This window comes from Nonlabens marinus S1-08, assembly GCF_000831385.1.
GTDB classification, from domain to species: domain Bacteria; phylum Bacteroidota; class Bacteroidia; order Flavobacteriales; family Flavobacteriaceae; genus Nonlabens; species Nonlabens marinus.
In genome coordinates, this window is record NZ_AP014548.1 from 2,862,223 (window position 1) to 2,915,920 (window position 53,698).

Consider the following 53,698-nt stretch of genomic DNA (forward strand, 5'->3'; position numbering starts at 1 on the left):
TGCTTCTGCTAATTCTAAAATGGTTGTGCGCTGTCCAAAGGCAACATTATATACTTGATTTAAGGATTGGGGGTTTTTAGCTTCCATTGCGCGTATATTGGCTTGTACAACGTTATCAACAAAAGTAAAGTCCCTAGAATAGGTACCATCGCCATTAATATAAACAGGCTCAAGATTCATGAATGCTTTGACAAAAGCGGGAATTACCGCTGCATAAGCTCCACCAGGGTCCTGGTAAGGTCCGAAAACATTAAAATAACGCAGTCCTATAGTATCAATACCATAAGTTTTGTGGAAAACATCAGCGTACAATTCATTGACGTATTTTGTAATAGCATAGGGTGATAATGGTTTACCAATAACTGACTCCACTTTAGGCAAAGATGGTGAATCCCCATATGTAGAAGAGCTTGCTGCATATATAAATCGATCTACATCATTGTCGGCACAGGACTTCAACAAGTTTAAAAAACCAGAAACATTCACTTCATTTGTAGTTACGGGATCTGCTACGGATCTAGGCACGCTTCCCAAAGCCGCTTGATGAAAAACTATATGTTGATCTGCTACTACTTCCTTACAACTATTTAAATCTCGAATATCAGCATTCACAAATTTAAAATTTGAAATCCCTCTCAATTCAGAAAGATTAGATTCAAAACCAGTAGCCAAATTGTCCATACCAAGTACTTGGTAACCTTGAAGACAAAGTGCTTTGCAAAGGTTGCTGCCTATAAAGCCAGCAGCGCCGGTAACCAATACATTTTTCAAAAAAAGAGACTTTTGGGATTCAAGTGAAGACATTCAAGTTAAACGGTGGGTATTCCTTAAAAGTATCCCAATTAGACACTATTCTACCCCTAAAAATTAGTTAAAGACTGAAATTAAAATTAAAAATACACAGTTGTAATGATAACAATTATATATTTGTCAACTGAAAGCAAAAAAACTTTACAATGAAAAAAATACTTTTCTCAGTACTTTTATTAAGTGGTACAGCCTTAATGGCACAGGATACGATGATGGACGATGCTCCACGTGATCGTGAGACTATTCCTTATAACCAATGGTCTGTTGATCTTGGATTAGGTGTTCATAAACCAGTACGTCCAGTAGCTGAAGGTTACTTTACAAATACACCTTCCATAGGTCAGGCTGATCTTGGAGTTCGTTACATGATTAATGATAAATTTGGTTTAAATCTTGATCTTGGATACAATCGTTTTGAAGGGGATGATGAAAGTCTTCCTTTTAAATCTCAAGCATACCGCGTTTCATTAGAAGGTGTTGTTAATGCAGGTACTTTTTTAGGTTTCAGAGAGTGGACTGATCGTTTTGGTTTATTGCTTCATGGTGGTGCCGGTGTCACTACTCTAAAATATCAAGAACCTCGTGATATAGAAGATGGAGATCAAATGTTGAATTTTACAGTAGGAGCGACTCCACAATTAAGAGTGTCAGATCGTGTAGCATTATTTGCTGACTTATCTATATTTGGTCACGTGAGACAAGATCGTTCTTTTGATGGTACACGTCCAACAGGAACTAGAGGTTTTAATGGATTTCTAGTGAACGCCTCCGTTGGTGCTTCTTTCTACCTAGGTGGAAATGACGTACATGCTGACTGGTACAATGGTAGCGTAGATTCAAAATTGAACAAATTAGATGAAAGAGTTACAGCCTTAGAGGTTGATGGTACAGATGGAGATGATTATACACTTCCTGGATACCTTGACCAGAATACATTAGATAGCAGATACGCCATGAAAGGTGAAGCTACTAATGGAGGCAATGGTATGGATGCTGATGCACTTATTAAGCAATTGATCAATGACGGATACGTAAACGTATATTTTGAGTTCAATAGTACTAAGCCAACTCAATATTCTTTATCTTCTATTAACTTCCTAGCTACTTACTTGAATGATAATCCAAGTGTAAATGCGAACCTTACAGGTTATGCTGATGAGTTAGGTACTCCTGAATACAACAAGGATCTTTCTGAGCGGAGAGCTAATATGGTTAAAGATATTTTAGTTGCTACTGGAATTGATGCTGGAAGATTGACTACTGAAGGTGCTGGTGAAGATGATTCTGTTAAAAAATCTAGTGAACCTGCAAGACAATTAGTAAGAAGAGTGAAGTTCACTGTGAACTAATTCACTTTAAATAAAACTGAGAAAAGGGTTGCCAATTGGCAGCCCTTTTTTTATGTCTGCGATTGAAAGAATTAATATGAGCTTTTAGAAAAAAATCTTAACAAAAAACACTTCCAAATCAATGACAATAACATATTGTTTCGTCATTTAGAGCTTAGCTGGATACTAATCCTTTTAGCCTTTTCTTCATATTCTTTCTCACTTACTCCATGCTTCTGTAAGCCCCATCAAAAGCAAGATTTAATCTTTTGCTTGACTCAATATCGTATGACTAGATGCAGTCTCTCTATCTAAAGTGTAGAGATTCCATTCCAATTCGTGAAGTTTAATTCAATGCCATCCTAGGCTTATAAAAACGAAATACGGTAACACATTAAAAGTTAGTAAAACTTCATGGTGTTTCACTAGATGGGTAGTCTATGAAGCAAAAGCGCAAATGAGACTAAATTGACTGGACTCGATTATAGATATCGTTCCTAGTCCTACTAGTAATGCGCCACACAGAAATCCTAAAGTGCTTTAGTCTATACGGGCTTTCTCGTTCTGATACAAAAGATGCTGAAACGAATTCAGCAAGACCGAATCTATCCTATGGGTTTGTGCATTTGAGTTTTGACGTAGGCAGTTTTTGTCCTTAGTGATCGAGGTACAATGCCTAATTCTTGGATTCGATATATTCATCGACCAATCCCTCCAACAAACTCAACGGTAAAGAACCATTGGTCAATACTACATCATGAAACACTCTTATATCAAATTTTTCACCCAATTCGGTTTTTGCTTTGTTGCGCAATTCTAGAATTTTATTCATCCCTATTTTATACGCAGTGGCTTGTGAAGGCATCACAATATGTCGTTCCACCATTTTAACCGCGTCGCTTTCTGCATTAGGAGTGTTTTCTGTGTAATACTTGATACCTTCTTCTCTTGTCCATTTTCTCGAATGAATTCCTGTATCTACCACAAGACGGCAGGCACGCCACAATTCCATTGCGAGCCTTCCAAAATCGCTATAAGGATCTTTGTAAAACCCAATTTCCTTAGGAATCAATTCAGAATACAAACCCCACCCCTCGACGTAAGCGGTGTGAAATAAATGCTTACGGAATTCTGGCAAACTGTCCAACTCTTGAGCGATTGCTATTTGCATATGGTGTCCAGGAATCCCTTCATGATATGCTAGAGCATCCATTTGATAGGTAGGCATCGCTTTCATATCATAAAGATTCGCATAATAAGTTCCTGGCCTACTGCCATCACTTGCAGGTTGTTGATAAAATGCTTTTCCAGCACTCGCCTCTCTGAAGGGCTCAACTGCTTTCACAACTATGTCGGCTTCTGGTAATGTGTTGAACAATTCGGGAAGCTTTGCCTTCATTGTTTGGATATGCGCTGTAGCTTCTTTTAAGTACTTAGCTTTTCCGGCTTCTGTATTCTCGTAGTAAAACTGATCATCGTCTCTCATGAACGCAAAGAAATCTTGAAGAGACCCTTCAAATTTCACTTGTTTCATGATTCCCTTCATTTCCTCATGAATACGCGCCACTTCGCTAAGTCCAAATTCATGAATCGCATCAGCACTCAGGTCTGTTGTGGTTGTACGCTTTAAAGCATACTCATAGAATTCTTTACCTTTTGGAAATTTCCAAACCCCATCTTCTATCGTGGCTCTTTGTTGCTGATCTTCTAAGGCTAGAATTAAATTCTCGTAGGCAGGTTTTACATGCTGCACAAGAGCCATTTTAGCCGACTTCATCAATTCAGCTTTTTTACTTTTACTCAATTTGATCTTTGCAATTTTGTCTTCAAAATCAGCTAGCAGTGTGCTTTTTTGATTCGAATTTTCAAAGGGTTCGCCCATCAGTAAATTGCGAGAATCTTTCAATACCTTTTCGTATACAAATCTTGGTAATAAAATACCATTGCTCTCCCTTAATTGCAAGCCTTCAACAAGGTCGCTAAAAAGAGGTTCTATCCCTTCTAATCTAGAGATATAAGCCTCTGCATCTTCTTCGTTATCAATAAGATGCATATTGATCAAAAAGGCTGGTACTTCTGCGTGCATCCCGTGCATTTGGTTAACGGGATAGGTATACAATCGGTACTCATAATCTTCAATAGCCTGCTCCTGCAGATTCTTATACAGTTTATAGCTCAGCAAATCTTGCCCCTCTAACGCCGCCGACTTGATCGTATCTTTCAGGTACGCCAATCTAGATTCTGCCAGTTTTCTATCCTCTAACTCCCGCTCTGAGGATATATCCGTCCATTTTCCATAATCCGTTTTGATTCCCATACTGGTTTGCATTTCGGGATCGCGGGATAAATCTTGCTGAAATTGAACTTCCAACCAATCATTGAATTGTTGGGCTATTTGTTGTTTTTCCGCTTTCGCGAAAGCGGAACTATCATTCTTCTCCTTGCAAGAACCTAGAATCATTAGCAGGCTGATAAATATTGTTTTTTTCATCATAGCAATTAGTTGTTAAGTGCTGATTTGAGCCAATTGGCATATTCTGAAACATCGGGTGTGTAACCTATAGGCGCTACCAAATCATTCCCATCTGCATCGACCAAGGCATAAAAAGGTTGGGCATTCACCTGATATTTTTCAATCTGGAGATCGCTCCATTTATTACCTATAGTTCTTATCTTTTTTCCAGTCACATTAGATATATACTGCTCTCCAGTAGGTAAATCTTCGCGTTCATCAACATATAAAGAGATGAGCACTATTTCGTTTTTCAAAAGATCCAAAACTTCTGGCTCTCCCCAAACGCGTTCTTCCATTTTACGACAATTGACACATGCCCAGCCTGTAAAGTCGATTAAGGCTGGCTTCCCTACCTCCTGAGCATATTCTAATCCTGCTTCATAATTATCAAAAGCAACAATATCATGAACGGCGAGATGCGCTCCTTCAGGTAAATCAATAGTGTCTGCACTAGCGGTACCCGCAAATCCATTAGGAGACTCACTGTACGTCATGGGTGGTGGGAAACCGCTAATCAATTTTAAAGGTGCGCCCCACAATCCTGGAATCAAATAAAGGGTAAAGCAGAAGGTCAAAATAGCGAGCAGCAATCGTCCCACTGAAATCGATTGATCTTTATCATCGTGAGGCAGTCGCAGTTTACCAAATAAGTAGATCGTCATGGCACCAAAAATGGCAATCCAAATTGCAATGAACAACTCCCGCTGTATCCAACCGGCTTGCCATACAAGGTCTGCATTAGATAAAAACTTAAAGGCAAATGCCAATTCCAAGAATCCTAGAAAGACCTTTACTGTATTTAACCATCCACCAGATTTAGGTAAATTGTTCATCCAGCTAGGGAAAATAGCAAATAAGGCAAATGGTATTCCCAATCCAAAACCGAAACCAGCCAGTCCAACACTCAAAGCGGTAGCACCACCATCAGATGAAAGTACGCTTCCTAAAACACCGCCTATTACAGGACCCGTACAGGAAAAAGAGACCAAAACTAAGGTGAGCGCCATAAAAAAAACGCCTACTACCCCACCAACCGTAGAGGCTTTATCTACTTTGTTAATCAAAGAATTGGGCATAGTTATTTCAAATGCTCCAAAGAAGCTAATCGCAAAAACTACAAATATCACAAAGAAGAAAATATTCAAATACGGGTTGGTACTGAATTCATTGAATATATCTGGGGATACTGATTGAAATAAGTGAAAAGGCAAACTACACAATACGTAGATGAGCAAGATGAAGAACCCGTAAAGCAAACCTTGAAATTTTCCTTTGGTTTTATTCTCACTTTGCTTGGTAAAGAATGATACTGTCATTGGGATCATGGGATACACGCAAGGAGTGAGTAATGCACTGAACCCTGCTAGCAAACACAAAATAAAAATGGTGCTTAAATCGTTCGAATCTTCCTCAGTAAAGCCTGTTGTTTCAACATCTATTGATTTGTTACTAGTTGGGGTAGAGCTAGACAGATTAGATAAATCCGGAGCGGTTGCCGTTAAAGGTTCTTGATCATTCTCATAGTAGGTATCGATAATCGTGGTGACCTCATCGCCTATAACAGCGTCAGGGTTTAATTTATAGATCAAAACCTCTGGAGTACCCTGAATACAGCGCTCATCGTCACAAACCATAAAAACGGCCTCAGCGATGATGTAGCTCAGGTCTCTATTTTGAACCTTTATTTTTTGCTTAAATACAGCCTGATTTTTAAACTGCAACACATCTGCTCCCCATACTTCTGTATATTCTGCATAGGTTCCAATTTCTTCATTTGAGCCTAGAAGTTGGAAATTTCCATCGCTTTCATAGAATCTCAATTGGGTAGGTGTAGGACCTATTTCTGCATCGATGGCGACCTGAGAGTATATATGCCAGCCAGGCTCTAGAATTGCTGTAGTCACCAACTCATATTGATCGTCTCCCAGATCTTGTACAGCTGTTTCCCAAGAAGTTGGATCAAACACTTGTGCCTGAATCGTTATACCAGCAAATAGGATGGTAAAAGCTATAAGTAGCTTTCTCATTTTTTCCATGTAATTTTCAATATTTCGTTTGTTTTGTCGCTTACTGTAGCGTGCCTGCTCGATCGAACGCCTACCACCCAAAGCACATCTTGTGGTGTGCATAACATCAAGACTCTTTTTTTCTCAGTTCTAGACAGTTTTTTGTTCGTTAGAATATCACTTACGAGTTGGGAACCCTTCATGCCAAATGGTTCTAAACGGTCACCTTTATGCCAGGCTCGTAAAGTTAACGGATAATGCAATCGTTCCTTATCCAACCACAGCACATTTTTAGCCGATTGAGTTTTTATAAAGCCAACAGGATCATCCATTCTGATGGTTTCTAAAGTCAAGCTAGAATTCTGTAGGTCTATGGATGTAGTTTCTGGTAACAAATACCATTTTTTGGTAAGCGGTTCTGTTATTTTTTCTAAGCGCAATAAGTCCCTGTCTTTAAGCAAAATAAAAGTAGCGTTAGACAAATATTTCCCAGTTTCCGCACCCATAAGTGCCACTACTTCGTCTGTTTGATTAAACCCGTATTCTTCTAGAAGATAGAATAGATATGCCTTGAAATTAGGATACTTCCTAACCTCATCCAGATGTAAATCAATTCCCGTGGTGCTGATGGTAGTTACGCTTTCGCGAAAGCGGGCTACCGCATCTTTCAAGATCAAATCTATGTCTTGTAAATAGTTTAACGTCTGTGAAAAATGTCCTCTCAATTGAGGTAAGGCGTCATGCAAGACGGGCAATGCTTGGTTTCGCAGTTTATTTCTTTGATAATCGTTTCTTTGATTGCTGGAATCTTCCCTCCATGTGATCTGATTTTGCTGGGCAAATTCGAGAATGTCATTTCTTGAAAATTTTAAAAGCGGTCTGAGTAATCCAGGACTTTGCTCTGGTATTCCTGTCAAACCGGCGAGTCCAGTCCCACGGTTTAAATTGATCAAAAAAGTCTCTAATTGATCATCCAGGTGGTGCGCTGTCAACACTGCAGCTAAATCGTTTGCTTTTAGTAATTGGTCAAACCACTCATAGCGCAATTTCCTAGCCGCCATTTGGGTAGAGATGCCCAACTTCTCCACCACTTTCTTTGTCTTAAAATGCTGCACATGAAGATCTACCGATAATTGTTGCGCCAGATTCCTTACAAAAAGTTCATCGGCATCACTTTCTTCCCCTCGTAAATGAAAATTGACATGAGCCATTTGAAAGCTGATCTCGCTGGACTTAAGTAGATGAGCCAATACCACACTGTCCAGTCCACCGCTGATCGCTAGCAAAACATCCTGCTTCAAAAGTTGAGGAAATTGATCCTGTAGGTGTAGTTGAAAGGCTTGTTGCATGCCCCCAAATTTAAGAAAAGTGAATCCCTTGAAGCTCTAGAACCTTCATTAATGCAGCCGCTTTGACGAAACATTCTTGATACTCTGCTTCTGGAATAGCAGCTGCTGTAATGGCACTACCTACACTCAAGGAAACGACCTTTCTAGTGTCATTGTATAAAATGGTGCGAATGACCACGTTGAAGTCAAAATCTCCTGATGGAGTGAAATATCCTACAGCACCGCTGTAGACACCACGTTTAAAAGATTCTGTTTGTTCAATGATTTTCATGGCACTGATCTTAGGTGCGCCTGTCATGCTGCCCATAGGAAAGGTGGCTTTGACCGCGTCAATGCCTTTATTCTTCTGATCTAAAGTTGCCGTAATACTACTGATCATGTGATGTACCTGTGGGAACGTGTACAGCCCAAAAAGTTCTGAAACTTTGACACTCCCTTTTTGGGCTACTTTGGACAAATCATTGCGAACAAGATCCACGATCATGACATTTTCTGATCGCTCTTTTTGGTTGGCTAGCAATTCTTGTTTAGCCTCTTCATCCTTTAAGCTATCTTCAGCACGCGGTGCTGTTCCCTTGATAGGTTGTGAAAGCAATTGTTTACCCATTTTCTTCAGGTAACGCTCAGGACTCGCACTGATGATGTGACACTCCGCAAATCTGGCATATGCAGCAAAAGGCGGTGCGCTGCTTTTGTTCAAATGTGCAAACGCTTTAACAGAGTCTAACTCGACTTCTAAGGCGTGAAACTCAGTGCACAAATTTGCTTCATAGATATCTCCTCTATGAATGTGGTTCAAAAACTTCTGTGCTTTTTCTAGATACGCTTCTTTAGAGTCTATGGCTTCTAAATGACCATTTTTTGCTACCTCTTCTTCCTTGGATAGCATTTGATTGTTTATTTCTTCTAGTACTGATTTTAGTGCAGATCTTTCTTCTTCGTAACTATGAATGGTGATTGATTTTTCATTTATTTCCATCACTATTTCTGGAACAAAAAATTGCAGATCGGGAAAACACAGTATATCTCTATTGTGGCTAGACAAAGGCTCCAATTCATTTTTTAGATCGTAACCCAAATAACCAAACATCCAATCCTGATGCTCGTATTGAAATCGTTCCAGTTGATGAAATGCATTTCCCGCGACACATGTCAACACATCGATCGCTCCTACCCCACACAAGCAGGTGTATTCAGACTGATCAAAATCATTACTATCTAGAAAAACAAAGTAGGTTTCCTGCTCGTAAAACGATATTAATTTTTTCTTGAACTCATTAGAATTCAAGAGGCTAAAACTGTGGGTGTAGCGTTGCTGATTCACGGTACAAAGGTACTAGGGATTAATACAACCCAACTTAAAAGTGCATAAAAAACCTGATGACAAATTAATTTGCATCAGGCTTTTTTGAAGGCTACTTCAAATTAAAATCTATACTGCAGGATTCCTCTAATAAAAAAAGGAGTTCCTGGAGTGAAATGAATTTCTTCTACTGACGCTGTTTCATTTTGCAATCTAGATTCAGTGGCAAACTGGGTTTCATTCCATTCTACATCAAATAGGTTTTGAACAGCAAATCCTGCTCGCAAATGATCTGTGACATCATAATTGACATTGAGGTCTGAAACAAAATATCCTTCTGCAACAATGCTGTTGTCTTCATTTGCTGGGCGGTCTCCAATGTATCGGTATCTGATTCCTGCATTGAAACGGTTCCAGTCTTTCAAGCTCAAACCTCCTGTAGATGTAAACTTAGGTGCTAATGGTATTAAGTCTTGGCCATCGGGCTCGTTAATTGCTCTAGCGTGTGCGTAGTTTACATCTGTATCTAAAAACAAGTGTTTGGAAAGCTGGTAGCGTAAGCTCACATCAAATCCAAAACGCTCTGTTTCACCGCTAGGTTCTACAATTCCAGCATCTCCAACATACACAAATTCTTGCTCCAGAAATAAGTACCAAAGTGCTGTGTTTACAATCATGCGGTTGGTAGGCTTCCATACAAAACCTAAATCTGAGCCATATGATTTGGGTAAGATATCGTCTGCTGTTTGCTGTAAGACCACCCGAGTGTCATTACTGTGAAAGCCCACTCCATTTTTGAAATACAACTGGAAGTTTTCTGAGACTCTGTAATTAAAATTCAACTTAGGTAACAGTGCCGTTTCTGATTGAGCTTGCGTGTCGTACAAGGTACTAAGGGCGTCCTTATAGGTAAACTTGAAGTGCTCTAACCTCAATCCTGCATCAATCAAGAAGTCGTTTACATACCAGGTGGCTCCTACAAACCCAGACGTATTCGTTTCATTAATATCCCCTAGCTGAATGTTTTCAAGTGTGGTTCTCCTGTTCAAAGTTCTGGATAGCTCACTGCCCTCAGTACGATCATTACGCAATCTGAGTCCAGCAGTCAGGTCGAGCTTGTAATCTGACAAGCTAGTCCTATACGTGTACGCCGCGTCAAAACCAGCTAAATCACGAGATTCTTGTTGCTTGATTTGATCGCCATTTACCGGATCTTCGAGGAAAAAGGTAAAGTTAGAGAATAGCAGGAAATCATACTTAGAATAATACAAATGTGTACTGAACTGCTCGTTATCGCTCAAAGCCATATCGTAATTGATGTTCACGCTGGTTCTTGAGGTCTCGCCACCTTCCGTATCATCAATTGCTCCAAATCTCCCGATCAAGCCTCTATCCACGGCACGCTGCGGGATTTGGCCGCTAGCATCCCACTCACTATCAAAATGAGAAATACTCACACCCAATTCATTCCCAGCATCTGATATATAATTCAGCTTCCCGAATAAGTTTACCCTATCAAAATTTTGCGGACTGTCAAACGGACCATCAAATGTCAAGTACTCTGTTGCTATGTAAGCGCTGGTGTTTGCGTTGTCCAGTACTTGCACTAGCCCTACATATCGCTGGTAATTAAAGTCCCCAATTTCAGCATTTATGACATTTTCACGAATAACATCTCTTGTGCGAAAATCTACATGACCTGCAGTGGCAAAATTACCAATGGATTTATCATAGCTTCCTTTCCCATAAGAGATATTCTCAATAGTTTCTGGAATGACAAAATGTAGATCTGCATATCCTTGACCATGCGCATGCGATACCATATTGACAGGCATTCCATCCACACTTATCGCCACATCAGTCCCGTGATCGATGTCAAAACCTCTTAAAAATAATTGTTCGGCTTTACCGCCACCCGCATGTTGACCTATAAATAGTCCAGGCACTGTGCGCAGCACTTCTTGAGTAGAGGTTACTGGGTTCACTTCCAGATCGGCTTGAGTGATGGTATTGAGGACGTCTAACTCGTTAGTGATGGTAACAGCTTGCAAGTCAATGGATGCTTCCAATAATACAATTTGAAGCACTTCAGACTCTTCTGTTATCGCTTTCGCGAAAGCGGCATAACCCAACTTTGAGAACCTCAATTCATCACCTTCCTCTACCTGATCAATGGTAAAAAAGCCTTTACTATTCGTATGGGTGTGGGTTCCTGATTTCAGGTGCATCACATAAACATCCTTTAATGGCTTGTTATTTTCATCCACCACATAACCGGTAATGGTATGGGCAAATAAAACCTGAGTACTTAAAATGAATAGCGAGAAGAATAAAAGCTGCGAACAAGCTTTTTTATAAAAGAGAATTGTCATGAATATTTGATTGATGGACTGATCTAATTACGATAGAAAAACCCATTACAGTTTGCTATTGTAGGTTAAGAAAATATTAAATGAACTACTGGCCTGGTCTTAAAAACAAAAAAGCCGACTTTTCAGTCGGCTTTTCTTAATTCTATGCTGCGCGTTAGATGTGAATTGCGCGATCACCAGTTGCTGCTAGGGCTGCTTCTTTAACCGCCTCTGCATAAGTTGGGTGTGCGTGGGACATTCTTGCGATATCTTCAGAGCTTGCTCTAAATTCCATGGCAGTAACTGCTTCAGCAATCAAGTCTGCTACTCGTGCTCCTACCATGTGAACTCCTAGGACTTCGTCCGTTTCCTTATCGGCAAGAATTTTGATCAATCCGTCTGTATCTCCTGAAGCTCTAGATCGACCTAGCGCTCTCATAGGGAATTGTCCTGATTTGTACTCCACACCAGCTTCTTTCAATTCTTCCTCAGTTTTACCAACACTGGCCACCTCTGGCCAAGTGTATATCACATTAGGAATGAGGTTATAGTTTACGTGAGGCTTTTGACCAGCAATAGTTTCTGCTACAAAAACACCTTCTTCCTCAGCTTTGTGAGCTAGCATAATGCCACGAACCACATCACCTATAGCGTAAATGTTGTCAACGTTAGTTCTCATGTGCTCATCCACTTCCACTTGACCACGCTCGTTGATCTTGATTCCAGCAGCGGTAGCATTTAACTTATCTGTATAAGGACGACGACCTACAGAAACAAGTACGTAATCTCCTTTAAATTCAACTTCTTCACCCTTTTTATTCTTAGCTGTTACAGTAACCTCATCACCGTTGCGCTCTACCTTATTCACCGCATGAGAAAGCTGGAATTTCACACCTTGCTTTTTCATGACTTTCATCAATTCCTTAGAAAGTGAGCTGTCCATAGCTGGCGCAATGCGGTCTAGGTATTCAATTACAGTAACCTCAGCACCTAGACGGCGGTACACTTGACCTAGTTCTAGACCTATTACTCCACCACCTATCACGATCATGTGCTTAGGTATTTCCTTAAGTTTCAAGGCTTCGGTAGATGTGATAACACGTTCTTTGTCTAATGTTATGAAGGGTAGGCTTGCAGGCTTTGAACCGGTGGCTACTATGATGTTTTTAGCTTCTATGGTTTGTTCCTTCTCTCCATCGATCTTGATATGAGTGGCATCTACAAAAGACCCCATCCCTGTGAACACATCGATCTCATTTTTCTTCATCAAATAAGCCACCCCATCGCAAGTTTGTGAAACCACACTTGCTTTGCGAGCAATCATTTTTTCAAAATTGATTTTGATATCTCCAGGGATTTCAATACCGTGTCCTTCAAAATGTTTCGTCGCATCTTCATAGTGATGAGAAGAATCCAACAATGCTTTGGAAGGAATGCAACCTACATTAAGACAAGTTCCCCCTAGGGTATCGTATTTCTCTATAATGGCGGTTTTCATGCCTAATTGTGCACAGCGTATTGCGGCTACATAGCCACCAGGTCCTGAACCAATTACTGCAACATCGTATGTACTCATAAATCTATTTTCTATGTGTTAAAAAGGATTGCAAAGATAGCAAAGGAGAGCTAGATGACCTCTATGAATCGGCAATTTCGCTTACCGGTTTAGGCTCTTGATTGCTCTTTTTATAGGGTCTAATGATCAAACGTGCTGCTCTATCAAAATTGAAATAGTTATAAGTCCAATTCAAGAACACCACAATCCGGTTGCGAACTCCTACCAGAAAGTACAAATGCACTCCCAACCAAGCGAACCAAGCCATGAATCCTCCCAAAGTGAACTTACCTATATCTGCTACCGCTCGATTACGACCCACGGTAGCCATCGATCCTTTGTCAAAATAAGAGAACGGCTTCATTTCTTTGCCCTCAGACATCCTTATGAGATTCTTTGCTAGGTTTTTCCCTTGCTGTATGGCAGGTTGTGCTACTTGAGGATGCCCGTGAGGGAAATCATCTGTCTTCATTTGAGCAATATCACCTACAGCATACACATTATCAGTGCCTTTCACTTTATTGAAACGATCCACTATCAGACGATTGCCCTTTTCTGATATTGCGGTTTCTGAAAACCCCTTTGGGTGAGCACCTGTAACGCCAGCACTCCATATAAAGGTGGCGGTTTCCAACTCCATCCCGCTTTTAGTGCTCACAATGTCATCGTTATAATCCGTCACTAATTCATTCAAATGGATTTGTACTCCCAATTCTTTCAGGTATTTTTCCGCTTTCGCGGAAGCTTTTTTACTGAAAGCAGACAACACTCGATCTTCACCATCCAACAGATGGATTTCCATGAAATCTGGATTAAGATCTGGGTAATCATTTTCAAGAACTCCATTTTTGAACTCGGCAAAAGCTCCAGATAATTCTACGCCTGTAGGGCCAGCACCAGACATAATGATGCGCATGAGCTTTTGCTGCTCCTTAGGGTCATCTGTAATGGTGGCTTTTTCTAGGTTTTGAAGCATCAAGCTACGTATGTCCAGTGATTCTGGAACAGACTTCATGGACAGGGCATTTTTTTCAATCTGATCATTCCCGAAGAAATTCGTTTTAGTCCCGGTAGCAATAATCAAATGATCGTAAGAGATATCGCCGATGCTGGTGGTTACATAATTTTCTTTTATGTTCACCTGCTCCACTTCCGTCAAGCGGAATAAATAATCCTGATTTTCATCTACAATACTTCGCAAAGGAAACGCGATAGAGTCAGGTTCTAAGCCGCTGGTGGCCACTTGATACAATAGTGGTTGAAAGGTGTGGTAGTTGTGCCGATCTAGTAATACTACTTGAAATTTGTGTTCTGTAAGCTTTCGCGAAAGCGTAACACCGCCAAAACCTCCTCCTACTATGACGATACGAGGGTGTGGACTGGTGGGAATTTGCATGTTGGTTTTTGCATAAAATTAAAGCATGAACACCAATAAGCACTGCCGCTTAACAATCTTTTCATAACCTTGTAACAGATCGCTAGATCCAGATACTAATCTTTTAACCAAACCAAACTAGTGAGTACTGATCAAGAAAAAGAATTTGTTGAACAGTTAGAAGCAAATCAAAACATTGTCCATAAAATTTGTAGACTCTACACGGATAATCAAGATGCGCATAACGATCTGTTTCAAGAAGTGACGATCCAGCTATGGAAGGCTTACCCAAAATTTAGGGGTGATTCAAAGTTTTCTACATGGATGTATCGTGTTGCTTTAAATACAGCGATCACTTTGTATCGTAAGTCTAAACGCAGGGTGCAGACTCAACGCTACGAGACTGTTGAATTTAAAATTGAAGACACGACAGAAGATGATGAAACTATGGAGCAATTGACGCTTCTCTATGGGGCAGTCAAGCAATTGAATGATATTGAAAAGGCGCTTGTTTTTCTCTATCTAGAGGATAAAAATTACAGAGAAATAGCAGAAACGCTGGGGATCAGCGAGGTGAATGCACGAGTAAAGATGAACAGGATCAAGACGAAGTTAACGAACATTATAAATCCATAAACATGGATCAATTAGATATTTTAAAAGCAAAATGGCAGTCGCAAAAAAGCGATTTCCCGCAGTATTCCAAAGATCAGCTCACAGGCTTGATCGCTAAGAAATCCAGCAGCATTGTTAAGTGGATTTTTTATATAGGTATTGCGGAGTTTGTTCTCTTGACCCTGGTCAACATACTGATGATGGATAGCGATCAACACGATAAATACATTCAGATTTTAGGTGGTAACTTGTACATAGGCTCGTATTTATTGAGCTATGTGGTCATCTTGTTCTTTATCTACAAGTTCTGGATGAATTACAAGAACATTTCTGCAGACCAGCCGGCCCGAATGTTGATGAAAAATATTCTCAAGACCAGGCGTACCATGAGGTATTATATATGGTTCAACCTAATATATGTAATGGTTTTTGGAACTCTAGCGGCTATTCTTGTGCTATTCAACGATCCGTCTATGACGCCTATGTTAGAGTCGGTAGAATTTCAAGAGCATAAGGTGAGTTTTATGGCTAAATACATCACGATTATGGTTCTTTTCTTTGCGGTCTTCTGCGGATTGCTTTACGGTGTGTATAGCTTGATTTACGGGATACTTTTAAGAAAGCTGAAAAGGAATTATCAGGAATTGAAGAAGATGGAAGTTTGATCTCATGATCAAACGTCATCCATTTCATTCCTAAACGATGGTATCAATAAGCAATTGAAAAAACCTATTGATTTAAAATCACAGTTCAAAATTCTCATACTGCTATGGATTTGTAGACCACAAGGCAGCGCTCTTCATCATGGCACGGCGTGGCAACTTTAATCCAGCAACTATAAGTTGTGCAAAATCCTCTGGTTGTAGAACACTATCCTCTGAGTCTTTGTCGGCTATTCCTAATTCTACCGTCATGTCTGTAACAATAGTACTGGGAGTAAGCGTGCATACACGAATGTTGTCTTTACGCACTTCTTTCATCAGGGATTCTGACATTCCAATAACCGCAAATTTTGACGCGGAGTAAGCTGATGTATTGGCATTACCAGACAGTCCTGCGGTGGAACTAACATTGATGATATCGCCTTCGTTTTTTTTAATAAGATGAGGCAGCACCTCTTTTGTCATGTAATATATCCCCATAACGTTCGTCTGTATGATTTGCGACCACTGGGCTACTTCCATATCTTGAAAGGAACCAAATGCTGCGATTCCTGCATTGTTGACTAAAATATCTACTGACCCAAGCTTACTGATAATATCACTTACACTGCTTTGCACCTCTTCATAATTACTCAAATCAAATGCTGCATAGTAGGCTTTAACACCTAGCTGCTCCAGTTGCTTGACAGTTTCTTGTAGTGCAGCTTCATCTCTTCCTGTTACGGCTACATCGATCCCTTCTTTCGCGAAAGCGATAGCCGTTGCTTTACCTAATCCTCTACTACCACCTGTAATGATGGCTTTTTTATTTTTAAGATGACTCATATCTGATTTTGACTTTTATATAAATAAATGATTTAATCAAGCTTCTAATTACCTGGCAATGGGGTTTTATTGAGGGTAAAGGTCATATCTGAAATATCGCCAGTGGCCTCATTGATCCTTGAGTTGGTGTAGTATAATTCATTGTTGTAGATACTGAATGTATCTGCCCAGCTTACCTGATCGCCTTCTACTAATGTATGGATGGTGCCGTCTGGTTTTCTATATTGAATTTTATTGTTCTCTAAATCTGCAAAATATAGATTTCCATTACTGTCCAAAATCATTCCATCTGGCGCTGCAGTTTTACCTTCATAAACCACACTTTGCTCGATAGCCTTTTCACTTTTAGTCAGCAAATCATCTGTTGATATAGAATAAAGACTGTAAGCTGTGAGTGCATGATAATACAAACGATTATTGATTGCATCCAGTGCAATACCGTCTGAATGAATAGTGCCTTTCCATTTTTGATTATCAAAGGTGAGATAAGACTGCTCTGCCTTGGTGGATTGATGCTCGTTTAAAATTCTTCTAGAAGCTCCGGTCTCACGATCTAAAACGATCAATCCTGCGTGGCCAGAATCCGTAAGGTAAATCAGGTTCTTAATGGGATCCACCCGTAAATCGTTGATGTATGAATCTGGAAAATAACTGGAAGTACCTAAGGTGTAGGTTTTCTTCAAGTTGTCTGTCTCAAGATCAAAAACATAGATACGAGGTGCATCCAGAACTTCTTGAAAAAGGACGCTTCTAGTATCGATAATGTATAATTCATTCTCAAAAGCTATCACAGATTGTACCCCTACAAATTGATCTTGTTGTGTAGGTTGTCCTATTTCCCAAGCATTCCATGAATCATTAGGATAACTTTTCAAGGACTGATCTGCCTTAATTTCAATTACAGAGTTTTCCACACCCTTACGCCATCTAGGAAAATTGACAAATATGCGGCCGTCATCACTCACTGTAACTCCCGTGACTTGTTGTCCTGTGAAGCTCGCTACTTGAGTAACCGGTTGTGAAAGTGAATCTGCTGGTTGAGAATTTTCTAGTGGTATTGTGGCAGACGTGTTTTCCTTACAGGAATTCAGAAAGGTCACCAATAATAGCGATACAAAGATATTTTTAATAAATGTGGTCATAGGTTGAATTCTAAAAGGCCTTTGCTCTATATACCAATAGCGCTATACGCTTGCTGATCAAAGAGAAACCAAAGTTAAAAGGTGATGGAGCTATGAGCTCCTAAAGCCTTCATAAATCTGAAGATGACTGTAGTTGGGAAACTAGATATTTGACCAGCCTAAGGAATTACTAAAAATTCTTGTAATCGCTTTCGCGAAAGCCAACTCCATCGTAATTTTCTGAAAATTTTAATCATCGATAATTAGTTGGTTATGATTTTATACGATTGATTTATTCCTTTAATTCTTCATCAATTTTCTGAATGATGCTTGTTGCCTTTTGTTTCATTTTCTGAAAATCTTCTTTTAATCTCATTTTGCGATAGATATTCATCTTAATAGAATTTCTTATAGCAGGTTGCTTTAATTGCTCTAAAAAGGCAATCTTACGATCCTCTTCTGACTGTTCCATTTTGATCTCGTTTTCAGTATAAAACGTGTCCTGATAAACATCAACTTCATAATTCATATCAAGCCAGCGTACGCCATCCTTAGAGGTGTCCTCATCGTCCCACTTGATCACTTGATTATACCGATTTGAATCAGTTGTATAGTAAGTATTGATATCATCAAAAAGCGAATTGAATTCAAAGAAGTCTGTGATACCGGCATTAATGACCTTTTCATAGCTTTGATTTTTAACCACATGTGCAAAAGAATAATAAGGTAGTTTTTCGAATAAGGCATTTGCACTTATCGTATCCTGGAAGGTGCCATTCAATAATTCTCTAGAAGGATCCATAGCTATAGGAATTTGTTTAAGCATTCCCGCGTAAGCAACCGTGTCTGCCACCAGATCGTAACGTATATTTTTCAATACATCTTGTACAATCGCTTTATCCTTTCTATCCTCATTCCAATTATTAATCTGCAACGCAATTAATATTCCTATGACTACAAGGACGATCTCGCCAACCGCATATTTGAAATATTTGGTTGTTTCACCATCGTTGAGAAGGTTTTTGCGGATGTTTCTAAAGAGTTTGATCATTGATAATAATTTTATTCAATTTCATTTTCAATTAATTCTAAAATGGTAATGATATTTTTTCTGTACCCTTCAGAATCCCAATTAAGACTAATATTGAGCCCTACCGCATTAGCCAAAATTCCCTTTAGCTTTTTATCAGCCAATATCTCCTCCACCGCGGGTAAGTTTTTAGAACCTGTCATTTGAATATCTTCTATTAAAGTCTTATCAACTACGTAAGAAAGATTCTCAGGTCTTAAGAAAAAACTGACGTTTATATTCCGGGTAATTCCTAAATCAATAAAATGCTCTATGATGATGTTTCGGTATATATCCACCCATTCTGATTCTTGATCTTTAAAATCAACAATACCCGATGAAAATGTGGTGAGATAATACCGTAACGAATCGTTTTGAATCAATTGTAGGTTTTCTGCAGTCATTATTTCGTTATCGACGGGATCAAAAGTAGGGCAGAGTATAAGTGGGCTTAAAATTGTCGTGAGCGTATCCATAGCTACTATCGTTTTATTATCCATCAATTCAAGCGCTCTGTTTGAATTTTTAATAATGATTTTGCGTTGGTATATCTTATTTTCTAATTGAACAAGATTATCCTTAAACTGGATTTGAAGCTCCACTAATATTTTTTGCTCTATAGCACGTGCTTTACGTTCCTCATTCCAATTATTAATGCTCAATGCAATCAATATCCCAATAACCACAAGCACAATCTCACCAATGGCATATTTGAAATACCTAGTGGTTTTACCTTCCTTAAGAAGGTTTTTACGGATGTTGCGGAAGAATTTTATCATTCAATTTGATTTTGATAGGTCACTACATCGTCAATAAGAAATTTAACTGTTTCCAGGACTCGCTGAATTTCGCTTAAAGCAAATTCTTTAATTGCGCTCATGTAACTGATCGCATTGAAATACTGCTGGTTATTTAATAAACGCTCATAATCGTTAGGCGTCATCATGGCATTATCACCGTATGAAAAGTTTTGAACATTAAGCGGCATAAGCGAAGTTATTACAACTGACTCCATATTATTGCTCAGTTTGTGGCCTATAGAGGGTAGCTGTGCCTCATAAAATTGGATGATAGCCGTTTTGAGACGATCATTTTTAATGAGTTGTAGTGAGTTAATTTTGAAATTATCATAAACCCCTATCTCAAACAAAGGTTCAGGATAAGATTCTATGTGATGAAAACTCATTTTAAGTTCATCATCCAGTGGGCGCCTAGAGTTTAGCTGATCTACCACATAGTTCATCCTTTCAAGATTACTTTTATAAATTAAGATTAAATCTCCCAGTTGGCTTTCTGTATTAATGAGACTAGCTTTTAAGTCTGCTATAACCTTTTTTTCTGCATTTCTCTCTTGGTATTCCTGGTTCCAGTTGTTGATTTGAAGGGCTATAAGAATACCTATAACTACTAACACAATCTCACCAATAGCATATTTAAAATACTTGGTAGTCTTCCCTTCATTCAAAAGGTTTTTACGGATTTTTCTAAAGAATTTAATCATTAGCCAGATCTATTTGTGATTTTATGATTGCAATCTTGTCCAGTGCCAGAACCATTTTATCTATTGATCCTTCGCGGTTATCCTGATAAAGTTTAAACTGCATCAGGTGAGTTTGGTTATTAAAAAACAATTTATAATCTCTTGGTTCTGCATATTCCATCCAGCGGAAATCTGAAAACTCAGATTTTAAAATCGGAATCCAGTCTGTATTAAAAGCGCCCAATACATCATTAAGACCTTGAGACATATTAAACAGGTCAGAATCGTAATACGAAATGAGATCTGTTTGAAGATTTTTGTTCTTTATAACATCAAAACCCTTTGATTTTAGAACTTCGTAGCCACTTGACTGGGACTGAAACCGTTCGAAGGTTATTATCTTCCCGAGCCAGAATGGAATACTATCACTATAGGTTTTTTCTTTTGCCGCTTTTAAGACCCGGTCGGTAAGTGCCGTGGCAGTTAGAGCCTTTTTCAGTTCAATGCTTATCATTACCGAATCCCTTTCAAGATTCTGACTGATCAACTTTAAAATTTCACTTTCAAACTTTGAACTCTTTTTTTCTTCATTCCAGTTGTTGATTTGCAGCGCAATTAAAATACCTATAACCACCAGAAAGATTTCGCCGATGGCATAAAAAAAGTAGTTGCGAACTTTGGATTGCTCTATGAGGTTTTTACGGATGGTGCGGAAGAATTTTATCATTTTTGAGTCGGAGTTTCTGTATTGGTAAACCTGACAATATCGTTAATGATTATTTCCAGACGTTTCAGTTTCAATAGGTAATTGGTAACTCCCCAGACCTGGTTATCCATATGGTTTTCAAATTCTCTTTCCTTAAAAAGTTTATAATTGACAGCTTCGAATTTTGAGTGCCCAATTTTTACAATCCCAAACTGGTCAATATCTTTCATAGATCCATTTTTAGTAATATAAGGAAGGGTTAGGGTTTGACTCATTTCGTCCATGGTTTCATAACCCTCTGTTTTTTCTTCCACGGCACTCACCCATTCAAAAATCAGCAAGCGTAAGTTGTCTGAGGTTATTAAGTTTAGTTTTCCCGATGAAATCAACTCCGATATTGCCGATTCATTTGGGCTGAAATCATAGTGATCTATGGTAATATATAGCAAGCTATCAATGTTATGCTGTAAAATAGCAGCTTCAGGCTGACCAACCAGATTTAAAACCTGAGTGGTGGCATCAACAATTTCCTGATGATGCTGTATAACAGATTGTAGTTTTTCTTTATTTTTTTGAAACTCCAGATGAAGGTCTTTGAGTATGAGCTGCTCTTTGTTATCGTTTTTCAGGTTTTCATTCCAGTCATTCACCTGAAGAGCAATAAGAATTCCTATCACAACCAGCAGGATTTCTCCCGTAGCATAGAGTAAGTATTTGGGTATTCGCTTTCGCGAAAGCGAACTCCATCGTAATTTTCTAAAGAATTTTATCATTGGTTTTATTGTAAAAAAAATCTGTTTACTGATCGGCTGGAGAATCTTCTTTTGTCAATATTAAAATCTGGTCAATGATGTTATCGAGGTTTTGATATTCACTAATAAGTAAACCATTATGGTACAGGTGATTATCCATAATATTTTCAAACTCCCGATCTTTTAGAATGACGTTGTAATCACTTTCAAATTCAGAAATTTCTTTCCACTGAAGTTGACCAAAACGGCCCACATTTTTCGATGCAATATTTTTAGTTAAATAGGGTAAAATCCCGTCTTCCACCCATTTTTCGAATACCCTAAAAGTTCCTTGGTGGTGGTTGTATTGAATGCTCCATTGACCTAGGAGATCCTTTAGTTTTTGGTTAGAAATAAGGTCTAATTTTCCCGTCTGTGTAACCTCTGTCAATGTGGTACTTAACGGATTATAAGCAGAATATTCAATCGTGTGAAACAAAAGACTATCAATTGTATTTGTTTCAACTTGAGAGATGTCCTTATTCATTAAGTTCATGATTCTTAAGGACGCATCCTCGCTTTGAATAAGCACGATTACTCTTTTTGTCAACAAGTCTTTATTCTCTTGATACTCTTTATGTAGTCTGGTGATGAGTTGTTGTTCTAGCTTTTGCTCTTTGCGAGTTTCACTGGCATTATTTATCGCCAAAGCAATCAAAATCCCAATAACCACGAGAATGATTTCACCTATGGCATAGGTCAAATACTTGGTTGTTCTACCAGTTGTAAGAAAGCCTTTACGGATTTTTTTTAAGAAGTTTATCATTGGTTAAAAAAACGTTAATAAGCTTATAACTTAAAGTATTTCAGTAGTTTAAACTACAACCAATTTTAATATAATTGATCTCTGGCGAACATTAAAATCGGGTTTCCCCTATAAACCTGCATTCATTTCAGGATCTTACCGACTCTGTCAGTATAATAATATAGCCTACCAGTATTATTACATTTTCAATGGTATGCTCAAAAGCTGACAATCATGACGATAGATGCTGAAATGAATCCAGCATGACAGTAGTTTGAGGTTTTTGAAGCGGCTGGGTTTGTTTGAGATTGAAATGGCAACCCTGGATTCGAGTGCCTCAGCCCTCAAATTGTACAAGAAAACGAGCATTGAGGCTCTCGAAATGTGGCTCTACTTGAATTCGCAATCGGCAATAATATTTACGAAAGCAAATCGAGAATTGACGATGTCAACTGATGTATTTCCACAAGCCTTTCCTGCTTTGCAAGTGTGCCATGACTCGGCGCACGTTGATGTTCTTTTCCATTCCTATAGCTGGATCTTCCTGCAAGAAGTTGATGGCGGCGTTTCTGGCAACTGCGAGTAACTCATTGTCCTTTACAATGTCTGCAATGCGCAATTCCATAACACCGCTTTGTCGGGTTCCCATGATGTCGCCTGGACCGCGCAGTTTGAGGTCTACCTCAGCGATTTTGAATCCGTCTGTGGTTTCTACCATGGTTTCTAGTCTCGTCTTGGCTTCTGCACTTAATTTGTGACCGGTCATTAAAATGCAAAAACTTTGATCTGCGCCACGACCTACCCTACCTCGCAGCTGGTGGAGTTGTGACAAGCCAAAACGCTCTGCACTCTCAATAATCATCACACTAGCATTAGGAACATTCACGCCTACCTCAATTACGGTAGTCGCTACCATAATTTGCGTCTTTCCTTCTACAAAGCGTTGCATCTCATAATCCTTGTCTTCTGACTTCATCTGGCCGTGAACAATGCTGACTTGATATTGAGGCATTGGAAATTCACGAACGATGCTTTCATAACCGTCCATTAAATCTTTGTAGTCCAGCGTTTCCGATTCCTGGATCAACGGATACACAATATAAATCTGCCGGCCTTTTTGAATTTCTTCTTTGATGAAGGAGAAAACCCCCAGCCTATTCTTGTCATAGCGATGCACGGTCTTGATCTCTTTGCGACCAGGCGGTAATTCATCAATCACAGAGATATCCAAATCTCCGTACAAACTCATCGCTAAGGTCCGTGGGATGGGCGTTGCAGTCATGACCAACACATGTGGTGGTAGTTTGTTTTTCTTCCAAAGCTTGGCACGTTGTGCAACGCCAAAACGGTGTTGCTCGTCTACAATCGCTACTCCAAGATTCAAAAACTTCACCTTGTCTTCAATCAACGCATGCGTTCCTATCAAGATATCCAGACTTCCATCTTCCAGTGCCTCGTGAATGATTCGGCGTGCTTTTGTTTTTACTGATCCTGTTAATAGTGCCACCCTTAAACCCGTAGGCGCCAGTAATTCTGAAACGCCAGCCATGTGTTGTTGTGCAAGGATCTCGGTTGGCGCCATGATGCAGGCTTGAAAACCATTATCAATAGCTAGTAAACAAGTCAATACAGCAACGATAGTTTTTCCTGAACCTACATCGCCTTGCAATAACCGGTTCATATGGGCACCGTTAGCCATGTCTGCCCTAATTTCCTTGACTACTCGTTTTTGAGCGCCAGTCAATTCAAACGGCAAATTAAAATTGTAGAAATTATTAAAATGATCGCCCACAATTTCAAAAGCAAAACTTTTGATCTGAGTTTTCCTGATTCGGTTTTGTAATAATAATTCGAGCTGTATGAAAAACAATTCTTCAAACTTCAATCGCTTTAAGGCAGCTTGCAACCCATTAGTGCTGGACGGGAAATGAATTTCCTGCATCGCCGCATTTTTGGTAATCAATTGCTGATCGCGCATCACATCGTCAGGAAGCGTTTCTACAAATGCGGCTTTGATTTCAGAGAACAGTTGCCGCATCAATCGGACAAAATATTTGTTAGTTAAATGTCGCTTTGTCAGCATTTCCGTGGACGGATAAATGGGCGTCATGGAGTTTTGCTGGCGACCTCGATATTCTTTTAACAGCTCTACATCAGGATGGGCAATGCTGTACATGGCTCCATAGCGCGAGACTTTCCCATACACTACATAGACCTCATTCACTTTTAGACTTTCCTTGAAATACTTTTGCCCTTTGAACCAGACCAGTTCCATCCTACCTGTATCGTCGGCCAGAGTGGCTACTAATCGGGTGGCCTTTCCTGCTCCTGCCGTAGAAATGCTCATTAATTTTCCTACAATCTGTACTTGTGCGGTTTCGGGAACGAGCTGATTGATTTTGTGAAATTGCGTGCGGTCGACGTATCGATTTGGGAAAAAATTTGCCAAATCACCGTACGTCATAATACCCAATTCCTTTCGCAACAATTCCGCACGAGAAGGCCCAACTCCTGAAAGGTAGTCTATAGGTGTAGTTAAAAAGTTTACCGGCACATGTGAGCAGTTAGTGCTCAAAGGTAGCATTGCCGCAGCCAATTGTCAAGGACTAAACTTTATGGCACGATCCTAGTCACAGATTGCATACTGATTTTGTATTTTGGCAGGCCTATGACTCGACTCTTTTTTATCTATCTTACTTTTTTATCCGCACTCATTTCCAGTGCTCAAGGAATCGATCAACCCAGCGTTGATTTTAAGCGAGCTGCGGTGGACGTGAGTTTTGACCCTTCCAGTGAACTAGTTGTGGGGAGCATTAGTTTTGAGATTGACATTTTAAAAGCTACAGATCAAGTTCATATCGATGCTAATAATCTGTTGGAATATTCCGTAAGCTCCACAAGTCACCCTGATATTAAGGGTACAACTGATGATGCAGGGTTGTTGTTGAGAGCTCGCTTTCGCGAAAGCGAAAAAGCCACCGTTACCATTACATTCAAAAGTCAACCGAACAAGGCTCTTTATTTTATAGATACAGATGCGGATAAGCGATGGGATCAAGCCTGGACGCAAGGTCAAGGGAAATATACCAGCAACTGGCTGCCCAGTATTGACGATATGAATGAAAAGATGGAATGGGATATCAGTATTACTGCTCCTGCCGAATTTACTGTGATATCAAATGGAAAATTAATATCAAAATCAACGGAAAGCAGTGGAATCCAATGGAATTTTGACATGTCCCAGCCTATGTCCAGCTATTTAGTGGCAGTTGTGGTAGGCGATTATCAGGTTTCTAGCCAAGTTTCTAGTACAGGAATTCCACTAGATTTTTATTACTACCCGCAAGACAGTTCTAAGGTAGCGAGCACATACCAGCATTCTCGACAGATTTTTGATTTTTTGGAGAAGGAAATCGGCATCGGGTATCCATGGGAGGTTTATAAGCAGATTCCGGTGAAAGACTTTTTGTATGCTGGAATGGAAAATACGAGCGCAACGATATTTAGTGATCAGTTTGTACAGGACGAGATAGGTGCTTTGGATCGCAGCTATGTGAACGTGAATGCGCATGAACTGGCACACCAATGGTTTGGCGATCTAGTGACTGAGGAGTCTGGAACACACCACTGGCTGCAGGAAGGTTTTGCGACCTATTATGCGCTTCTAGCCGAACGCGCACTTTATGGCGATGTGCATTATTATGTGAACCTCTATGAACAAGCGGAATTGCTGAATGATCAAAATCAGTCGGGAAACACCACTGCCCTGATGGATCCTAATGCTAGCTCGCTGACTTTCTACCAGCATGGCGCTTGGGCTATTCATGCCTTGAGAGATTTAGTAGGTGATGTCGTATTTAAAAATAGCATTAAAGTCTTTTTAAAAAAGTATGCCTTTGAAAATGCAACAACAGATGATTTACTAAAAATAGTTGCTGATCAATCTGGAAAAGACCTGACCGATTATAAAGCCTTATGGCTTACCAACAAACAATTCCCTAGTGAAGAAGCATTGAGGTTGTTGCGCAAGGATTTGTTTATGGAGGCGTATCTGCAGTTATTAGCAAGACGCATCTCAACATTTGATGAAGCTTACAACAGCTATAAAGAAACCTTGAAACAACCGGTACAAAAAGAAGCAGTTCTAGAAATGGTAGGGCAATTGAGCCTTCACGATGACGCAAGAAAATATAAGCTTTTAGAACAAGCCGCTGCCTTGAATAATCTTGAAATACGCCAGTTGATTGCTTTGACCACTACCGAGGTAAATGACAATAACAAATCCATGATCAGTAGCTTTTTGACTGACAATTCCTATGTCACCAGAGAGCAAAGCTTGGTTTTACTATGGAATGCTGCGGGAGATAAAAAGCGATTGTTAGAAACGGCAAAAAAGGCTTGGAAACAAACTAACGAGAGCTTCGATCTCGCATGGCTCGCATTAGCCATCAACACAGAAGGTTACACTAAAACAGAGCGCAAGAAGTTTCTACAAGAACTTCAAGAATATACTAGACCATCGTTCTCAACAGAGACCAGGCAAGTGGCTTTTGATTATTTGGTCGCTTTAGATTATCTGGACGATCAAAACTATCTGGATTTATATCAAGCTGCACTGCATCATAATTATAGGTTTTATGAGTATGCCCGTAAATTAGTCAATGAGCAGTATGCTCAAGAAAAGCGCAGAGCGCTTATGGATGAAGTGGTTGAATTACTCACTCCTGCGGAGCAGGAGAAATTGAAGTTGGTGACAGATTTGTAGAGGTTGAACTTGAATACAATTTTGTGTTCAGAAATTATAATTTAAGTAATGTTACCTAAGATAGGTTCTAAAATTAAAGAGCTGATATCCAAATTTTATTGGGTACTGATAATTCCGTTCTTTATTTGGGGACTTTTTTTTCATCTTAAAGAAGAGCAAGACTTTGATTACAATCAAGCTTATGCTTACGGAGTGGTTACTCGTTTCAACTCTATACATAAGCAACATAGCAAAAGAAATTATCATTATTATTTCCAAATCAATGGGAATAACTATACAGGAACTAGTGTAGGTTACCATTCACAGAACATTGAAATTGGAAACTGGTATAAGATTAAATATTCAGCCATAGACCCAGAAAATAGCCGAATGATTTTTGATCAGAGATATTACCCTAAGTATGAAAAAGATAGTTTAGGAAAAGTGGTTGACACCACTTTTTCAATTGAAGAGTCCTTAAACAAAGACAGTTTGGATCTTCGAATTAAAAGAATAAAATCGGTTATCGATGGTGGTTTAAAAGGATGAGAGATAGCAATAAAATTGAGTATAGGCACAGCTCTTAACTAGAAGTCAAAACTTATTTAGAGAGATTCATTGTTGGGTTTTAATATGAGATAACTCACGACTTCGCTTGAGCAAGCGCCTCCCAAATATCCTAGTCCTCATGCCTCATGCCTAAAACCTAAAACAACTCCCTAACTTCTTTGCGCACATAACTCAAGGCCGTCTCACTAGGCGCCAGGCTTTCCATAAACTCATTGATAATTTGAGCCCGCAGTTCTTCAGCAGTTGTTGATTTGTTGCTCATTCCTACCTGACGTATTTTTTGAATGGTCGTGTTTTTTGCAGCCCGTATGACATTCCAGCATTCTTCTGTGAAGTAAATCTGTTGGGCTACATTATGCTCAAACTCCTGCTCGATCGTGGCGACCAGCATAGATTCATATGCTGATTTACTTAAACTACCCGTATTTGTTCTTACTAATAGACTATTAGGTTTCATGCGCTCTAGAAATAAGGTCAACCGCTCGTAGGCTGCCATGCGCATGGGTAAAGTTTTGGGCTTCAACGATTTTGAAGCAAGAAAGATGCGGCGTTTTTCCTCATTGTCTAAAAAGGCCTTAATCAGCAGGTAAGCTATTAATCCAACAATGAGAGCCGGTAGGAATGCGATGAGAATTTGGGTTGTAGACTGATTCATTCGTTCTGTAAAAAATTCAATGTGTTGCTAAAATACGTTATGACACTCAAGTGCGCCTCAAAATTTCAATCCTATTTTGAATCTCAATGTTGAAAAAATGCTGGTATTTAGTTCGCTTTCGCGAAAGCGAACAACCCTCAAACCGTATCTTTAAAGACTAGAAAATGAAGTAGATTTTGGAAGATTATTTATCCCAATTAAATGAAGCGCAGCGCCTTCCCGTGCTGCAAAAAGAAGGCCCAATGATCGTTATCGCAGGCGCTGGTTCAGGTAAAACCAGAGTACTAACCTTGCGCATTGCCTATCTCATGCAACAAGGCGTCGATCCATTCAATATACTATCGCTGACCTTTACTAATAAGGCGGCGCGGGAGATGAAAAAACGTATTGCAGATATTGTAGGGGTAAGCGAATCCAAGAACTTGTGGATGGGAACTTTCCACTCCGTTTTTGCTCGTTTGCTGCGCATGGAAGCTGATAAATTAGGCTACCCTTCTAACTTTACGATTTACGATTCTCAAGATTCTCAACGATTGACGAGTGCGATCATCAAGGAAATGGGACTGGATAAGGATGTTTATAAGTACAAACAGATTTTCTCTAGGATCTCGTCTCTCAAAAACAGCTTGATTACAGTACGTGCTTATTTTGCTGATGCAGATCTCCAGGAAGCAGATGCGATGGCGCGTAGGCCACGGTTTGGTGATATTTATAAAGAGTATGTAGAGCGCTGTTTTAAAGCTGGCGCGATGGATTTTGATGATCTATTATTGAAAACCAATGAATTGCTAAATCGATTCCCAGACGTTCTTGCAAAATACCAGAACCGTTTTCAATACATTCTGGTAGATGAGTATCAGGATACGAATCATTCCCAATATTTGATCGTAAAGGCGCTATCAGATAAATTTCAGAATATATGTGTAGTTGGCGATGATGCCCAATCTATTTATGCCTTTAGAGGAGCTAATATCAATAACATCTTAAACTTCCAGCGGGATTATGATGATGTAAAGGCCTACCGACTGGAACAAAATTACCGCTCTACCAAGAATATTGTAGAGGCGGCCAATTCTATTATTGAGCACAATAAAACCAAGTTGGATAAAGTGGTTTGGACCGCTAACAATGATGGCCCCAAAATCATTGTACATAGATTAATGAGCGATGCCGAAGAAGGTCGTTATGTAGCGAGTAGTATTTGGGAAAATAAAATGAATCACCAGCTGGGCAATGATCAGTTTGCTATACTTTATAGAACTAACGCGCAATCCAGAGCCATGGAAGACGCGCTTAGAAAGCGTGATATTCCCTACCGTATTTATGGCGGCCTCAGTTTCTACCAGCGTAAAGAGGTAAAAGACGTACTCTCCTATTTGCGATTAGTAGTCAACCCGAAAGATGAGGAAGCGCTCAAAAGGGTGATCAACTATCCAGCACGTGGTATAGGTCAAACGACCATGGACAAACTCATTGTAGGAGCCAAACAATACGACCGCAGCATTTTTGAAGTTATTGAGAATATCGATCGTGTAGACATCAACATCAATGGCGCTACAAAAACAAAATTGCGCAATTTCGTAACGATGATTAAGAGCTTCCAAGCGCTGGAAGAAACTCAAAACGTATTTGAGTTAACGGAATATGTTATCAAAAAAAGTGCCTTATTAACGGAATTAAAAAAGGACGGAACCCAAGAAGGAATTTCAAGAATTGAAAACATTGAAGAGTTACTCAATGGTATGCGTGACTTTGTCGAAGGGCAAAAAGAAGTGGCAGATGCTAGGGGATCGCTTTCTGAATTTTTAGAAGATGTAGCGCTTGCAACAGATTTAGACAATGACACAGGTGATACAGATCGCGTTTCATTAATGACTATTCACCTTTCTAAAGGTTTGGAGTTTCCATACCTATATATCGTTGGAATGGAAGAAGACTTATTCCCTAGTGGGATGAGCATGAATACTAGAGAGGAGTTGGAAGAAGAGCGTCGACTGTTTTATGTGGCACTTACTAGAGCAGAACATCAGGCTTACCTAACCTATACCTTAAGTCGATACCGCTGGGGAAAATTAGTAGATGCAGAACCTAGTCGCTTTATCAATGAAATTGATGATCAGTATGTAGAGTATACCACTCCCATGGATGATTACAAATACAAGCCACTGCTCGATGCAGACTTGTGGGACGAACCCGATAAATCCAAACTACGCCAGTCTAAGCCTAGAAATGGGACTCCCCCTAGCGTGAATAAACCCAGCGAAGAACAAATCAGGAAGCTGAGGAAAATGAGACCAGTGAGCACCGCGACAAATTCCACACCAGCTGGATTTGAAGGTGACCTTCAACCAGGAATGATGGTGGAACATGCCAGATTTGGACGTGGAGAGGTAGTAAATATTGAAGGTGTAGGCGGTGAGAAAAAAGCGGAGATACGATTTCAAGTAGGTGGATTGAAGAAGCTTCTCTTGAGGTTTGCGAAATTGGAATTGGTAGAATAAGACATAAAACCCATTTTAAATTTCAAATCACAGGATAAGAAAATGTCTAACGGATTATAGATATTAAATCTTAGCCTACGGTGCTAGATTGTAACTTCTTTAAGCTGCATTTCTTGAAAGAGAAATTATCCCATACATTTACAATAACCATCATACCTAGGAATGCAAAATATTCAGTATCCCGTACGTTTCTCCTTTAGAATAACAACTTTAAGCAACGATTTTACGGCCAAGGATGCCACCGGTCAAACCATTGCCTATGTTAGGCAAAAAATGTTCAAGCTTAAGGAGGCGATCACTGTTTACAATAATACCAGTAAATCTGAGGTTCTGTTTACTATTAAAGCAGACCGATGGCTAGACTGGAGTGCCGCTTACAGCATATACGACGCTCAAGGAAAAGTGTTAGGTAAGATTGCTCGAAAAGGATGGAAATCCATGTGGAAAGCAGAGTATAACATTATAGATCAAAACGACAAGCAACAATATAAAGTTCAAGAAGCCAGCGCGATGACGCGTCTTGCAGACTCACTAGTTGGCGAAATCCCTGTAGTCGGTTTTTTTACAGGTTACCTATTTAACCCCACCTATAATGTCACAGATAGAAACGGTGACATTGTTGTCAAATTAAAGAAAAAAGGATCCTTCTTTGGGAAAGAGTTTGAGCTCAACAAAATCGTAGATATTGAAGAAGATGATAAAGAAAGAGTGATGCTAGGTTTGATGATGATGATACTCTTAGAGCGCCGTCGCGGATAGGCCAGACGACAAAAGCTGAGACCATACAGTGACAATAGACGTTTTCCATACAAATTCATGGCTGACAAGAAACTAAAAAGAGATTTAGGTTTTTGGGACGTCCTACTATTTGGTGTAGGCAATATTGTTGGTGCTGGAATTTATGCCATTATAGGACAGGCCGCAGGCTTAAGCGGCAATATGTTATGGCTTAGTTTTGCTGTCGCTGCAATAGTTGCTTTGCTGACTGGATTATCATATGCAGAGTTTGTTAGCCGATTCCCTGATGCCGGAGGTAGTTTTGAATATTTAAAGCAAGGCCTAGGAGAAAAGACAGCCATTGCCATGTCTGTTTTCATAACTCTTACTGGAATAGTTGCTGCAGCCGCCATTTCTATAAGCTTTGCAGATTATGTGAGTCGACTTTTCGATATTCCCAACACCCTAAGTGTCGTTAGTATCATTGTGTTGATGGCCTTTTTCAATATCATAGGTTCCAAATATAGCTCCTACTACAATGGCCTTGCGACTATAATAACCCTAGCAGGTTTGATACTTGTGATTGCAGTTTGTATCCCAGATTTAGGTAATACCTCATTATTTGAAATGAATGAAATGGGATGGACAGGGATACTTGCTGGATCTGCCTTGATTTTTTTTAGTTATGTAGGATTTGAAGACCTCGTCAAAATGGCTGAGGAAACAAAGCAGCCGCGCAAGAACATGCCAAAAGCCATATTATTAAGTGGTCTGATTGTTTTGGTCGTCTATGTGCTAATCGCTATGGTAAGCGTGAGTGTCATGGATATAGATCAGTTAAGCAGTAGCAATGGGCCGCTAGCAGCGGTGATAGAATCAAAGCTAGGGGCTATAGGCTCTATCATACTAGTGGTAGTTGCGCTATTTGCCACGAGTAAGACCATTTTAAGTAATATTCTAGGCACCTCTCGTCTATTATTTGACGTGGCCAGAGACAGTGAAATTTCATGGCTCAAAAAGTTTACCACAATTAGCGGAATTGGCAATACGCCAAACTACGCCATCATAGCTATATCCATAATTACATTGTGTTTTGGCCTAATTGGCAATTTGAAAATGGTCGCCTCCATCAGCAACGTATTTGTATTTATAGTCTTTGTGATGGTCAATATCGCCTTGATCTCTTACCGAGTCAAGATCAGAAAGGAAAAAGATACGGATGAGGATCTTTTTAGGATACCGCTTAACGTCAACAACATTCCATTGCCTACCTTGCTTGCTATAGTCACTTTAGTTTTACTTTTAGCCTTTAATATTTACAATATCATAGAGGGTAAAGCCTGATATAAATAGAAACAAATACCTTGTACGAGAACAGCTTTCCTACCAAACGATTTAAAAACACTTTTGAATTTCTTCAATTGCATGTTGAGCCTTCAGAGAAGATTCTGGATCTAGGTGTAGAGAATCCATTCTCTGTGATCCTGAAGGAAAATGGTTTTCAAGTTGAGAATACCGGTGGTGAAGATTTAGACGACAATTTAAGTACCATTCAATCTTTCACGGGTAGTGTGATTACCGCCTTTGAGATTTTTGAACATTTAGTGAATCCTTATGGTGTTTTGAAGGCCATACCTTGCGATAAATTACTGGTAAGCGTACCCTTGAAGCTTTGGTTTGCGAGCGCTTATCGTAATCCTAATGACCTTAGAGACCAACATTATCATGAGTTTGAAGATTGGCAATTGGATTATGTCTTAAACAAAGCGGGTTGGGAGATCAAAGATTCCATCAAGTTTACAAACCCTACTTCTAAACTAGGTCTAAGACCGCTCTTGCGTCACTTTACAGACCGCTACTATCTTGTATATTGCGAGCGCACTAAAAACTAGAAATTGCACATCGCTATCGTCATACCAGCTTTTAATGAAGAAGCACTGATCGCCCAGACGCTAGAAAGCCTCTGCGATCAAACTCATCCCGCTGCTCAAATAGTAGTCGTAGACGATAATTCTACAGACCATACCTACGACATTGCTGCATCATTTATCACTCGATTACCGCTACAAGTCATTCGTAATTCTTCAAGCGCAGAAAATATTCCAGGCGCCAAGGTGATTCAAGCTTTTAAAAAAGGCCTCTCCTTGTTGGATCTTTCTAAATATGATGTGATCTGTAAGTTTGATGCTGATCTCATTTTTCCAACTGATTATCTGGAGCAAATTGTAGTTCGCTTTCGCGAAAGCGATACCATCGGCATGGTGGCAGGTCATTGTACTATTGAGAAAAACGGGAGTTGGGTACTAGAAAACCAAAATAACCCAGATCACATAAGAGGTGCTTTAAAAGCTTATCGCATCAATTGCTTTGATGCAATTGGAGGTCTAAAAACCAGCATAGGATGGGACACTATGGATGAAATGCTGGCGCGGTACAACGGTTGGAAGGTGGTAACTATAGAGGGTTTGCATGTCAAGCATCTCAAACCTACTGGTGTTTCTTACAAACCGAAATCCCTGCGATTACAAGGGGAAGCATTTTATAAAATGCGATACGGATTACCGCTAACCATGATCACCGCAATTAAGATGGCGTTTAAAAACAATAATTGGAGATTGATTGGTGACTACTTACAGGGATATTTCAACGCACAAAAAAGCGACCTTGATCCTTTAATGACTAAGGATCAAGGCCGCTTTTTGAGATCTTACCGCTGGAAAGGTATTAAATCTAAAATAGGTTTCTAGAAATTAAAGGACATGCCAAAATTAAAATTGAATTGGTTGTTCAGTTCCTCTTCAGGAGTCAACTCATCAGAATCATACTTTGCAAAAGGCACTTGAGCTTCTGTATACAACCCGAAGCCGTCAGAGAAAAAATAACGTGCTCCTAAATGACCACCAAAGTTTTTTGTTCCAAAACTCAGACCTGGATAAAAGTCAAACATTTCATCAACGTTTAAGACACTTCCTATGTTTGCGTTGAAACGCAAGCGCAAGTCTGCTCGTTGACCAAAATCGGCATCCAAAGCATCATCTATAGCCATTGCATAAACAGTAGCCACACCAAACGAGATGTTCTCGCCTACCCCATAATCGTAGGTAGCCTGTATTCCAGTGGCGTTGTCCTGCAAGTTCAATCCTACTTGAAATTTTTGATCACCCTTACCTGTAAAGGCTTGCCCCATCGATAAAGATGTAATTAAAAATGCTGTTGCAAATAATAGCTTTTTCATAATAGCTGTTTTAAGAGTCAAATATACTAGTAATACATTCGAATTATTTTAAAACTTTGGTAATAGGGTTCCCAGTAGCACTATTGGGAAAACTGATTTTTAGTAAAGTAGAGATGGTTGGTGCAATATCTGTTATAGAGGTACGCTCTGCCGATTCTCCCTTTTTAATCCCATTCCCGTAGAAAAGTAAGGGTACATGTGTATCGTAGCTTTGAGCGCTGCCGTGGGTTGAACCTGTTCTAGAATAAACGATCACACCTGGATCTAAAATGAAAATCACATCACCGCTGCGCTGGTGGTGAAAACCATTTTGAATCATAGCAGCCATTCCAGTAGTGAATGATCCTGATACCATAGCATCTCTAGTAAATGCTTTATCAACCCCAGGATAGTTGCGCATCTCTGCCGCTAAAAAATCTTGAAGTTCACCAGAATTTAATTTATTAGAGCGAATCAACTCTTGATCAAAGAAGACCTGGTCGTTGCTCACATTTTTGATAAGACCATTGATCTCAAATTGCGAGACCAATAAACTATCCATCTTTTTTACAAAATTGCGCTCATCAAAATAACCAGCACTAAATTTTTGCTCTTGCAAATATGCAGGAACATTAACGGCTCCATGATCTGCTGTTAGAAATACCGTATAATTTCCCTCTCCTACTTTATCATCCAGCGCCTTTAAAACTCGAGCTATATCTTGATCTAATCTCAAATAGGTATCCTCAATCTCTACAGAATTGACGCCATACTGATGGCCTACATAATCGGTACTTGAAAAGCTAATGGCAAGAAAGTCTGGAATTGAATCCGTACCCATGTTTTCTTTGTCTATTGCTTCAATAGCAAAATCAGCTACTATAGAATTACCGTAAGGCGTCGCTTTAATGAGGTTATAACCTCCATTTTTAGAAGCTAATGACTTTAAATCGTATGGAAAGGTTGCAGTTTCTTTTCCCCTAGGACTTCCTTCATACGGATTCAAATCTGGCCCGCTTGCGGTATACGACTCTAATGGATATAAGGTCTGCCATGTGGTTAAGTATTTCTCTGCTGGTTGAGATGCATTAAATGATGCTACCCAATCTGGCAATTGATTCCTGTAAAAAGAACTGGTGATAAAAGTTCCTTCGTCGCCTCCTCTAAACCAGTAAGCCGCATCTGCTGCGTGTCCCGCCGGTAAAATAGCCCCACGGTCTTTTATGGAAATCCCTATGACTTTAGAGCGACCTTGTGTAAAGAGCTTGAGTTCATCAGTGACCGTTGAACTCAACATGCGTGAGGGCGACATCTTTCCCTCATCGCTAGTAGTGCCTACAGGACTGGCCGATTCATCATCTGCATTGTAAATTGTACGATCAATAAACTTGTCGTACCAATTATTGCCTATGATACCATGATCAGCAGGAACGGTCCCTGTATAAATAGAGGCATGACCAGGAGCTGTATAGGTAGGAACATAATTATAATGATTGTTAGTGACGTTAAAGCCTTCATTCATTAATCGTTTAAATCCACCGTTACCATACCTACTGTAGAAGCGTGTCAAGTAATCATACCTCATTTGATCTACTACGATACCAACTACTAATCTCGGCCCTTCTGGTGGGGTCTCTATAGCTTTGTAATTAGTGCTTTCCAGTTCCGTTGGTTCTTGGTCAGTTAGCTTTCGCGAAAGCGAACAAGAAGTCAACATTAATGCACAGATTGCAACGAGGTAATAAGAAATTTTCATCCTTTTGTTTTGTGCAAAAATACGGTATGCAAATCCTCAGAAGTTTAAGAAAGGATTAAATCCCACCTTGCATTTTATATATATATTTACCGTCAATGAAGATTTTTACTCATTTAGGAAAATACATGATCATGCTTTTTGAGGTCTTCCGTAGACCTACAAAAGCAATAGTTCTCAAGGAGCTAATCTTGAAAGAAATTGATGATCTAATCATCGGCTCAATAGGCATCACTGCTTTTATTGCATTTTTTATGGGTGCCGTTGTCGCGCTGCAAACATCCTTGAACCTTGCCAATCCATTGATCCCAAAATCATTAATTGGTTTTGCTGTACGTCAATCTATTATTCTAGAATTTGCTCCTACGGTAATTTCTATCATTATGGCTGGTAAAGTGGGGTCCTATATTACATCCAGTATTGGAACCATGAATGTGACTGAGCAAATTGATGCATTGAAGGTAATGGGAATCAATCCTTTAAATTATCTAGTGTTTCCTAAAGTGATTGCTATGCTTTTTTACCCACTACTGATTGCGATAATTATGTTTGTGGGAATTCTAGGTGGTTTCATAGCGGCTGTATTTGGTGATTTAGTTAGTGCTCAAGATTTTATAATCGGTTTGCAGGATACATTCGTTCCCTATCAGGTACTGTATGCTTTCATAAAAACTATGGTATTTGGTATAATACTGGCTACCATCCCTAGTTATCATGGGTACTATATGAAAGGCGGTGCGCTCGAGGTTGGTGAAGCCTCTACAACATCTTTTGTTTGGACTTGTGTTGCCATCATTGTTGCTAACTACTTATTGACTTTACTTCTTCTCTGATGATCGAAATAAAAGATTTACATAAAAGCTTTAATGAAGAAATCATCCTTAACGGCATAGATGCAGAATTTATCGCTGGAAAAACTAATATGATCATTGGATCCAGTGGATCTGGAAAATCTGTTTTTCTAAAGAACATGCTGGGCCTTTTTAAACCAGATGCAGGAGAAATCATTTATGACGGTGAGCGATTAAATGAAATGGATGAAGACCGTCAGAAAGAATTGCGTGAGCAAATGGGGATGTTATTTCAGCACAGTGCTCTTTTTGATTCCATGACGGTTGAAGAAAACGTCATGTTCCCGTTACGCATGTTTACTAAAATGCGTCGCAAAGAACGTCAAGAAAGAGCAAACGACATTTTAGAGCGCGTAAACCTAATCAACCTTAATAAGAAAAAGCCAAGTGAGATTTCCGGTGGACAGCAAAAAAGGGTCGCTCTAGCAAGAGCTGTGGTAAATCGTCCTAAATTCCTGTTTTGTGATGAGCCAAATTCTGGACTAGACCCTAAAACTGCAACAATTATCGATAATTTGATTCAGGAGTTAACTCATGAATCAAATATGACTACCGTTATTATTTCTCATGATATGAATTCTGTACTTGAAATAGGAGAAACCATTATCTTTTTGAAAGACGGTAAAATTGCTTGGAAAGGAAATAATAAGCAGATCTTTAAAACAGATAATGAGTCTGTAACTGATTTCGTTTACAGCTCAGAACTATTCCGTAAAGTGCGGATTGCTCAAAATAAGGGGCTCTAGATTCAAGACGCAGTAGCTTAAGACGCTTTTACAACCACACTATCTGACTGAATGCGGTAGCGTAACCATTTACCCAATCTTTTATTAATACTCAACCTATCCTTAGGTCCAAGAGTTGCATCCTTAAAAGAAGTAGTAAATACGTCCACGGTATCTATTTTTTGAGAATCAAATTTTTTTGTAACGTTAGGTGCGTAAGATATGGACTTCAACTCTGGATATAGCAAGTAAGCCTCTTCACTGATGCCTTGAAAATTTTGATTTGCTGATTTTAAACTCAATAATTCTGTTTCCAAAGTGGATATTTTCAGACTTTGGTCTTGGAGTAACTTGATGTCGTTGATTCGGTCATTTTGAATGGCAGTTATATCTCCAAAATTACCATCCACTGTTGGCGATGATCCTTGATAAAATCTAGCGGTAACATTTTCTAATTCTGGAATGGAATTAAATTTAGCTTTCCACTGGTTTATTATGGCTTCAGGCACGGTGGCCCCAAAAAGTACAATATCAACCTGGTTGTCTACCTGATTGTACTCCTTAGTTGCTCTAGTCCCATCATATTGTATATATTCTTTCATGTAACTATCTATGGCGCTCTTTTTAACCTCGTTTTGATACAATTGAACAAATAGATAGACAGAAGGAGCCAACACAAGAAGCCCAACCACAGTTGCAATCCGCGAAACTTTTCTACGTTGTTTTTGATTGGCATATTTTACCATCGGGAACTTCAGCATCTTGCACACTACATAAGTGGACAAGCCTATAAACACCGTATTGATGGAAAACAGATACATGGCCCCACCAAAGTATTGTAGATTTCCTTCCGCTATTCCATATCCTGCCGTACATAGTGGCGGCATTAAAGCAGTAGCGATTGCTACACCCGCAATAGCATTAGAAATAGTGCCCTTTTTAGCTTTAGCTACAATCAACGCTAAACCTCCAAAAATGGCAACCAGCACATCCAAAATAGTAGGATAAGTACGTGCTTCTAACTCTGGGGTGAATAAAGATATCGGAGTTAAGGCAAAATAAAAGGTAGCGGTAAGTAGTGACAGGGCTACCATCACACCTAAATTAATTAATGATCTGCGCAGCATCCTGTCATCGTTGATTGCCACACCTAACCCCATACCAACTATGGGTCCCATAAGTGGCGAGATTAACATCGCACCTATGACCACAGCCGTTGAACTCACGTTAAGTCCTATAGATGCGACAAATATGGAGAATACCAGAATCCAGGCGTTATGTCCTTGAAATGAAATATCCTTCCTGACCGATTCTATAGTTTCATTACGGTCTGAATCCTCACGTATATCTAATAAACCATGAAGAAAGGATTTGGTATTATCCCAAATTCCTAAAATTGATTTTTTATTATCCTCGAGTTGATTCTCTTCTTTAGATGCTTGTTCCATTAACCAATTGCGTCGCCATACGTATCCATAGCGTCTTTTCTTATTTCTTTAATTTCTTGATCTGCCTCGATGGGTATAATCATCAAAACGTCCTCTTCGTCTACAATAATATAATCCTTGAGACCTTGAACAATCACTTTTTTACCTTTAGCGGTACGGATCATGTTTCTACTTGCATCCCTTGAGGTCACTTGGGCATTTACAATGGCATTTTGATCTTTAGTTTTATCCAACCTTGAGTACAAACTCCCCCAAGTTCCTACATCGTTCCAGCCAAAGTCTACCGGCAACACATACACGTCTGGACTGCGTTCCATAACAGCGTAATCGATGGATATGTCTTTGGCTTTGGCATAATTCTCTTCTAAAAATTGTTGTTCTCCAGCTTCATTATAAAACTGCATTCCATTTTGAAAGAGTTGGTATAATTCTGTTTCCGCTTTCGCGAAAGCGGAAATTACCGCGTCTACAGACCATATAAAAGTACCAGAATTCCATAGAAAATTACCTTCTGCAACATATTTCTTAGCAGTAGCTAAATCTGGTTTCTCCCTAAACTGTTTCACTTTTTTCACGGAACCCTCTGACTCCTGAAATTCGATATAACCAAATCCCGTGTTAGGAGAGTCTGGCTCTACCCCCATCGTCATAAGTGCTTCTGGATGATCCTCGCAAAATTGAAAGGCCGTGGTCAAGTCTTTTTGGAATTGATTGTCGTTTTCAATAAAACTATCGCTGGGAGCTACTATCATCCTAGCTTCCGGATTTTTCTTTTGAACTTTCAGGGCTGCAAGTAAAATACAAGGGGCTGTGTTGCGCATAGCTGGTTCTGCTACAATATTCTCAGCGAGAATTTCTGGTAGTTGCTGTTGAACCAAATCAATGTAATCTGTGTTAGTTAAAATCAAGATATTTTCAGTGGGCACCTGTTTCTTCAATCGGTCAAATGTGGTTTGGAGCAAGGATTGGCCTACTCCCAGCATATCATGAAATTGTTTAGGAAAAGATTGACGGCTCACTGGCCAAAATCTTGATCCCACACCACCAGCCATAATTACTGCATACTTATCACTCATAGACTTTTCCATAATTGAACGTGCACATTAGGCTGAAAAACATACATCCTCCCTGTATCAACCTCCATACATTCATACCGTTTACGTAATTTTTTTCCTCTTTGAAACCTTCGCCCATCTTTGGTCAAGAAGTAGTCCCCAGTATTCATCTCAAATATATAGATTTTATCTGTTGGGGGGTCATAGGATTTTAACGCAACACTCATAGCTGCGTCTGTATCACTACTAGCGTAAGGATTTCTGAAATGTCTGGCCAATACTGGCAGTAAATCCATAGGAAACACTTCCGGTCGCAAAAAAGGCAACATTAGTTTTTGAAAGGTTTGCTTCCATTCTATCCCGTGCGGCTTGATACGATACCCGTATTTTTTGAATGCGACCAAATGGGCAATCTCATGCACAAGGGTAATCAAAAACCGATAAGGGTTGAGATTAGAATTGATCGTGATCTTATGAGAGCCATCTGGTAGTGGACGGTAATCCCCATGCCTAGTTCTGCGCTCGTTGACAATTTTCAAATGCACATGATGTTCCTCCAACAGTGCAGTCAGTGGACTGACAGCAACAACTGGAAGATACTTTTCTAGAACATTCATAGTTTTTACTGTAAATAAGCGTCAACTGAAAAGCTGATTCTAGCCTATTTCCCTTTCTTCTGAGCTTCTTGCTGTGCTTGAGCTTGCTCCATGATCTTTTGCATCTTAGTAGCAAAGCCACCTTTTTTCTTAGGCTTAGCTTTCGCCTTTTCAATTTTAGCTAACACGCGATCCTTGTCGATAATAAAGTTTTTGATTACTAACATGATACCAATCGTAATCAAGTTAGACACAAAGTAATACAATGACAATCCACTCGCATAGTTATTAAAGAAAACTAGCATGAATAATGGTGATAAATACATGATAAACTTCATGTTAGGCATACCAGGTTGTGGCGTCTGCATGCTTTGACCTGTAGTCATTTGCATATAAAAGAATATAGATATAGAAGCCAGAATCGGGAATAAACTTACGTGATCACCGTAAAATGGTATATCAAAACCTTCTGGAAACTTGTATATCGTGTCATAACTGGATAAGTCATTTGCCCATAAGAAACTCTTCTGCCTCAAATCAAATGCGGTAGGGAAAAACTTAAACAGCGCAAAGAACACAGGCATTTGAAGCAATGCTGGCAAGCAACCCGACAAAGGACTCGCGCCCGCCTCGCTCTGCACCTTCATAGTTTCCTGCTGCTTTTTCATCGCATTGTCCTTGTACTTCTCCGCAATGCGGTTGATTTCTGGACGTAGGATTTTCATTTTTGCCTGGGTCAAATAACTCTTGTACAGGACGGGAGATAGCACTAACCGCACACATATAGTCAACAGAATGATCGCAATACCAAAAGCAATACCTAGATCAACCGTCAAGAATGAAAACAACGGGCGAATGGCATATTGATTGATCCAACCAAAAATTCCCCAACCTAAATCAACTACTTCATCTAAATTGCGTTCATACCCATTTAAAATATCAAAGTCAGTCGGACCGAAGTACCAATTCATATTGTAAGCTAACTCACCACCGCTGTATTCCATTTGAAGTTCTGACTCAAATTCTTTTGTAAATGTGTCTTGCTCTTCATTTATTTCCTCAATATTCTTTGATTTCAATACACCACTAGCAAACGGTGTATCTGTCAATAATATAGAGGAGAAGAAGTGCTGCTTGTAAGCTACATAAGTAATGTTCTCTTCTTCCTCTTCTGCACTCTCTCCTTGACCGGTATAATCGTCGCTACCGCCATCGTATTCGAATTTAATCTCCGTATAACGATTCTCGTTAGTCATGCTCTTTGACCTGCGGTAGGCTTTCATTTGCCAATCGAGAACAGCATTTTCTGAGGAATTTACAACGCTTGAAACCCCTTGAGTTCGAATAGTGAAATCCAGCATATAATCACCTGGTTCCATCTCATATCTATACTCAATAGAACCGGATCCTACAGGTGCTTTCATTGAAAGTACCTTATTAGCACCGTTAGTAGATTGAGTAGGTGTAAAAACTAGATCCTTGGTATGAATTTTACGACCGTCCTTAGCTGTTAAGATCAGATCAAAGGAATGATCATTTTCCTTAGCTAGATATACTGGTAAGGAGTCATATGTGTGAAATTTCTTAAGTAATGCCTCAGTAACATAAGCTCCTTTAGTATTAAATTTCAAATCCAACAAATCATTGGAGAGTTGCACTTCTTGACCCGCAGCAGGTTGTGGTATAAACGTAGAATCTGAAACTTGAGTCACTGAATCAATAGCTGCAGTCTTCACCGGCTCTTCTTCAACCTGCGCTACTTCTGCTTCCTGATCTACAGGCTGCTCTGGCTCATTATTGTAAACAAAAGTGTACATGAGAATGGCAAAAATTAATGTCATTCCTAGTATGGTCTTCCAGTCTGTTTTCTTCTCTTCCATAAAAATCCCCAGAATCGGGTGAATTTGCTCGTTAAAGCTTTTACTTGTATGCGATATGATTGTTAGCAGCTCGCTTTCGCGAAAGCGAACTTCTTTCTACTTTCTATTCTTTTTAAATTGAGCTGCGGCTTTTACAAAAGACACAAACAAGGGGTGTGGTGTTGCCACGGTACTCTTATATTCCGGGTGGTATTGAACTCCTATGAACCATGGGTGCTCAGGAATTTCCACCACTTCTACCAAGCCTGATTTAGGGTTGATCCCAGTACTTTTCAATCCGGCAGCATCGAGTTGTGATAAATACGCATTGTTGAATTCGTAACGGTGTCTGTGACGTTCTGATATCAATGATTTTTCATAAATCTTTTTGATCTTGCCTGACTTTAGTTCACAGTCCCAAGCCCCTAAACGCATGGTTCCACCCATATCAAGAATATCTTTTTGATCTTCCATAAGTGAAATCACAGGGTCTGGAGTATTTGCATCCATCTCTACGGAGTTGGCCTCTTTAAGACCTAACACATTGCGGCTGTATTCTATAACGGCCATTTGCATACCTAAACAAATTCCGAAAAACGGTATTCCCTTCTCTCTTGCAAATTGTACAGCTGCAATCTTACCTTCTATGCCACGCTCACCAAATCCTGGAGCCACTAGCATCCCGTCCAAATGAGCGAAATGTTTCTTCAATTTAGTAGGCTCTAAATGCTCGCTATGTATGGATTCAATTTTTACACTCACTTCATTAGCCGCACCTGCGTGAATGAAGGCTTCTAATATAGATTTGTATGAATCCTGAAGCTCCACATACTTCCCTATCAACCCGATAGTTACTTCCGACTTAGGGTTTTTGTGACGCTTTAAAAATTTATTCCAATTAGTTAAGTCTGGAGTGTCACCAGTTCTCAACAACATTTTTTTAATTACAACTGTATCTAGCCCTTGTTCTAACATCTTGTTAGGAACATCATAAATGGTTTCAACATCTATAGACTGGATCACAGCTTCTGGCTTCACGTTACAAAAACGTGCTAGCTTCAATCGTATATCTTCTGAAAGCTCATGCTCTGTACGACAAACCAAAATATCTGCCTGCACACCACTTTCCATCAAAGTTTTAACGCTGTGCTGAGTAGGCTTTGTTTTCAATTCGCCAGCCGCACTCAAGTAAGGAATTAAAGTTAAGTGAATCACTAAAGCGTTGCGCTCTCCCAGCTCCCAACTTAATTGACGAACGCTTTCTATATAAGGCAAAGACTCGATATCACCTACAGTTCCACCTATCTCTGTTATTACCACATCATAATCGCCAGACTTACCTAAAATCTGAATGCGATGCTTGATCTCATCTGTGATATGAGGAATGACTTGAACGGTTTTTCCTAAGAATTCACCTCGGCGCTCTTTTTCAATAACGCTTTGGTAGATACGACCAGTGGTTACATTGTTAGCTTGTGATGTATTAACATTGAGAAAACGCTCATAGTGACCTAAGTCAAGATCAGTTTCAGCACCGTCTTCTGTCACATAACACTCTCCATGCTCATAAGGATTTAAAGTTCCAGGATCGACGTTTATATAAGGATCGAGCTTTTGGATGGTAACTCGCAACCCTCTGGCTTGCAGCAATTTTGCAAGTGAAGCGGCAATAATACCTTTTCCTAATGAGGAAGTAACTCCACCTGTAACAAAAATATACTTAGGATGTGCCATAGAACCTTCGCTGAGCTTTTTAAAAACCAGCTGCAAAAGTACTTATTTTACGAGGAAATTAAGAATCTAAACGCAGGGAAAAATCGCCCCATTTCGTAATCAAGATAATCCGATATGAGCTTAAGAACTTTTTTGATTGATACTGAACATAATCGTCAAATCGTAACCTCTAAGACCAGCTGAACTCAATATTCTTTTCAATATCTGGATGAAGGCTATTCATCACTGGACAAGTTTGAGCTACGCGCTCTAGAATCAATTGAGCCCTTTTGTCACAATTTCCTTTCATGGATAGCTGCACCTCAATTTTAGAAATTCGTCGTGGTTCTGCAGCCATGATTTTAGTCACTTGTGCGGTGCTTCCTGCCAAGTCAACTTTTAAATCTGCCGCTTTGATTCCCATAACGGTCATCATACAACTTGCAAGACCTGCTGCTACAGTATCAGTTGGGGAAAAAGCTTCGCCTTTACCATTATTATCTATTGGAGCATCAGTTGGATATTCACTACCGCTTTTCAAATGCTTTGAATTGCACCTCAAATCACCTAAATAGGTGACCTGTGAGGTAATAGGTCTAGTTTCTTTCATAGACTTGTACTTCTTCAATACTTAAATCTGGTTGATAACGTAAGATGTAACAAGCCTCATTATAAAAACCTGCCAAAAACCTCTTGTTGTATTCAAAGCTATTTTCGACCATTACTGTGCGGCCGTTACGCATAGCACTTTCATACAAATTGTCTGCACTGGCCTGTCTCAAAATAACATCCATTGCAACATCAAATCCTCTAGTGGCATAATCACTAGGTGTAATTCCATGCTTCTTGAAATAATGGCTTGCAAAAATATTCTCGCTACTGGTATTTCTGTTAATTTGAGGGTACGTGTAGTTAACGGCAGCCAATCCTAAATTATTAATGCTATTATCATCTAGATCCTCCATCCCAACCATGGTGATGTTGTAAGAGCGTGCCTTTGCACCATAATCAGATACCGCACCTGTAAAAATCTTAGCTTCTTCTGCAGCTAGAATAACTACATTATCTCGATCCTTTACTAGTGGACTGGTGTACTTGTTACTAGATATGTAATTATTGTCATCAGGATACAACACGGTTGCATTAGGAAACAGCGCTGTAAATTGATTTTTCAATTGTGGCTTCTTATTGTCGCTGACTATAATAACATTTTTACCCGCGGCAAATCCAACCAAATAATTTTTCAACCGGTTCATCAAGAAGTCTTCGTCTGGCCTAGCTTGAAATAAATTCTTGTACAACTTTACATCAGTATTTGTAAGCGGAGAAACAACTGGGATATCATCGTCCTTCAATTCCTTGGCTACGGCTACCACATTTTTAGCCATCAATGGGCCAATAACACTGTTGTATTTTTTGAAATCATTATTCCTCACAATACTTATTGCAGTAGACTCATTTTTACCAGTATCAAATACATCAAAATCAACAGTCACTCCTAGAGCTCTTGCAGAGTCTCGAGCGATCATCATACCACTATAAAAGTCTGTAGCGATTCTCATGGTTTTGTCTGATTTAAGCAATCCTACCAACTCATCTCCAGACGCATTTCTTACTGAAAGTGGTAACATGACTGCGATGCGCTGATTCCTGTAGTTCCGAATGCTATCTACAAGCCTAGCATACGTAGCAGTGCTTTTCCAGGGTGCTGGCGCACCACGCTCCTTCACTCCTTTATAAGGAATTCGCAGCACCATGCCAGATTTCACACCATCTTTCAAGGCAGGATTAAGTGCAATCAAAGAATCTTTTTTAAGCCCAGTCATTTTTTCTAGACTGTACATGGTCATTTTAGGTTGAACTTGATATTCGACATATTGAAGACTGGCTTTTTTTGCTTCGCCCTGCTCCGATTTACGGTCAGTTTTGACCTTAGTGACAGAACTTGATGAAATTTCAGTAACTAATGGGCGGATGCTTTCCTCAACCTCATAAGGAACATTCAATACCATTCCTTCTTGTAAATCTTCAATTCCTGGATTCAAATCATCCAAAATATCAATAGAAATATTATGCTTCTTAGCAACTCGATACTTTCCCTCAGATTTTTGAACACGGTATTTTCCTGGAACTAAGCCTTCTTGACCGGCATATTCTGGTACAGCGTTCGTACTAACTGCGACTGATTCTACAGCTGCGCCTTTCTTAAAAACAGGAATAAGAATCCTGTCTCCTTTTTGAAGCGACTCAGAATACAGTTTTTTATTAGCCTCCTTGATGTCTAGAACGGTGACCTTGTATTCTTTGGCCAGTGTGTACAGCGTTTCTTTACGTTTGACTTTATGCTCTTCGTAGCGCTCTATGGGTCTTTTTGTGATCGTTTTATTTGACTTTGGAATTAACAAAGTCGCCCCTTTTTTCAAACCCATTTTTAGGTCTGGGTTGAGCTCGATCAGTTGCTCTGCAGTAATGTTATACTGGTTAATGATTTTGTAAACGGTATCTCCTTGTTCCACAACATGGCGTTCATAGCCTTGAACTATGGAGGAGTTCGCTTTCGCGAAAGCGAAACAAACCATCATTATTACTGCTATATATTTTATCATTTTATTCCCATTCTATGGTTGCAGGCGGTTTTGAACTGATGTCATACACTACTCTATTAACGCCTTTCACTTTATTTATTATCTCATTGCTGGTATCCTGAAGGAATTTGTAGGGTAAGTCCACCCAGTCTGCTGTCATTCCATCAGTACTTTCCACCGCTCGCAATGCCACACACTTTTCATAGGTGCGTTCATCTCCCATAACTCCTACTGAATTCACAGGAAGTAGAATCACTCCAGCTTGCCATACTTTATCGTATAGTTTCCACTTCTTTAGGTTAGCTATAAAAATAGCATCTGCTTCTTGTAGTAACCGCACCTTTTCTAGATCCACATCTCCCAAAATACGTATAGCAAGTCCTGGTCCAGGAAATGGATGCCTTCCTAATAGGTTCGTTGCCATTCCCATCTCAGCCCCTACACGTCGCACTTCATCTTTAAATAGCATGCGCAATGGCTCAACTATTTTGAGTTTCATGAAATCTGGTAAGCCACCTACATTGTGGTGAGACTTTATCGTTGCACTAGGTCCATTTACTGAAATACTTTCAATAACATCAGGATAAATGGTTCCTTGAGCTAGATAAGTCACATCCTCAATGGCATGCGCTTCATCATCAAAAACCTCAATGAAAGCACGGCCTATAGCCTTGCGTTTCAACTCAGGATCACTGATATCTTTCAACGCATCCATAAATCGTGCCGTCGCATCTACACCTTTTACGTTCAAGCCCATATCCTTGTATTGATGAAGCACTTCATCAAATTCATTTTTGCGCAATAATCCATTGTTTACAAAAATGCAGTACAAGTTTTCACCTATCGCCTTATGAAGCAAAATGGCGGCCACGCTAGAATCTACACCACCGCTTAAACCTAGAACCACTTTGTCCTCTCCTATTTTTTCTTTGAGCTCTGCAACTGTCATATCAACAAAAGCACCCGGTGTCCAGTCTGGAACCACACCTGCAATCTCGATTAAAAAGTTATGCAACAACTGTTTCCCATCGGTACTGTGGTACACTTCTGGGTGAAATTGAATTCCATATGTTTCTTCACCGTCTACTCGGTACGCAGCATTCAATACATCTTGTGTACTAGCCAGAGTTATAGCGTTTGCTGGTAACTCTTTAATAGTATCGCTGTGCGACATCCACACTTGCGAGTTTTCAGTAATGTTTTCGAATAAAGTTTCAGCGTCTTTAACTACTGTCAAATTTGCGCGTCCATATTCTCTGGTGCTCGATGGGGCCACTTTACCACCATGAAAATGAGCTAAATATTGAGCGCCATAGCATACTCCTAGTAAGGGTAGCTTCCCTTTTATATGAGATAAATCTGGGTGCGGCGCATCGTCAGATCGTACAGAAAATGGACTACCTGATAAAATAACCGCCTTAAAGGCAGATAAATCTTGTGGAACTTTATGAAAGGGGTGGATCTCACAGTAAATATTGAGTTCTCTAACACGGCGTGCTATAAGCTGTGTATACTGGGATCCGAAATCTAAAATTAAGACACTGTTTTGCATGCGCAAATTTACTTTATTAAATAAAAAAGATAGACTCTTTAACGTCAGTTATTATTAAACTCATAAAAAACCTAGAGCTCAATCACTGTAAATTGAAAATCTAAGGGGTCTAAGGATTCCTTTAAAATGTTAATCAATTCAGGACCGTAGTCTTTATAGAAATAAGAAAAATTAGCTTGACGTTCTTGTAAACTTTCTTTAGGAAACAAAACCTGCTTTAATTGAAGAGCTCGTGAAATTTGATCGTTCCATTTCCGCTTTTGGGCTTTGATCAATCGTTTTTCAAGGTGTTCCAACCCTTTAATTTGCTTACGCTCCTGCGCTCCCACCGCATTTAAAAAAGTAGGATCTGTTTTTTCAGCTAATGAATACAACTCCTCAAATTGTTTCTTTAGATGATTTTTTTGGTCTTCAAAATCAATTGGGATTTCGCTGACCTGACGCACAATCTGTTCCTCTAGTTCAAAGTCTTTTTGAAATAAGTCTTGCACTTGGAGGTTCATTTTAGCCAATTTCCCCACTTGCTTTCCAGGTACTAAAACTGCGGAGTTACGCAGAAGCAAAATCGGAAACGGTATTTCTTGCGAATCAAAATAACTTTTAAGTTCTAACCAGTAAGCGATTTCACCACCACCGCCTATGTAGCATAAGTTAGGTAAAATCACCTCTTGATACAGCGGCCGTAAAATTACATTTGGAGAAAAACGTTGTGGATGAGTATATAATTCCTGTAAAATTTCTTGCTTTGAAAACACCAGTTTTGTTTCATCAATATAAAACTGTTGTTCTTTTTCAATTATGCGATGCCGACCGTAATCAGTTAAATAAAAAAGGTTTATTTCTCTGGGATTCACTTGAATTTTGTAATCTTCTTTCCAACCCTTTATCGTTTTTGATACTTTCTTAAAAGACGTTTGCTGTAGTAGCTCATCTTCAAAATAAGGAATCACTAACTCTTTCAAAGCAGCATCATCAGCATCTAAAATAACCAGGCCTTCCTCTTTGAAAAGCGAGTGAGCGAGTAGTTGAGTGGCTACAGCTAAATTTTCACCAGAATAAGAATGTTCAAATAAGGTACTAAGTTCTTCAGCATATCTAGCCGGCCCCATCAGTAATTCTAGCTGCTCTTTTACCTGCTCCAAGCCTGATGTATCCAGCCGCCCTACCGCTCCAGCACTTTCCCTGTCATATACTAATTTGCGCTCGCCGTAGTTAAAATATTTAATTTCATCAAAATCATGATCTTCTGTCGCCATCCAGTATATCGGTACAAAACGACTATCTGGATAGGCCTCTTTCAATTGCTTACATAAGTTGATGGTACTTATGATTTTATACAAGAAATAAAGCGGGCCAGTAAAGAGGTTTAATTGGTGTCCTGTTGTGACAGTAAACGTATCCTGATGATCCAGCGCATTGATATTCTCAAGAGTTTTAGCTGCATCAGTATTATTTTCGTACTGAATTAGTAGACTTTTCTTTAACACAGCACGCTGTATTTGAAGATTTGCCTGATTACGCTTTTCTTCCATCTGCGCTTCAAAATTTTGCACATCAGGAAATCGATGGTACAGATCCCGTACGGAATCTTTTTGATCCAAATAATCCTTTATCAGCTTTGAAAAATACCTCAAACGTTGGTATGGAATTTTGGATGAATTCATGAAACTTGAGTAAATGGGATAAAATGTGGTGTTTTTCGCTTTCGCGAAAGCGAACTTGATAACCAGCTATTTTGCTGTTTTAGATTTTGGTTTAGGTTGATATACCGGTAGAATCTTATTAGACACCTCTCCAAAACCTATACGGATAGGGCCGTTGTTGCAAAAGCCTCTCATCGTTACCGTATCGTGATCATTAATAAAGCTACGTTCTGATCCATCATTTAACTGGACAGGTTTTTCTCCTTTCCAACTCAATTCGAGCATGGACCCATAACTATCTGCGCTAGGACCTGATATGGTACCACTTCCCATCATATCACCGCTGTTGATTCGACAACCATTTATGGTATGATGAGCCAATTGTTGTGACATACTCCAGTACATATATTTAAAGTTGGATTTACTGACGGTTGTAGCTGTTCCATTCTCTGGAGTAATATCTACCTCTAAATGGATATCAAAACTTTTCTTTCCTTTCTGTTTTAAATAATCTAGCAAAGGCTGTTCTGGCTCAGGCCCTTCACATCTAAAAGGCTCTAAAGCATCCATAGTAACTATCCATGGACTAACGGAGCTTGCAAAGTTTTTACCTAAAAACGGTCCTAACGGCACATATTCCCAGCGCTGTATATCTCTTGCACTCCAGTCATTGAATAAAACCATTCCAAAAATATAATCCTCTGCCTTATCGACTGGAATAGGTTGCCCTAGGTTGTTAGCATCTGTAGTGATAAATGCCATTTCCAATTCAAAGTCTAATGAAGTTGAAGGCGCTACAATCGGTTTATCTGACCCATTAGGTAACTGCTGTCCTTGCGGGCGGTGAATGGCTTTTCCTGAGGGAATAATGGAGCTAGAACGACCGTGATAAGCTACTGGCATGTGCAGCCAATTGGGCAACAAAGCATTTTCTGGATCCCTAAACATGGATCCTACGTTTGTGGCATGCTCTTTACTACTATAAAAATCAGTATAATCACCTATCTGTACAGGCAATTGCATTTCAACATCGTCCATATGAAAAATGACGCGTTCACGGTGCTCCTTATGATCCCTCAGCTCAGCATTTGATTTGTCAAAAATATCGCCTATCCTATTTCTCACCAGCCTCCAGGTTTTTTTACCATCAGATATAAAGTCGTTCAAGGTATCCTGCATAAACATATCATCAGTCAAGGGGACACTATCAAAGTAACCTAACTCCTGCAATGCGCCTAAGTCGATAGCATAATCTCCTATACGGGATCCTATGGTGATAACATTCTCCCTTGTAAGAAAAACTCCGAAGGGTATATTCTGAATAGGGAAATGTGTGTCCTGGCTATAACCTATCCAAGAGGTTCGATTTGGGTTATTCGTGATTTTTGGCATGGGTCGGTTTTAGGTTGTTAAAAAGTACTGATCAAATATATTGATCATCCATGCTAACATAAGGGTTGTAACGTACTTTTGTATTTAAATTTTTCACAAATGGCAGCAATGGATAACCAGATATTTGATTTAATAGAATTAGAGGGAAAAAGACAAGTTTCAGGACTAGAATTAATAGCAAGTGAAAACTATGTGAGTGATAATGTACTGCGAGCAGCAGGCTCTATTTTGACCAATAAATACGCAGAAGGCTATCCAGGTAAAAGGTATTATGGAGGCTGTGAAGTCGTTGATGAAATAGAAAATCTAGCGATCGATCGCGCAAAATTACTTTTCAATGCAGAATATGTAAACGTACAACCACACTCTGGTAGCCAAGCAAACACTGCTGTATTTCATGCCTGCTTAAAACCAGGTGACAAGATATTAGGTTTTGATTTGTCCCATGGTGGACATTTGACACATGGCTCACCTGTTAACTTTTCAGGAAAACTCTATGAAACTTCATTTTACGGAGTCGAAAAAGAAACAGGCCTACTGGATTACGATAAAATTCAAGAGAATGCGGAGAGGGAACAACCTAAATTAATCATTGCGGGTGCATCTGCCTATAGTAGAGAAATTGATTATAAGAGATTCAGAGAAATAGCAGACTCTGTGAATGCTATTTTACTAGCAGATATTGCCCATCCAGCGGGATTGATTGCGAAAGGACTTCTTCAAGATGCAGTAGAACATGCCCATATTTGTACCAGTACCACTCACAAGACCTTAAGAGGACCACGTGGGGGTATCATCATCATGGGAGCTGATTTTGAAAATCCATTTGGAGACAAGCTCAAGAATGGCAATCTGAAAATGATGTCTAGCTTGTTGAACAGTGGTGTTTTCCCAGGAAATCAAGGTGGTCCATTAATGCACATCATAGCAGCTAAAGCAGTCGCATTTGAAGAGGCATTGCAGGATGATTTTTTACATTACACGGTCCAGACTAAGAAGAATGCAGCAGCCTTAGCCAATTCACTTAAAGCGAAAGGCTATAACATCATATCTGGTGGAACTGATAACCACATGATGCTTATCGATCTACGCAACAAAAATATTACAGGTAAGGATGCAGAAATTGCACTCGGCAAGAGTCACATTACTGTGAATAAAAACATGGTACCATTTGATAGCGAATCTCCATTTGTAACCAGTGGTATCCGCATAGGAACAGCTGCGATAACAACTCGAGGTATAGACACGCAAGACATGGAAAAGGTTGCAAGTTGGATCGACGCAGTAATCAATAACAAGGAAGATGAAGAAAAGCTCAAGGAAATCGGTGAAGAAGTCGCAGAATTTACCGCAGGTTATCCTATATTTTCCAAATAAGCAGCGATTAAGCACACAATAGCGCCCACCACTTCAAGCCCGATACCAACGTATCGGGTTTTTTTATGTCCCTATTTTATTCCTGTAAAGAAGTTCGCTTTCGCGAAAGAATACTTCCCATAAATTACGTAGAAGTTTAACA

43 protein-coding genes (1 of these 43 cut by a window edge) are annotated in these 53,698 nt (G+C 39.5%); 13 read left to right on the forward strand and 30 right to left on the reverse strand.

Features of this window, described 5'->3' with window-relative positions; genetic code table 11:
- A protein-coding gene (locus tag NMS_RS13105) for an SDR family oxidoreductase (protein ID WP_041497269.1) crosses the window boundary here: on the reverse strand, nucleotides 1-804 show its 5' portion. 195 nt of this gene lie to the left of the window's left edge; 804 of the gene's 999 nt are visible here — the first part of the coding sequence; its start codon is at nucleotides 802-804; its stop codon lies beyond the left edge, outside the window.
- Nucleotides 805-956: 152 nt separating this feature from the next.
- Here NMS_RS13105 and NMS_RS13110 point away from each other — a divergent pair, with 152 nt between their 5' ends.
- Complete coding sequence (locus NMS_RS13110) at nucleotides 957-2,159, forward strand: OmpA family protein (RefSeq protein WP_041497271.1); 1,203 nt, start codon at nucleotides 957-959, stop codon at nucleotides 2,157-2,159.
- Between the two features lie 655 nt (nucleotides 2,160-2,814).
- Here the strand turns inward: NMS_RS13110 and NMS_RS13115 are convergent.
- The 7 genes from NMS_RS13115 to NMS_RS13145 form a co-directional block, all read right to left on the reverse strand.
- The gene (locus tag NMS_RS13115; protein ID WP_041497272.1) at nucleotides 2,815-4,632 is read right to left on the reverse strand and encodes a DUF885 domain-containing protein; all 1,818 of its coding nucleotides are present in this window, start codon (nucleotides 4,630-4,632) and stop codon (nucleotides 2,815-2,817) included.
- Nucleotides 4,633-4,637: 5 nt separating this feature from the next.
- Complete coding sequence (locus NMS_RS13120) at nucleotides 4,638-6,680, reverse strand: protein-disulfide reductase DsbD family protein (protein ID WP_148311398.1); 2,043 nt, start codon at nucleotides 6,678-6,680, stop codon at nucleotides 4,638-4,640.
- Nucleotides 6,677-8,008 (reverse strand): tRNA lysidine(34) synthetase TilS, encoded by a 1,332-nt coding sequence (gene tilS, locus NMS_RS13125; protein ID WP_041497275.1) that lies wholly within the window; start codon nucleotides 8,006-8,008, stop codon nucleotides 6,677-6,679. The genes NMS_RS13120 and tilS overlap by 4 nt, the downstream gene beginning before the upstream one ends.
- Before the next feature lie 10 nt (nucleotides 8,009-8,018).
- The gene (locus NMS_RS13130; RefSeq protein ID WP_041497276.1) at nucleotides 8,019-9,332 is read right to left on the reverse strand and encodes an anthranilate synthase component I family protein; all 1,314 of its coding nucleotides are present in this window, start codon (nucleotides 9,330-9,332) and stop codon (nucleotides 8,019-8,021) included.
- Between the two features lie 101 nt (nucleotides 9,333-9,433).
- Nucleotides 9,434-11,683 carry a TonB-dependent receptor gene (locus tag NMS_RS13135; protein ID WP_052476986.1) on the reverse strand — a complete coding sequence of 750 codons (2,250 nt, stop codon included), beginning with the start codon at nucleotides 11,681-11,683 and terminating at the stop codon, nucleotides 9,434-9,436.
- Nucleotides 11,684-11,837: 154 nt separating this feature from the next.
- On the reverse strand, nucleotides 11,838-13,238 hold the full coding sequence (gene lpdA, locus NMS_RS13140) for a dihydrolipoyl dehydrogenase (RefSeq protein WP_041497277.1): 1,401 nt from the start codon (nucleotides 13,236-13,238) through the stop codon (nucleotides 11,838-11,840).
- A 61-nt stretch (nucleotides 13,239-13,299) separates the two neighbouring features.
- Nucleotides 13,300-14,613 (reverse strand): NAD(P)/FAD-dependent oxidoreductase, encoded by a 1,314-nt coding sequence (locus tag NMS_RS13145; protein ID WP_041497278.1) that lies wholly within the window; start codon nucleotides 14,611-14,613, stop codon nucleotides 13,300-13,302.
- Nucleotides 14,614-14,733: 120 nt separating this feature from the next.
- On the opposite strand from NMS_RS13145, the gene NMS_RS13150 reads away from it, so the two are divergent.
- Both NMS_RS13150 and NMS_RS13155 read left to right on the forward strand, forming a co-directional pair.
- Complete coding sequence (locus NMS_RS13150; protein WP_041497279.1) at nucleotides 14,734-15,228, forward strand: RNA polymerase sigma factor; 495 nt, start codon at nucleotides 14,734-14,736, stop codon at nucleotides 15,226-15,228.
- A 2-nt stretch (nucleotides 15,229-15,230) separates the two neighbouring features.
- Nucleotides 15,231-15,872, forward strand: coding sequence for a hypothetical protein (locus tag NMS_RS13155; RefSeq protein WP_041497280.1), 642 nt, complete (start codon nucleotides 15,231-15,233; stop codon nucleotides 15,870-15,872).
- Nucleotides 15,873-15,974: 102 nt separating this feature from the next.
- Here the strand turns inward: NMS_RS13155 and NMS_RS13160 are convergent, their stop codons facing one another.
- The 9 genes from NMS_RS13160 to recG all read right to left on the reverse strand — a co-directional run bounded on the left by NMS_RS13160 (nucleotide 15,975) and on the right by recG (nucleotide 25,160).
- Nucleotides 15,975-16,694 (reverse strand): 3-ketoacyl-ACP reductase, encoded by a 720-nt coding sequence (locus tag NMS_RS13160; protein WP_041497282.1) that lies wholly within the window; start codon nucleotides 16,692-16,694, stop codon nucleotides 15,975-15,977.
- 44 nt (nucleotides 16,695-16,738) lie between these two features.
- On the reverse strand, nucleotides 16,739-17,836 hold the full coding sequence (locus NMS_RS13165; protein ID WP_041497284.1) for an L-dopachrome tautomerase-related protein: 1,098 nt from the start codon (nucleotides 17,834-17,836) through the stop codon (nucleotides 16,739-16,741).
- 271 nt (nucleotides 17,837-18,107) lie between these two features.
- On the reverse strand, nucleotides 18,108-18,866 hold the full coding sequence (locus NMS_RS13580; RefSeq protein WP_052476988.1) for a DUF6090 family protein: 759 nt from the start codon (nucleotides 18,864-18,866) through the stop codon (nucleotides 18,108-18,110).
- A gap of 11 nt (nucleotides 18,867-18,877) precedes the next feature.
- Complete coding sequence (locus tag NMS_RS13585) at nucleotides 18,878-19,663, reverse strand: DUF6090 family protein (RefSeq protein ID WP_052476990.1); 786 nt, start codon at nucleotides 19,661-19,663, stop codon at nucleotides 18,878-18,880.
- A complete protein-coding gene (locus NMS_RS13590) occupies nucleotides 19,660-20,385 on the reverse strand; it encodes a DUF6090 family protein (protein WP_052476992.1) in 726 nt (241 codons plus the stop codon). The genes NMS_RS13585 and NMS_RS13590 overlap by 4 nt, the downstream gene beginning before the upstream one ends.
- A complete protein-coding gene (locus NMS_RS13185) occupies nucleotides 20,378-21,091 on the reverse strand; it encodes a DUF6090 family protein (protein WP_052476994.1) in 714 nt (237 codons plus the stop codon). The genes NMS_RS13590 and NMS_RS13185 overlap by 8 nt, the downstream gene beginning before the upstream one ends.
- The gene (locus NMS_RS13595) at nucleotides 21,088-21,843 is read right to left on the reverse strand and encodes a DUF6090 family protein (RefSeq protein ID WP_052476996.1); all 756 of its coding nucleotides are present in this window, start codon (nucleotides 21,841-21,843) and stop codon (nucleotides 21,088-21,090) included. Before NMS_RS13595 ends, NMS_RS13185 begins: the two co-directional genes overlap by 4 nt.
- A gap of 25 nt (nucleotides 21,844-21,868) precedes the next feature.
- Nucleotides 21,869-22,627, reverse strand: coding sequence for a DUF6090 family protein (locus tag NMS_RS13195; RefSeq protein ID WP_041497285.1), 759 nt, complete (start codon nucleotides 22,625-22,627; stop codon nucleotides 21,869-21,871).
- A 427-nt stretch (nucleotides 22,628-23,054) separates the two neighbouring features.
- Nucleotides 23,055-25,160, reverse strand: coding sequence for an ATP-dependent DNA helicase RecG (recG, locus tag NMS_RS13200; RefSeq protein WP_041497286.1), 2,106 nt, complete (start codon nucleotides 25,158-25,160; stop codon nucleotides 23,055-23,057).
- 114 nt (nucleotides 25,161-25,274) lie between these two features.
- Between recG and NMS_RS13205 the strand changes: the two genes are divergently transcribed.
- On the forward strand, nucleotides 25,275-27,371 hold the full coding sequence (locus NMS_RS13205; RefSeq protein ID WP_041497287.1) for a M1 family metallopeptidase: 2,097 nt from the start codon (nucleotides 25,275-25,277) through the stop codon (nucleotides 27,369-27,371).
- 48 nt (nucleotides 27,372-27,419) lie between these two features.
- Nucleotides 27,420-27,899 (forward strand): hypothetical protein, encoded by a 480-nt coding sequence (locus NMS_RS13210; RefSeq protein WP_041497288.1) that lies wholly within the window; start codon nucleotides 27,420-27,422, stop codon nucleotides 27,897-27,899.
- Nucleotides 27,900-28,056: 157 nt separating this feature from the next.
- On the opposite strand, the gene NMS_RS13215 is transcribed toward NMS_RS13210, so the two are convergent.
- Nucleotides 28,057-28,575, reverse strand: coding sequence for a DUF7935 family protein (locus NMS_RS13215; RefSeq protein ID WP_041497290.1), 519 nt, complete (start codon nucleotides 28,573-28,575; stop codon nucleotides 28,057-28,059).
- Nucleotides 28,576-28,751: 176 nt separating this feature from the next.
- Here NMS_RS13215 and NMS_RS13220 point away from each other — a divergent pair, with 176 nt between their 5' ends.
- The 5 genes from NMS_RS13220 to NMS_RS13240 all read left to right on the forward strand — a co-directional run bounded on the left by NMS_RS13220 (nucleotide 28,752) and on the right by NMS_RS13240 (nucleotide 34,540).
- Nucleotides 28,752-31,076: an ATP-dependent helicase gene (locus tag NMS_RS13220; RefSeq protein ID WP_041497292.1), complete on the forward strand. Its 2,325-nt coding sequence runs from the start codon at nucleotides 28,752-28,754 to the stop codon at nucleotides 31,074-31,076.
- A gap of 162 nt (nucleotides 31,077-31,238) precedes the next feature.
- Nucleotides 31,239-31,835 (forward strand): LURP-one-related/scramblase family protein, encoded by a 597-nt coding sequence (locus NMS_RS13225; protein ID WP_041497294.1) that lies wholly within the window; start codon nucleotides 31,239-31,241, stop codon nucleotides 31,833-31,835.
- A 57-nt stretch (nucleotides 31,836-31,892) separates the two neighbouring features.
- Nucleotides 31,893-33,137 carry an APC family permease gene (locus NMS_RS13230; RefSeq protein WP_041497295.1) on the forward strand — a complete coding sequence of 415 codons (1,245 nt, stop codon included), beginning with the start codon at nucleotides 31,893-31,895 and terminating at the stop codon, nucleotides 33,135-33,137.
- Nucleotides 33,138-33,157: 20 nt separating this feature from the next.
- Nucleotides 33,158-33,685: a methyltransferase gene (locus NMS_RS13235; protein ID WP_041497296.1), complete on the forward strand. Its 528-nt coding sequence runs from the start codon at nucleotides 33,158-33,160 to the stop codon at nucleotides 33,683-33,685.
- Nucleotides 33,686-33,688: 3 nt separating this feature from the next.
- Complete coding sequence (locus tag NMS_RS13240; RefSeq protein WP_041497298.1) at nucleotides 33,689-34,540, forward strand: glycosyltransferase; 852 nt, start codon at nucleotides 33,689-33,691, stop codon at nucleotides 34,538-34,540.
- On the opposite strand, the gene NMS_RS13245 is transcribed toward NMS_RS13240, so the two are convergent.
- Together NMS_RS13245 and pafA are read right to left on the reverse strand one after the other, a co-directional pair.
- A complete protein-coding gene (locus NMS_RS13245; protein WP_041497299.1) occupies nucleotides 34,537-35,028 on the reverse strand; it encodes a DUF6646 family protein in 492 nt (163 codons plus the stop codon). The two genes, NMS_RS13240 and NMS_RS13245, sit on opposite strands and share 4 nt — an antisense overlap.
- Before the next feature lie 43 nt (nucleotides 35,029-35,071).
- On the reverse strand, nucleotides 35,072-36,763 hold the full coding sequence (gene pafA, locus NMS_RS13250) for an alkaline phosphatase PafA (RefSeq protein WP_041497300.1): 1,692 nt from the start codon (nucleotides 36,761-36,763) through the stop codon (nucleotides 35,072-35,074).
- A 95-nt stretch (nucleotides 36,764-36,858) separates the two neighbouring features.
- On the opposite strand from pafA, the gene NMS_RS13255 reads away from it, so the two are divergent.
- Complete coding sequence (locus NMS_RS13255) at nucleotides 36,859-37,593, forward strand: MlaE family ABC transporter permease (RefSeq protein WP_041497302.1); 735 nt, start codon at nucleotides 36,859-36,861, stop codon at nucleotides 37,591-37,593.
- Nucleotides 37,593-38,357: an ABC transporter ATP-binding protein gene (locus tag NMS_RS13260; protein WP_041497304.1), complete on the forward strand. Its 765-nt coding sequence runs from the start codon at nucleotides 37,593-37,595 to the stop codon at nucleotides 38,355-38,357. Before NMS_RS13255 ends, NMS_RS13260 begins: the two co-directional genes overlap by 1 nt.
- 17 nt (nucleotides 38,358-38,374) lie before the next feature.
- On the opposite strand, the gene NMS_RS13265 is transcribed toward NMS_RS13260, so the two are convergent.
- From NMS_RS13265 to fahA, 10 genes are all read right to left on the reverse strand, one after another.
- On the reverse strand, nucleotides 38,375-39,784 hold the full coding sequence (locus tag NMS_RS13265) for a DUF389 domain-containing protein (protein ID WP_041497305.1): 1,410 nt from the start codon (nucleotides 39,782-39,784) through the stop codon (nucleotides 38,375-38,377).
- A complete protein-coding gene (locus tag NMS_RS13270; RefSeq protein WP_231862403.1) occupies nucleotides 39,784-40,860 on the reverse strand; it encodes a mannose-1-phosphate guanylyltransferase in 1,077 nt (358 codons plus the stop codon). Before NMS_RS13270 ends, NMS_RS13265 begins: the two co-directional genes overlap by 1 nt.
- The gene (locus NMS_RS13275) at nucleotides 40,857-41,456 is read right to left on the reverse strand and encodes a SprT-like domain-containing protein (protein WP_041497307.1); all 600 of its coding nucleotides are present in this window, start codon (nucleotides 41,454-41,456) and stop codon (nucleotides 40,857-40,859) included. The genes NMS_RS13270 and NMS_RS13275 overlap by 4 nt, the downstream gene beginning before the upstream one ends.
- Nucleotides 41,457-41,500: 44 nt before the next feature.
- Nucleotides 41,501-43,315, reverse strand: a complete 1,815-nt coding sequence (gene yidC / locus NMS_RS13280) for a membrane protein insertase YidC (RefSeq protein ID WP_041497308.1) — start codon at nucleotides 43,313-43,315, stop codon at nucleotides 41,501-41,503.
- A 96-nt stretch (nucleotides 43,316-43,411) separates the two neighbouring features.
- On the reverse strand, nucleotides 43,412-45,028 hold the full coding sequence (locus NMS_RS13285; RefSeq protein ID WP_041497310.1) for a CTP synthase: 1,617 nt from the start codon (nucleotides 45,026-45,028) through the stop codon (nucleotides 43,412-43,414).
- Nucleotides 45,029-45,197: 169 nt separating this feature from the next.
- Complete coding sequence (locus tag NMS_RS13290) at nucleotides 45,198-45,599, reverse strand: OsmC family protein (protein WP_041497763.1); 402 nt, start codon at nucleotides 45,597-45,599, stop codon at nucleotides 45,198-45,200.
- Between the two features lie 4 nt (nucleotides 45,600-45,603).
- Nucleotides 45,604-47,613, reverse strand: coding sequence for a LysM peptidoglycan-binding domain-containing protein (locus NMS_RS13295; RefSeq protein WP_197539485.1), 2,010 nt, complete (start codon nucleotides 47,611-47,613; stop codon nucleotides 45,604-45,606).
- Nucleotide 47,614: 1 nt separating this feature from the next.
- Nucleotides 47,615-49,144, reverse strand: coding sequence for a glutamine-hydrolyzing GMP synthase (guaA, locus tag NMS_RS13300; protein WP_041497312.1), 1,530 nt, complete (start codon nucleotides 49,142-49,144; stop codon nucleotides 47,615-47,617).
- A gap of 71 nt (nucleotides 49,145-49,215) precedes the next feature.
- Nucleotides 49,216-50,808: a bacillithiol biosynthesis cysteine-adding enzyme BshC gene (gene bshC / locus NMS_RS13305; RefSeq protein WP_041497313.1), complete on the reverse strand. Its 1,593-nt coding sequence runs from the start codon at nucleotides 50,806-50,808 to the stop codon at nucleotides 49,216-49,218.
- A gap of 66 nt (nucleotides 50,809-50,874) precedes the next feature.
- The gene (gene fahA, locus NMS_RS13310; protein WP_041497314.1) at nucleotides 50,875-52,179 is read right to left on the reverse strand and encodes a fumarylacetoacetase; all 1,305 of its coding nucleotides are present in this window, start codon (nucleotides 52,177-52,179) and stop codon (nucleotides 50,875-50,877) included.
- A 99-nt stretch (nucleotides 52,180-52,278) separates the two neighbouring features.
- Here fahA and glyA point away from each other — a divergent pair, with 99 nt between their 5' ends.
- A complete protein-coding gene (gene glyA, locus NMS_RS13315; RefSeq protein ID WP_041497316.1) occupies nucleotides 52,279-53,556 on the forward strand; it encodes a serine hydroxymethyltransferase in 1,278 nt (425 codons plus the stop codon).
- Nucleotides 53,557-53,698 lie beyond the last annotated feature (142 nt).

Excerpts from the sequence above, each read along its gene's own strand:
- NMS_RS13110 (WP_041497271.1), top strand. The coding sequence starts at position 957 with ATGAAAAAAATACTTTTCTCAGTACTTTTATTAAGTGGTACAGCCTTA.
- NMS_RS13115 (WP_041497272.1), bottom strand. The coding sequence starts at position 4,632 with ATGATGAAAAAAACAATATTTATCAGCCTGCTAATGATTCTAGGTTCT.
- NMS_RS13120 (WP_148311398.1), bottom strand. The coding sequence starts at position 6,680 with ATGAGAAAGCTACTTATAGCTTTTACCATCCTATTTGCTGGTATAACG.
- tilS (WP_041497275.1), bottom strand. The coding sequence starts at position 8,008 with ATGCAACAAGCCTTTCAACTACACCTACAGGATCAATTTCCTCAACTT.
- NMS_RS13135 (WP_052476986.1), bottom strand. The coding sequence starts at position 11,683 with ATGACAATTCTCTTTTATAAAAAAGCTTGTTCGCAGCTTTTATTCTTC.
- lpdA (WP_041497277.1), bottom strand. The coding sequence starts at position 13,238 with ATGAGTACATACGATGTTGCAGTAATTGGTTCAGGACCTGGTGGCTAT.
- NMS_RS13145 (WP_041497278.1), bottom strand. The coding sequence starts at position 14,613 with ATGCAAATTCCCACCAGTCCACACCCTCGTATCGTCATAGTAGGAGGA.
- NMS_RS13155 (WP_041497280.1), top strand. The coding sequence starts at position 15,231 with ATGGATCAATTAGATATTTTAAAAGCAAAATGGCAGTCGCAAAAAAGC.
- NMS_RS13160 (WP_041497282.1), bottom strand. The coding sequence starts at position 16,694 with ATGAGTCATCTTAAAAATAAAAAAGCCATCATTACAGGTGGTAGTAGA.
- NMS_RS13165 (WP_041497284.1), bottom strand. The coding sequence starts at position 17,836 with ATGACCACATTTATTAAAAATATCTTTGTATCGCTATTATTGGTGACC.
- NMS_RS13580 (WP_052476988.1), bottom strand. The coding sequence starts at position 18,866 with ATGATCAAACTCTTTAGAAACATCCGCAAAAACCTTCTCAACGATGGT.
- NMS_RS13585 (WP_052476990.1), bottom strand. The coding sequence starts at position 19,663 with ATGATAAAATTCTTCCGCAACATCCGTAAAAACCTTCTTAAGGAAGGT.
- NMS_RS13590 (WP_052476992.1), bottom strand. The coding sequence starts at position 20,385 with ATGATTAAATTCTTTAGAAAAATCCGTAAAAACCTTTTGAATGAAGGG.
- NMS_RS13185 (WP_052476994.1), bottom strand. The coding sequence starts at position 21,091 with ATGATAAAATTCTTCCGCACCATCCGTAAAAACCTCATAGAGCAATCC.
- NMS_RS13595 (WP_052476996.1), bottom strand. The coding sequence starts at position 21,843 with ATGATAAAATTCTTTAGAAAATTACGATGGAGTTCGCTTTCGCGAAAG.
- NMS_RS13195 (WP_041497285.1), bottom strand. The coding sequence starts at position 22,627 with ATGATAAACTTCTTAAAAAAAATCCGTAAAGGCTTTCTTACAACTGGT.
- NMS_RS13205 (WP_041497287.1), top strand. The coding sequence starts at position 25,275 with ATGACTCGACTCTTTTTTATCTATCTTACTTTTTTATCCGCACTCATT.
- NMS_RS13210 (WP_041497288.1), top strand. The coding sequence starts at position 27,420 with ATGTTACCTAAGATAGGTTCTAAAATTAAAGAGCTGATATCCAAATTT.
- NMS_RS13215 (WP_041497290.1), bottom strand. The coding sequence starts at position 28,575 with ATGAATCAGTCTACAACCCAAATTCTCATCGCATTCCTACCGGCTCTC.
- NMS_RS13225 (WP_041497294.1), top strand. The coding sequence starts at position 31,239 with ATGCAAAATATTCAGTATCCCGTACGTTTCTCCTTTAGAATAACAACT.
- NMS_RS13230 (WP_041497295.1), top strand. The coding sequence starts at position 31,893 with ATGGCTGACAAGAAACTAAAAAGAGATTTAGGTTTTTGGGACGTCCTA.
- NMS_RS13245 (WP_041497299.1), bottom strand. The coding sequence starts at position 35,028 with ATGAAAAAGCTATTATTTGCAACAGCATTTTTAATTACATCTTTATCG.
- pafA (WP_041497300.1), bottom strand. The coding sequence starts at position 36,763 with ATGAAAATTTCTTATTACCTCGTTGCAATCTGTGCATTAATGTTGACT.
- NMS_RS13255 (WP_041497302.1), top strand. The coding sequence starts at position 36,859 with ATGAAGATTTTTACTCATTTAGGAAAATACATGATCATGCTTTTTGAG.
- NMS_RS13260 (WP_041497304.1), top strand. The coding sequence starts at position 37,593 with ATGATCGAAATAAAAGATTTACATAAAAGCTTTAATGAAGAAATCATC.
- NMS_RS13265 (WP_041497305.1), bottom strand. The coding sequence starts at position 39,784 with ATGGAACAAGCATCTAAAGAAGAGAATCAACTCGAGGATAATAAAAAA.
- NMS_RS13270 (WP_231862403.1), bottom strand. The coding sequence starts at position 40,860 with ATGAGTGATAAGTATGCAGTAATTATGGCTGGTGGTGTGGGATCAAGA.
- NMS_RS13275 (WP_041497307.1), bottom strand. The coding sequence starts at position 41,456 with ATGAATGTTCTAGAAAAGTATCTTCCAGTTGTTGCTGTCAGTCCACTG.
- yidC (WP_041497308.1), bottom strand. The coding sequence starts at position 43,315 with ATGGAAGAGAAGAAAACAGACTGGAAGACCATACTAGGAATGACATTA.
- NMS_RS13285 (WP_041497310.1), bottom strand. The coding sequence starts at position 45,028 with ATGGCACATCCTAAGTATATTTTTGTTACAGGTGGAGTTACTTCCTCA.
- NMS_RS13295 (WP_197539485.1), bottom strand. The coding sequence starts at position 47,613 with ATGATAAAATATATAGCAGTAATAATGATGGTTTGTTTCGCTTTCGCG.
- guaA (WP_041497312.1), bottom strand. The coding sequence starts at position 49,144 with ATGCAAAACAGTGTCTTAATTTTAGATTTCGGATCCCAGTATACACAG.
- bshC (WP_041497313.1), bottom strand. The coding sequence starts at position 50,808 with ATGAATTCATCCAAAATTCCATACCAACGTTTGAGGTATTTTTCAAAG.
- fahA (WP_041497314.1), bottom strand. The coding sequence starts at position 52,179 with ATGCCAAAAATCACGAATAACCCAAATCGAACCTCTTGGATAGGTTAT.
- glyA (WP_041497316.1), top strand. The coding sequence starts at position 52,279 with ATGGCAGCAATGGATAACCAGATATTTGATTTAATAGAATTAGAGGGA.